This is a genomic window from Sphingobacterium sp. BIGb0116, assembly GCF_024808035.1.
Lineage (GTDB): Bacteria > Bacteroidota > Bacteroidia > Sphingobacteriales > Sphingobacteriaceae > Sphingobacterium > Sphingobacterium paramultivorum.
The window spans coordinates 57,672-115,342 of the sequence record NZ_JANUDT010000007.1 but is presented as its reverse complement, the minus strand read 5'-3'; the positions used below and the strand labels follow the sequence as shown (position 1 = coordinate 115,342).

At 40.7% G+C, this 57,671-nt stretch carries 35 protein-coding genes (2 of these 35 cut by a window edge); 27 read left to right on the top strand and 8 right to left on the bottom strand.

Annotated features, from left to right (window positions below; translation table 11 throughout):
* The 5 genes from M2419_RS17025 to M2419_RS17005 all read right to left on the bottom strand — a co-directional run.
* Positions 1-602, bottom strand: partial view of a branched-chain amino acid transaminase gene (locus M2419_RS17025; protein WP_075994363.1) — the 5' portion only. It extends 289 nt beyond the left edge of the window; only the first 602 of its 891 coding nucleotides appear in the window; its start codon is at positions 600-602; its stop codon lies beyond the left edge, outside the window.
* A gap of 398 nt (positions 603-1,000) precedes the next feature.
* Positions 1,001-1,249 carry an ATP synthase F1 subunit epsilon gene (gene atpC / locus M2419_RS17020; protein ID WP_120335003.1) on the bottom strand — a complete coding sequence of 83 codons (249 nt, stop codon included), beginning with the start codon at positions 1,247-1,249 and terminating at the stop codon, positions 1,001-1,003.
* A gap of 21 nt (positions 1,250-1,270) precedes the next feature.
* Complete coding sequence (gene atpD / locus M2419_RS17015) at positions 1,271-2,773, bottom strand: F0F1 ATP synthase subunit beta (protein WP_075994361.1); 1,503 nt, start codon at positions 2,771-2,773, stop codon at positions 1,271-1,273.
* A 367-nt stretch (positions 2,774-3,140) separates the two neighbouring features.
* A complete protein-coding gene (locus M2419_RS17010) occupies positions 3,141-3,791 on the bottom strand; it encodes a hypothetical protein (protein WP_153844266.1) in 651 nt (216 codons plus the stop codon).
* Positions 3,792-3,938: 147 nt separating this feature from the next.
* Positions 3,939-4,643, bottom strand: coding sequence for an NrtR DNA-binding winged helix domain-containing protein (locus tag M2419_RS17005; RefSeq protein ID WP_153844265.1), 705 nt, complete (start codon positions 4,641-4,643; stop codon positions 3,939-3,941).
* A 331-nt stretch (positions 4,644-4,974) separates the two neighbouring features.
* Between M2419_RS17005 and M2419_RS17000 the strand changes: the two genes are divergently transcribed.
* From M2419_RS17000 to M2419_RS16960, 9 genes are all read left to right on the top strand, one after another.
* Positions 4,975-6,663, top strand: a complete 1,689-nt coding sequence (locus M2419_RS17000) for a ribulokinase (protein ID WP_259255446.1) — start codon at positions 4,975-4,977, stop codon at positions 6,661-6,663.
* Positions 6,664-6,680: 17 nt separating this feature from the next.
* Positions 6,681-7,373 (top strand): L-ribulose-5-phosphate 4-epimerase, encoded by a 693-nt coding sequence (locus M2419_RS16995; protein WP_153844263.1) that lies wholly within the window; start codon positions 6,681-6,683, stop codon positions 7,371-7,373.
* 42 nt (positions 7,374-7,415) lie between these two features.
* Positions 7,416-8,918 (top strand): L-arabinose isomerase, encoded by a 1,503-nt coding sequence (gene araA / locus M2419_RS16990; protein WP_159727350.1) that lies wholly within the window; start codon positions 7,416-7,418, stop codon positions 8,916-8,918.
* A gap of 68 nt (positions 8,919-8,986) precedes the next feature.
* Entirely contained in the window at positions 8,987-10,687 is a 1,701-nt protein-coding gene (locus tag M2419_RS16985) for a sodium:solute symporter family transporter (protein WP_075994355.1), read from the top strand.
* 95 nt (positions 10,688-10,782) lie between these two features.
* A complete protein-coding gene (locus M2419_RS16980; protein WP_153844261.1) occupies positions 10,783-11,931 on the top strand; it encodes an aldose epimerase family protein in 1,149 nt (382 codons plus the stop codon).
* A gap of 13 nt (positions 11,932-11,944) precedes the next feature.
* Complete coding sequence (locus M2419_RS16975; protein WP_153844260.1) at positions 11,945-13,489, top strand: alpha-N-arabinofuranosidase; 1,545 nt, start codon at positions 11,945-11,947, stop codon at positions 13,487-13,489.
* Positions 13,490-13,590: 101 nt separating this feature from the next.
* Positions 13,591-15,552: an alpha-L-arabinofuranosidase C-terminal domain-containing protein gene (locus M2419_RS16970; RefSeq protein WP_259255445.1), complete on the top strand. Its 1,962-nt coding sequence runs from the start codon at positions 13,591-13,593 to the stop codon at positions 15,550-15,552.
* Position 15,553: 1 nt separating this feature from the next.
* Complete coding sequence (locus M2419_RS16965; RefSeq protein ID WP_182330686.1) at positions 15,554-16,606, top strand: glycoside hydrolase family 43 protein; 1,053 nt, start codon at positions 15,554-15,556, stop codon at positions 16,604-16,606.
* 33 nt (positions 16,607-16,639) lie between these two features.
* A complete protein-coding gene (locus tag M2419_RS16960) occupies positions 16,640-18,559 on the top strand; it encodes a family 43 glycosylhydrolase (protein ID WP_259255444.1) in 1,920 nt (639 codons plus the stop codon).
* A gap of 9 nt (positions 18,560-18,568) precedes the next feature.
* Here the strand turns inward: M2419_RS16960 and M2419_RS16955 are convergent, their stop codons facing one another.
* Entirely contained in the window at positions 18,569-20,482 is a 1,914-nt protein-coding gene (locus tag M2419_RS16955; RefSeq protein WP_259255443.1) for a DUF294 nucleotidyltransferase-like domain-containing protein, read from the bottom strand.
* A 10-nt stretch (positions 20,483-20,492) separates the two neighbouring features.
* Positions 20,493-21,113: a 3'-5' exonuclease gene (locus M2419_RS16950; protein WP_157698585.1), complete on the bottom strand. Its 621-nt coding sequence runs from the start codon at positions 21,111-21,113 to the stop codon at positions 20,493-20,495.
* Between the two features lie 177 nt (positions 21,114-21,290).
* Here M2419_RS16950 and rhaT point away from each other — a divergent pair, with 177 nt between their 5' ends.
* The 16 genes from rhaT (at position 21,291) to M2419_RS16870 (ending at position 54,141) form a co-directional block, all read left to right on the top strand.
* Positions 21,291-22,367, top strand: a complete 1,077-nt coding sequence (rhaT, locus tag M2419_RS16945) for an L-rhamnose/proton symporter RhaT (RefSeq protein ID WP_259255441.1) — start codon at positions 21,291-21,293, stop codon at positions 22,365-22,367.
* 22 nt (positions 22,368-22,389) lie between these two features.
* On the top strand, positions 22,390-24,498 hold the full coding sequence (locus tag M2419_RS16940) for a bifunctional aldolase/short-chain dehydrogenase (protein ID WP_259255440.1): 2,109 nt from the start codon (positions 22,390-22,392) through the stop codon (positions 24,496-24,498).
* 83 nt (positions 24,499-24,581) lie between these two features.
* Entirely contained in the window at positions 24,582-25,856 is a 1,275-nt protein-coding gene (locus tag M2419_RS16935) for a TIM barrel protein (protein WP_153844252.1), read from the top strand.
* A gap of 13 nt (positions 25,857-25,869) precedes the next feature.
* Complete coding sequence (locus M2419_RS16930) at positions 25,870-27,237, top strand: FGGY-family carbohydrate kinase (protein WP_259255439.1); 1,368 nt, start codon at positions 25,870-25,872, stop codon at positions 27,235-27,237.
* 362 nt (positions 27,238-27,599) lie between these two features.
* A complete protein-coding gene (locus tag M2419_RS16925) occupies positions 27,600-28,910 on the top strand; it encodes a rhamnogalacturonan acetylesterase (protein ID WP_259255438.1) in 1,311 nt (436 codons plus the stop codon).
* Between the two features lie 240 nt (positions 28,911-29,150).
* Positions 29,151-31,364: a fasciclin domain-containing protein gene (locus M2419_RS16920; protein ID WP_182330691.1), complete on the top strand. Its 2,214-nt coding sequence runs from the start codon at positions 29,151-29,153 to the stop codon at positions 31,362-31,364.
* A gap of 13 nt (positions 31,365-31,377) precedes the next feature.
* Positions 31,378-34,638 carry a SusC/RagA family TonB-linked outer membrane protein gene (locus M2419_RS16915; protein WP_182330692.1) on the top strand — a complete coding sequence of 1,087 codons (3,261 nt, stop codon included), beginning with the start codon at positions 31,378-31,380 and terminating at the stop codon, positions 34,636-34,638.
* A gap of 9 nt (positions 34,639-34,647) precedes the next feature.
* On the top strand, positions 34,648-36,105 hold the full coding sequence (locus M2419_RS16910) for a RagB/SusD family nutrient uptake outer membrane protein (RefSeq protein WP_182330693.1): 1,458 nt from the start codon (positions 34,648-34,650) through the stop codon (positions 36,103-36,105).
* A gap of 6 nt (positions 36,106-36,111) precedes the next feature.
* On the top strand, positions 36,112-37,917 hold the full coding sequence (locus M2419_RS16905; protein ID WP_159727330.1) for a fasciclin domain-containing protein: 1,806 nt from the start codon (positions 36,112-36,114) through the stop codon (positions 37,915-37,917).
* A gap of 14 nt (positions 37,918-37,931) precedes the next feature.
* On the top strand, positions 37,932-39,398 hold the full coding sequence (locus M2419_RS16900) for a fasciclin domain-containing protein (protein WP_159727328.1): 1,467 nt from the start codon (positions 37,932-37,934) through the stop codon (positions 39,396-39,398).
* Positions 39,399-39,412: 14 nt separating this feature from the next.
* Positions 39,413-42,598: a SusC/RagA family TonB-linked outer membrane protein gene (locus M2419_RS16895; protein WP_159727326.1), complete on the top strand. Its 3,186-nt coding sequence runs from the start codon at positions 39,413-39,415 to the stop codon at positions 42,596-42,598.
* Positions 42,599-42,612: 14 nt separating this feature from the next.
* Positions 42,613-44,448 carry a RagB/SusD family nutrient uptake outer membrane protein gene (locus tag M2419_RS16890; RefSeq protein WP_259255437.1) on the top strand — a complete coding sequence of 612 codons (1,836 nt, stop codon included), beginning with the start codon at positions 42,613-42,615 and terminating at the stop codon, positions 44,446-44,448.
* 323 nt (positions 44,449-44,771) lie between these two features.
* Entirely contained in the window at positions 44,772-47,300 is a 2,529-nt protein-coding gene (locus M2419_RS16885) for an alpha-L-arabinofuranosidase C-terminal domain-containing protein (protein WP_259255436.1), read from the top strand.
* Positions 47,301-47,315: 15 nt separating this feature from the next.
* The gene (locus M2419_RS16880) at positions 47,316-49,730 is read left to right on the top strand and encodes a glycosyl hydrolase 115 family protein (protein WP_259255435.1); all 2,415 of its coding nucleotides are present in this window, start codon (positions 47,316-47,318) and stop codon (positions 49,728-49,730) included.
* Positions 49,731-49,791: 61 nt separating this feature from the next.
* Complete coding sequence (locus M2419_RS16875; protein ID WP_153844240.1) at positions 49,792-50,730, top strand: glycoside hydrolase family 43 protein; 939 nt, start codon at positions 49,792-49,794, stop codon at positions 50,728-50,730.
* Between the two features lie 594 nt (positions 50,731-51,324).
* Entirely contained in the window at positions 51,325-54,141 is a 2,817-nt protein-coding gene (locus tag M2419_RS16870) for a glycoside hydrolase family 2 protein (RefSeq protein WP_259255434.1), read from the top strand.
* A gap of 128 nt (positions 54,142-54,269) precedes the next feature.
* Here the strand turns inward: M2419_RS16870 and M2419_RS16865 are convergent, their stop codons facing one another.
* Entirely contained in the window at positions 54,270-55,655 is a 1,386-nt protein-coding gene (locus M2419_RS16865; protein ID WP_259255433.1) for a glycoside hydrolase family 28 protein, read from the bottom strand.
* Between the two features lie 623 nt (positions 55,656-56,278).
* Here M2419_RS16865 and M2419_RS16860 point away from each other — a divergent pair.
* Both M2419_RS16860 and M2419_RS16855 read left to right on the top strand, forming a co-directional pair.
* Complete coding sequence (locus tag M2419_RS16860) at positions 56,279-57,604, top strand: glycoside hydrolase family 28 protein (RefSeq protein ID WP_235032762.1); 1,326 nt, start codon at positions 56,279-56,281, stop codon at positions 57,602-57,604.
* Positions 57,605-57,645: 41 nt separating this feature from the next.
* Positions 57,646-57,671: the 5' portion of a rhamnogalacturonan lyase gene (locus tag M2419_RS16855; protein WP_259255432.1), read on the top strand. 1,822 nt of this gene lie beyond the right edge of the window; only the first 26 of its 1,848 coding nucleotides appear in the window; its start codon is at positions 57,646-57,648; its stop codon lies beyond the right edge, outside the window.

Sequence of the window (57,671 nt, the reverse complement as noted above, 5' to 3'; positions counted from 1 at the left end):
TTGAAATCCTTTTCGATGAAAATATTTTCACTGGATGCTTGGGCAACGTAGCCTTCGTGGTCGAGCATTAACGCTTCGTCGTAACCCTTCCTGATAGCTTCTGTTGTCGCAAGGATGGAGTTTACATATTGCCCAGAGATCTTCGAGTCAATTTTAAACGACTTTGGATTAGGTCTTTTGATATCAGAGATACATACCTTTAATAGGTTTTGACCAAGATATGGCCCCCATTCCCATGCTGCCATCATGATGGTTGCTTCGGTTGATGAGGTTAGGTGCATATTTGAACCGGTCAATACTAATGGACGTATATAAGCTTCTCTTAGGTTGTTGTTGGCCAGGAGTTCATAACAGATGTCGATCAGCTCTCTGTTGCTCCAACGATAGGGAATATTAACTGCTTCACACGATCTCTTTAAGCGATCGAAATGCATGTCAGCTTTAAAGATACGTGGTCCATTGTGGGTATTATACGCACGTAAACCATCGAACACTGCATACCCATAATGCAGTGACTGTGCAAAGGGATCCAATGCAGCTTCGGAAGCTTTTACAAAAGCTCCATCTAAATAGATCAACGTGTTTTTATCGTAATATTTCATAACCCAAAATTTACCTAAGTATAATAGTTCCCTTTGTTGTAATATTGGTGGTAAATCATGCTATCTCAAGCTTCTATAAAAACTTTCGAATTTCATTTCCTCAAGGTAGCAGGAATTACAATAATTGGCAATAGGTAAAGTGCTAATTTTGTATTTAGAATAAAATTTTATTAAATCTGTTTTTGTAAAATTTTATTTTTCAGTAACTCGTTTTATTCGGTTTTATATTTTGTTAGTCGTATACCATATTTAAAATTGGTCTACAGGGTCAAAAAATTATTTTTTGTTACAATGGCCAATTTTCTTCCTAAAATGAAGAAAATGTCAAAAAAACTTTAAAAAAAAAGCTTCCGATATTTCTATCGGAAGCTTTTTAGATTTTATAAAATCGATTTGATTTAATCTCCGATAATTCCTTCAGCAAGCACGGTAATGACATTGTCTTTTGCTTCCACAACACCACCTTTAATGAACACTTCTTGTCCACCTTTACCTTGTTGAATAATTACTTTTCCATCTTCCAAAGTAGAAACAATGGCAGCGTGGTCTTTCAAAATTTGAAAAGAACCCGCAGTGCCCGGTACAGTAACTGAAGTTACTTCGCCTTCGAATGCTAATTTGTCTGGAGTGATAATTGTTAATTTCATTATTCTTAGATATAATCTAGATTAAACTGCTTCTGCTAATAATTTTTTACCTTTTTCGATAGCATCATCGATGTTACCTACTAAGTTGAAGGCAGCTTCAGGGTACTCATCTACTTCACCGTCAATGATCATATTGAAACCTTTGATGGTATCTTTGATGTCTACCAATACACCTTTTAAACCTGTAAATTGTTCTGCAACGTGGAAAGGTTGGGATAAGAAACGTTGTACACGACGTGCGCGGTGTACAGTTTGTTTATCTTCTTCTGATAATTCGTCCATACCTAAGATGGCGATGATATCTTGTAATTCTTTGTAACGTTGAAGAATTTCTTTTACACGTTGTGCAGTATTATAGTGTTCGTTACCTAAAACGGCAGGAGAAAGGATACGTGATGTAGAATCCAAAGGATCCACAGCAGGGTAGATACCTAGCTCAGCGATTTTACGAGACAATACTGTAGTTGCATCCAAGTGAGCGAAAGTTGTCGCTGGAGCAGGGTCAGTTAAGTCATCGGCAGGTACATATACGGCTTGAACCGAAGTGATTGATCCGTTTTTAGTTGAAGTGATACGCTCTTGCATTAAACCCATTTCAGTTGCCAATGTTGGTTGGTAACCTACAGCTGAAGGCATACGACCCAATAGGGCAGATACTTCAGAACCTGCTTGTGTAAAACGGAAGATATTATCGATGAAGAATAATACGTCACGGCCTTGACCTTCGCCATCACCGTCACGGAAGTATTCCGCAACTGTCAAACCTGATAAAGCAACACGTGCACGTGCACCAGGAGGCTCGTTCATTTGACCGAATACGAAAGTACATTTAGAATCTTTCATCAATTCGTGGTCAACAGTATCCAAAGGCCATTCGCCTTTTTCCATGCCTTCCATAAAGTGCTCACCATATTTGATGATACCAGACTCCAACATCTCGCGCAATAAGTCATTACCTTCACGTGTACGTTCACCTACGCCAGCGAATACAGAAAGACCACCGTGACCTTTTGCGATATTATTGATTAATTCTTGGATTAATACAGTTTTACCTACACCGGCACCACCGAATAAACCAATTTTACCACCTTTAGCATATGGCTCTAAAAGGTCAATAACTTTGATACCAGTAAAAAGTACTTCGGATTCAGTTGACAAATCTTCGAATTTAGGAGGTACGTTGTGGATAGGACGACCATTCTCCTTATTCAAATTTTGGATCCCGTCTATGGCATCACCAACTACATTGAATACACGACCTTTGATTTCTTCACCAACAGGCATTTTGATAGGAGCACCAGTATCGACAACTTCCATTCCGCGAACTAAACCTTCAGTTGCGTCCATGGCAATTGTACGTACACGATCCTGACCTAAGTGTTGTTGAACTTCTAATACAACACGTTGTCCATTTTCTTTTTGAATGTACAATGCATCGTAAATTTTAGGTAGATTTTCACTGTCGGCGAAGTTGACGTCAACAACTGGGCCGATAATCTGCGCTATTTTACCAATCTTGGGCATATTATAGGGACTAAATATTTATTAATCAATTTTATATAAGAGACATAAAAGGCCTCTTTTTTGGTCAGCAAAAATAAGGTTATTCGTTTTTAAAAACAAATAGAATTTGCAATTAAATTACAATTTTATTAATGTAGGTCAAAATGTTATCTATTGTAATTCTGTATGTTTCGATTTCTATACCTCCAAATATAGTTTTTCTCTTTTATCGGGCTACGTATTTTTGAAGTTTAGAGCTTTACTTCACTGAATCTTTTATTCGTTTTAGGAATGGAACCTGATTAAATAAAATCGACCTGTAACGGAGTGCCTCTAGGATTCGTTACAGGTCGATCAAAATAAATCTGCGATTTTATGAAAAGCAGGACTAGATTTTTTTGTTTAGTTCGTCCTGCAACTGGCGCTTGAGCAGTTGTTCCTTTTCCATGGACTTTTTGCGGAAAGTAGCGAATTCCTCCTGCGATTGCTCGGCCGTTTTTTGGAATTCCACCGTGTCCACTTTCGCTTTCCGATAAGAAAATAAAAAGATAAATGCTGCTACTGCCAATACGGCAATGATCGTCCAAACAACAGTATTGTAAAAAGTTTTAGATGTATTGATTCCTAAGAAAGAGAAACTTTCTGTTTTTTCCTTCTCCTGTGTCAGCTGATCCTTTAAAACCTGAATAGAATCTTGTAAAGTTTTGGTGTTGGATGTATAGTTGCTTGAAGATGATTTTAAAGAGCTGATTTCCTTGTGGAGTTTTGCTACGGTATCAATTACATTTCGTTTCACAATATCAAGATTGGTTTTTCGCACCATCTTGAAATCATAGTTGTTTTTCGAAATATAATTCAGGTGGTCAAATTGATTTGCCAAACTTCCTTTTTTTAATCCATCCGGACTGTACTTGAAGGCATTATCCTGTTGTGCTGCTGTAGTGGCGGGAGCCGCAGCAGGAGTTTGTGCCTCCAATAGCGTATGTGATGAAATAAATAAAATCGTAAAGAATATAAATGCTAATCTCAATTTGCTCATGTTGTTTATTTTATAAAATGCGTTAATCTAGCTTATCCTAATTGTAAAACTAGGATATACCTGTGATAAATATAAGGAATTATTGAAAAAACGAAAATGTTAAGTGAAATATATTCCAATTCCCATAGGTCATTTCCCGTTACTTTATCATGATTCGATAGACCAACTTGGCAAATACCGTAAAAAGGACATGATCTTTTCCTTATAGATCGCCGTATTTAATTTGAAATAGTATGCTCCTTTTTTTGAATTTTCCTTATCCTTTTCCTCCAGTTTGATTATGAGGTCTGAGGAAAGCAGTTTTCGGCTGAAATTGCGCTTATCCAACTCGATATTGTAAACTCCCTCATAGAGTGCTGCAATCTGGGGAATCGTGAATTTCTCGGGCAGCAGTTCAAATAATATCGGATACAAAGCTGCTTTCATGCGTAGACGGTGCTGTGCCGAAGCGATCATCTGATCATGATCGAAGATCAGCGTTGGGTGCTCCCGTAATGGAAACCATTGAGCTTCGTAATCGTCACTTAGGATATGTTTATATTGCTGCGTATCAATCAGCGCAAAATAACAGATACTAACAACCCGGTCGCTAGGTTCACGCTGAGGTTCACCGAATACACTACATTGCTCCATGTATACATTCTCAAGTCCTGTTAACTGTTTGAGCACTCGGCTCGCCGCCTCTTCCGGACTTTCGTCGGATTGAACGAAACCACCCATCAGACTCCATTTATTTCTTTCTGGTTCGAAATCACGTTTAATTAAAAGTACTTCAAGGGATTCGCCGTTAAATCCAAATATGATACAGTCTACTGCCAAAAGGATCCCTGAATCTTTTTTATAATATTCCATCGTCTATCGTTTTATCTTTTTATCTGACACCACCCCATTTATTCCACGAGCAAAACTATGTAAAAAAGTAAATAGCTAAAAATAAGTATAATAATTGTCTGTTACATCCCTTTAAAAGGCTTTTATACACCTATGTCAGGAATTCGGGTTAACCATAATTTGCTGCTATGAAGTTAGCTCTATTTTTTAAATATGAAAATTTTCTTTCATATTTAAAAAAATAAATGTTTATTTGACACTAATTATTTTTTCAAGACGAACTTCAAAAAGGGGGATATTGAAAAATAAGGCGTTAGAGACAATTATAAGTTATAAACCAAATTCAGCAAAAATGAATAAATCGTATGTCATTGGGGTGGACTATGGAAGTGATTCGGTCCGTTCGGTATTGGTTGATGCTAACAATGGCGAGGAAATAGCTTCTTCTGTATTTTACTACCCGCGTTGGAAAAGAGGGGAGTATTGTGATGCTGCTTTAAATCAGTTTAGGCAACACCCGTTGGATTATATCGAAGGCTTGGAAGCGACAATAAAAGATTGTTTGCTCAAATCGGAAATCGACAATATTGGCGCGGCTGTAAAAGCAATTTCCGTGGATACAACGGGATCTACTCCAGTTGCCGTAAACGCAGCCGGGGTTCCATTGGCGTTGTTGGACGAGTTTAAAGACAATCCCAATGCCATGTTTGTCTTATGGAAAGATCATACAGCTGTTGGTGAGGCCAAAGAAATTAACCTGCACAATCAAAATAGTCCGGTGGATTATTTGAAGTATGTGGGCGGAGTATACTCTTCGGAATGGTTCTGGGCCAAATTACTTCATGTTTTTAGGACTGATGAAAAGGTCCGTACCTCCACATATAGCTGGGTTGAGCATTGTGATTATATTCCTTTTCTATTGACTGGAGGAACACAGGTGTCTGCTATGAAGCGTGGGGTTTGTTCAGCAGGTCATAAATCGCTTTGGGCCAAAGAATTTGATGGCCTACCTCCAAATTCTTTCTTTTCAACACTTGATCCATTGCTGGATGGTTTGGTTGATCGTTTGTTTTCTGAAACATACACTGCTGATCAATCTGCCGGTCAGCTTTCGGAAGAATGGGCGCAACGATTAGGTCTTACAACATCAGTCGTTGTTGGTGTCGGTGCATTTGACTGTCATATGGGGGCAGTTGGAGGACAAATTGAGCCATATTATCTGAGTAAGGTGATGGGGACGTCGACCTGTGATATGCTAGTTGCCCCAAAGGAGGAGGTTCAGCATACGTTGGTCAGGGGAATCTGCGGTCAGGTAGACGGTTCGATTATACCGGGAATGATTGGTATGGAAGCTGGGCAATCGGCATTTGGAGATGCTTACGCTTGGCTGAAACAGGTGTTACTGTGGCCAACGAAAAATTTGATACAAGATATTGAAGAGATCGAAGCGCATACGCGTGAACAGTTGATGGCAACTCTGGAAGAGAAACTCTTGTTCAGTCTAAGTGAGCAGGCGGCATTACTTCCCGTAACGGCAACATCTGAATTAGCTTTGGACTGGCTCAATGGTCGTCGAACTCCGGATGCGGATCAATCCTTGAAAGGAGCGATTACAGGCTTGCACCTTGGAACAGATGCACCTCGGATCTTCAGGGCGATTGTCGAAGCGACTTGTTTTGGCGCGAAGGCTATTGTTGACCGTTTCGTGGAGCAGGGTATTCCGGTAAAAGGCTTGATCGGTTTAGGTGGAGTTGCAAAGAAATCGCCTTTTATTATGCAAATGATGGCTAATGTGATGAATATGCCTATTCGTATTCATAAAAGTGAGCAGACTTGTGCCATTGGCGCAGCAATGTTCGCCGCAACAGTTGCTGGTTTATATGACCGAGTTGAGGATGCCATGAAGGCAATGGGGCAAGGTTTTGAACGAACCTATATACCTGAGGAAAAATGGGTAACCATCTATGCCGAACGCTATGAACATTACAAGGCTCTGGGAGCTTTCATCGAAGGAAAGGAATCGCTAGCCATTACTGTTTAACCATTCAAATTTTAATCATGTATAATTCAATTAAAGAAGAAGCCTACCATTGCAATATGCAATTGCCCCAGCTGGGATTGGTGCTTTTTACATTTGGAAATGTGAGTGTTGTCGATCGTCGTCAGGAAGTTTTTGCGATTAAACCAAGTGGGGTTCCCTATGACGAGCTTTCACCGGAACATATGGTGATTGTAGACTTTGATGGTCATGTGGTTGAGGGTAATCTTCGGCCATCATCAGATACGAAAACTCATGCGCTATTGTATAAACATTGGAAGGAAATCGGTGGGATCACCCACACACACTCCACCTATGCGACAGCATGGGCACAGGCGCAACGGGATATTCCCATTTTCGGAACGACACATGCAGATCATTTGACGGTCGATATTCCCTGTGCTCCACCAATGCACGATGAGATGATCTCCGGAAACTACGAGCATGAAACGGGGTTTCAGATTATCAATCACTTTGCCGAAAATAAGCTGGATTATAAAGAGGTGGAAATGATTCTGGTTGGTAACCACGCGCCGTTTGCCTGGGGTAAAACTGGAACAAAGTCTGTTTATAACAGTGCAGTATTGGAACAGGTTGCTAAAATGGCTTGGTTGACAGAACAGATCAATCCGAGTGCGCCTCGATTAAAGCCTGCACTGATCAAAAAGCATTACGAACGGAAGCATGGAGCCAACGCCTATTATGGTCAATAATTTTCAGTAATAAAAAATCTATAGCAAAAACTACAATTTAACATGAATATCAATTTAAAAGAGCTTGAGGTCTGGTTTGTCGTGGGAAGCCAAGACCTATATGGTGAAGAAACCTTGCGACAAGTTGCCCTACATGCTGAGGAAATAGCCAATTATTTACATACCCAAGCAGCGATTCCAGTAGCGGTAAAATATAAACCGATCGTAAAAAATACGGACGAGATTTATGCAACATTGGCAGCCGCCAACAATGAAAAAAACTGTATTGGGGTTATTACCTGGATGCATACATTTTCACCTGCAAAGATGTGGATCAGAGGATTAAAAGCCTTGCAAAAGCCATTGTTGCATCTGCATACGCAGTATAATCAGGATATCCCATGGAATAGTATCGATATGGATTTTATGAATCTCAACCAAAGTGCGCATGGGGATCGCGAATTTGGACACATCGTTAGCCGCTTAAAAATAGGTCGTAAAGTCGTAACAGGGCATTGGCAAGATGCGGAAGTGCTGGAACGGATTAATGTTTGGGCGCGTGCAGCCGCGGGATGGCACGACTGGCAAGGTGCTAAATTTGCAAGATTTGGCGATAACATGCGTTATGTGGCTGTTACAGATGGCGATAAAGTGGAGGCAGAGTCACAATTTGGTTTCGCTGTAAACACCTATGCCATTGGTGATTTGGTAGAGGTTATCAATGCGAGTACGGAAGCGGAAATCGCGGCATTATTAGCGGAGTACGAAGCGACTTATGAACTTGCCGAAAATGTAAAAGTTGACGGTGAATATCATACTAACCTCATCGAAGCTGCTAAAATAGAAATTGGCCTACGGAAATTTTTGGAACAAGGAAACTTTAAAGGTTTTACGGATACCTTTGAGGATCTGCATGGGATGGTACAACTTCCGGGCTTGGCGGTACAACGTTTAATGGCTGAGGGTTATGGTTTTGCCGGCGAAGGGGATTGGAAGACTCCAGCTTTGGTGCGCGCTTGCAAAGTGATGGGAGCAGGATTAGCGGGAACGACCGCATTTATGGAGGACTACACCTACCATTTTGATCCGTATAATCCCATGGTACTTGGCTCACATATGTTAGAAGTGGACCCCGCTTTAGCAACTGGAAAACCACGTATAGAAGTACATCCGCTAGGAATTGGCGGCAAGGCGGATCCTGCCCGTTTGGTTTTCAATGGCCAGAGCGGAGATGCATTGAATGCCTCTTTGGTCGATATGGGAACGCGTTTTCGTTTGATCGTGAATAAAGTACAAGGTGTTGCTGTGGAAGAAGAGTTGCCTAAGCTTCCTGTTGCGCGGGTACTATGGAAACCGCTTCCTGATATGAAAACGGGCTGTAGTGCCTGGATTGTGGCAGGGGGGGCACATCATACCGCCTACAGCTTGAGCTTAACACCCGAATACCTGGAAGATTTTGCACGTATTGCCGGACTGGAATATGTATTGATCGACGAGGATACTACGGTAGCGAAACTCGAAGATCAATTGAAATGGAATGAACTTTATTATTTACTGAGTAAATAATAAACTAAGCCATTTATACCTGCTCTTCGGGTATAGATGGCTTATTGATAATAACCAATTTGGGAAATATGGAAAAATTTGCAACGGTAGATTACATCATCTTCGTAATTTACTTCTTTATTGTAGCCGGCTATGGCTACTGGATTTATCGTAAAAAGACGAATAGTTTAAGCAGTAGCAAGGACTACTTTCTGGCGGAAGGATCACTGACCTGGTGGGCCATAGGCTCTTCGTTGATCGCATCGAATATTTCTGCTGAGCAGTTTATTGGTATGAGCGGTAATGGATTTGAGGTCGGTATTGCTGTAGCCGCTTATGAGCTCATTGCTGCGGTAGCGCTAATTATTGTTGCGGTTTGGTTTATTCCGGTCTATCTGAAAAACAAGATTTTTACGATGCCTCAGTTTTTGAACAACCGATACAATGAAACGACGAGTCTTATTATGGCAATCTTCTGGTTGTTTTTGTACGTTTTTGTCAATCTGACTTCCATTTTGTATCTCGGGGCAATCGCCATTTCGAGTATGGCCGGAGGTGGCGACAGCTTCCACACCATTACAGTTGCTCTAGCCGTATTTGCCGTTATCATCACTTTGGGCGGAATGCGTGTTATTGGCTTTACAGATGTTATTCAGGTTGTTGTATTAATTATTGGTGGTATAGCGACGACCTATGTGGCATTGACCTTGGTCAGTGAACATTTTGGTTTGGGACAAGACGCCTTAGCTGGATTCAATAAACTGATGGAAGATTCGCCGGAGCATTTCAACCTATTTGTCGATAAACCAGGGCCGGGTGCCAGTCAGGAAGATATCAATAAATATCTGATGCTGCCTGGAATAGGGATGTACCTTGCTGGGATCTGGATTGTCAACCTAAATTACTGGGGCTGTAACCAATACATCACACAACGCGCTTTGGGAGCAGATTTAAAGACGGCACGCACAGGGATTCTTTTTGCAGGATTTCTAAAGTTGTTTATGCCGATTATCGTTATGCTTCCCGGGATAGCTGCTTATGTGCTTTATAAAAATGGTGCGTTACAACACGAAATGGCTCCTGGAGGGGTGTTTCATGCCGATAATGCGTATTCGGCGATATTGGGCTATCTGCCAAATGGAATGAAAGGACTTGCACTGGCGGCGCTTACAGCTGCTATTGTGGCCGGATTGGCCGGAAAAGCAAATAGTATCGCAACGATCTTTACACTGGATATCTTTAAAAAATACATCAATAAAGATGCGAGCGAAGCAAAAATGGTCTGGGTTGGAAAGATAACAATTGTGATCTCTATTCTACTTTCTGTTTTATTTACCTGGAATGATGCACTGGGCATCGGTGGTGCCGGAGGATTTACTTTTATCCAAAAATATACAGGCTTTATCAGTCCGGGTGTTTTTGCGATGTTTTTGCTCGGTATGTTCTGGAAAAGGACTACGGGTGCAGCCGCCATTACTGGCCTGGTTACGGGATTTGCATTGTCGGTATTTTTCAACGAGTTTGCAACAAAAGTTTTCGGACCAGAAACATGGATCTATACGGCATATCTTAACAAAGCGGGCGTTTATGAAATTCCATTTCAGATATGTATGGGACTAGCATTTGTGTTTACGATGATCGCTATGATTGCTGTCAGCTTATTTGGACCAAAAGTTAATCCAAAAGCTTTTGTGTTGGATCGATCTATGTTTAAAGTGGAACCGTCCGTATTGGCATTAATTGTTGTGACTTTATTGTTGGTGACTGCTATCTATGTGCGTTTTTGGTAGAAATGTTGCCATTTGAATAATTAAATGATTATGAACCATTCCTAATTAAAATTAGGAAGCCTCCATCGGACCGATGGGGTAAAACTTAATTGCAGATGAATAAGAAAATTATTATTGGTTTGTTGACTTGTGCTTCATTGGCTTATGGCTGCCAGTCTTCATCAACTCAAAGTAAACAAGCAGCGACCTTGGCTGACTCTACCTCCAACCAAGCTTTTGATAGCCAGATTGATGGTAAAGAAGTTAAACTATTCCAGCTCAAGAATAACAAACTCGCTATTACATTGACAAATTATGGCGCACGTCTGGTAAGTTTAAAAGTGCCAGATAAAGACGGTAAATTGACTGATGTGATTTTGGGCTATGATTCGGCCAAAGAATACAAGGATAACTATAATAATTTTTACGGCGCAATTGTAGGGCGTTATGGGAATCGGATTGGCAAAGCATCATTTAAACTGAATGGTGAGGTTTATTCTTTAGAAAAGAATGATGGCGAGAATTCACTTCATGGCGGTACCAATGGCGTTTACAATAAAGTGTGGGCTGTAGTCAGTAGCACTTCGACATCAATCACATTAGCCTATACCTCACCTGATAAAGAAGCGGGTTATCCGGGAACGGTCAAGATGGAGGTTACCTATACCCTGGAGGACAACGGTGCTTTAGCCATAGCCTATCAAGCGACAACAGATAAAGAGACGGTCTTAAATCTGACCAACCACGCTTATTTTAACCTCAATGGGGCTGGAGATTCTTCTATTTTGGATCATGAACTTCAAATTGATGCAAAGGCAATTACCGAAGTTGACAATACCTTGATTCCAACTGGAAAGAGTTTGCCTGTAGCGGGAACAGCATTCGATTTTACAAAACCGACACGTATTGGTGCTCGTATTGAAGAAGAAAATGCACAACTGAGGATCGGAAAAGGCTATGACCATAATTTTGAACTAAACAAGAAGGATGGTTTCCAGAAGGTCGCACAGGTGTATGCCGCTAAAACAGGTATTGAAATGGACATCTACACAACCGAACCCGGTTTACAGTTTTACAGTGGTAATTTTATGAAGGATTCTGACCCTAAAGGGAAAGAGGGAAAAGTGTATCCATTCCGTTCTGCTTTCTGTTTGGAGACACAACATTTTCCAGACGCACCAAATCACCCCAATTTTGCATCAACGGTATTAAAACCTGGAGAAAAATATAGTTCAAAAACAACCTACCAATTCAGTGTGAAATAATAAAATCTATATAATGAAGCTAAGATTAAAATTAGGCGTTGTTTTTACGCTAGCCACTGGATTGTTGTATGGACAGAGTAGTGTAAGATTGGAAACACCGCAGCAGGAGCAGATTATAAGTCGACATATTTATGGACATTTTGCCGAACATTTGGGACGCTGTATTTATGATGGATTTTATGTCGGGGAGAAAAATGACTCGATTCCCCATTCCGATGGCGTCCGAAAAGATGTCATCGAAGCCCTTAAGAATTTAAACATTCCCAATTTACGTTGGCCAGGAGGATGTTTTGCCGATACGTATCATTGGAAGGATGGAGTTGGGCCCAAAGCGCAGCGTCCTGCTATCGTAAACAACTGGTGGGGTGGCGTGACAGAGGATAATTCTTTTGGCACACATGATTTTCTCAATATGTGTGAATTGCTTGGTGCGGAACCTTATCTGGCGGGTAATGTGGGGAGCGGTGAGGTACAGGAGCTTGCTGACTGGGTCCAATATGTGAATTTTAAAGGAGAAAGCCCCATGTCGGATTGGCGACGAAAAAATGGTCGGCAGGAACCTTGGAAGGTAAAATTTTGGGGCGTAGGAAATGAAGCCTGGGGCTGTGGTGGAAATATGACCGCCGATTACTATACCGACATTTATCGCAAATACGCCACTTTTATGTCGGATTGGACCAATGGAAGTGGTTTGTATCGGATAGCATCAGGAGCTAATAGTGCAGATTACAATTGGACGGAGACACTCATGAAGAAAATTCCGAGTGGTTTGATGAAAGGCATGGGACTTCATCACTATGCAGTGATCAACTGGGATAACAAGGGCTCTGCGACCCAATATTCGGAGGAGGAGTATTTTAAAACCATGAAATCAGCTTGGTTTATGAATGAGCTGGTGGAGAAGAATATCGCCATTATGGACAAATACGATCCGAAAGGACTTGTGGATCTGATCGTAGACGAATGGGGAGGCTGGTATGCGGTAGAGCCTGGTACGAATCCGGGTTTTCTCTACCAACAAAATACCATGCGTGATGCCATGATTGCAGGAATGACACTCAATATCTTTAACAATCATGCTCGTCGGGTGAAGATGGCCAATCTAGCGCAGGCTGTGAATGTATTGCAAGCGGTTATTCTAACAGAAGGAAAGAATATGATTTTGACGCCGACTTATCATGTGATGGAAATGTATAAGGTACATCAGGATGCTAAGTTAATTCCTATTTCCCTTCAATCAACGGATTTTGAATTTAACCAGGAAAAAATTCCCGCCGTGTCGGTTTCAGCGTCACAAGACAAGCAGGGCCGTACACATATCTCCTTGGTAAATATTGATCCGAAAAAGAATAATAAGGTACGTGTGGATCTCGGTTCAGTGAAAGCTGCAAAAATTTCAGGCCGAATTCTTACCGCAGAGAATCTACGCGATTATAATTCCTTCAAGAAGCCGACAACAATTAAACCTGTTGTGTACAATAAGGCAAAGGTAGTGAATGGTGGTGCCATTGAAGTGGACATTCCTGCATTTTCAGTTATTGTATTGGAATTAATATAACAGCCAATTTTGATAGGATTGTCATGTTATCCTATTTATGCTGTTAGGGCTGGTGTAAAAACCTGAAATGATAAATTATTGTTGAACAAATACATATAGGAATGAAAAGAGTAGTGTCAATACTGTTACTGTTAGCGAGCTTGGGCTCTTCAGCAATGGCACAGTCACCGATAACATTAAATATTGCTTTGGATAAACCTACAGGCAAAATATCGCCACATATGTGGGGCGTCTTTTTTGAAGATATCAATCTTGGTGCCGATGGAGGAATCTATGCTGAATTGGTAAAGAATAGATCATTTGAGTTTGATCAGCCTTGGATGGGCTGGAAAAAGCTCGAAAATGGCCCTGAGGGAACCTACCTGCTGCTAAACGATAGCAAACGTAAAGGCAACAAACGGTATTTAAGGATAAACAATGCGGCTAATTTGAAATTAGGACTACAAAATGAAGGCTTTAGAGGAATGGGGGTGAAAGCGGGGGCAGCATATGAGTTCTCTGTACAATACCAAGGTGCAGCTAAGGGGATGAAAATCCATGTTGAGCTGCTCGATCAACAGAATAAGGTTATTGGCGCAGCTGAACTTCCTCTTGAACCCGTCGGATCATGGTCTGAAGCTGCAGTCAAATTTCCTGTCAACCAAACGACAGATAAAGCCAAGTTAAATGTTTGGTTTACAGGGGCGGGTACGTTAGACGTAGATATGCTTTCATTATTTCCAATAGACACCTGGAAAGGAAGACCGAAGGGTCTACGTAAAGATATGGTTCAGATGCTTGCCGATATGAAACCTGGCTTTATCCGCTTTCCTGGAGGCTGTATTGTTGAAGGGAAAGATTTGGCCAATCGCTTTCAATGGAAAAAAACTGTTGGACCAATAACGGAAAGGGAATTGATTATCAACCGGTGGAATACCGAATTCAGCCATCGTCTGACACCTGATTATTTTCAGACCTTTGGTTTAGGATTTTATGAATACTTTTTACTGGCAGAAGATATTGGAGCATCTCCAGTTCCCATTCTCAATTGCGGTATGGCCTGCCAATTTAATACGGCGGAACTTGTGCCATTGGACGAACTTGACACCTATGTTCAAGACGCTTTGGATCTGATTGAATTTGCTAATGGTACAACAGATACAAAATGGGGGAAATTACGGGCGGATATGGGGCACCCTGAGCCTTTCCACCTCAAAATGCTGGGAGTTGGAAATGAAAATTGGGGCCCGCAATATATCGAACGGTTGGCCGTCTTCAAGAAAGCGTTAAACGAAAAGCATCCAGAGATCAAAATTATTGCCAGTTCGGGCACTGATCCCGAAGGAGATCGTTTTGACTTCTTAAATGATAAGCTGCGGGCGATGAATATCAATATCATTGATGAACATTATTACCGCCCACCATCCTGGTTTCTTTCGAGCGCCAATCGCTATGATAATTACACTAGAAATGGGGTGAAAATTTTCGCAGGGGAATACGCTTCGCATACGACACGACCAAACGGTCCAGGGAAAAGTACCTGGGAGGCGGCCCTCTCGGAAGCCGCTTTCATGACGGGCCTGGAACGAAATGGTGACGTCGTGGAGATGGCATCTTATGCGCCATTATTCGGTCATGTCGATGGCTGGCAGTGGTCACCGGATTTAATTTGGGTTGATAACTTGCAGGTATATGGAACACCGAGCTACCAAGTACAAAAATTATATGCTAACAATAAAGGGACAAACATTGTTTCGATCAAACGGGATGGTGAATTCGTAGCTGGCAAAGATAGCCTATATGCTTCGGCAGTATTTGATGCAGCTGCGCAACAGCTTATCGTGAAAGTCGTCAATTACAATAGTAAGCCGATGAAAGTGAACCTTGATGTAGATTCGAAGAAAAAGCCTGCTGCGACAGCAGAGAAAATCACTTTGGCCAACGCCAATCTAAACCTGAGTAACAGTATCGAGGAACCATTGAACATCCGTCCAAAACAAAATACAGTAACTTCTAAGGGAAAGACAATTGTTGAAACATTTGAACCTTATTCCTTGACCTTGATAAAATTGACCGTGAAATAAGATGAACATCCGCACACTCCTTTTTACTATCCTGATCCTATTTGCGCATAACTTGTTTGCACAGGTAAAGGAATCAGATCTGGCTGCTTACCTGATGGTTTATTTCAAGGATGAAAGCCACGGGCTGTATTTTGCAATAAGTCAGGATGGCTATTCTTTCACCGATATCAATAAAGGAAAACCGATCATTGCCGGCGATAGCATTGCACAGCAGAAAGGTATTCGGGATCCCTATATCATGCGGGGGAAAGATGGTTATTTTTATATGGTCATGACGGATTTACATATCTACGCACAAAAGCAGGGTTATAGAAATACGGAATGGGAGCGTGACGGAGTCGCATTTGGATGGGGTAACAACCGGGGTATTGTCTTAATGAAATCGACTGATTTAATTCACTGGAACCATACGGAGCTCTACTTGGAGAAAGCCTTTCAAGGTTGGGAAAATGTAGGGTCCTTCTGGGCTCCCGAACTCATCTATGATGATCGTACTGGGAAGTTGATGATCTATTTTACGATGCGGTTTGGCAATGGACTGAATCAGCTCTATTATGCCTATTTAAATAAGGAGTTTACAGCATTTGAATCAGAACCACAACTTTTGTTTCAATACCCCAAAGCAAATAAAAATTACATCGATGGCGATATTACGAAAGTGGGCAATAAATACCATCTTTTTTATGTCGCCCACGATGGTGTTCCGGGCATTAAGCAAGCTGTTTCAGATTATCCAAATGGCCCTTATCAGTACGATGATCGCTTCTATGATCCTGAGCCAGAAGCCTGCGAAGCTCCGAATGTGTGGAAAAGGATAGGGGAAGATAAATGGGTTTTGATGTATGATATCTATGGGATATCGCCCCATAATTTTGGCTTCAGTGAAACAACAGATTTTAAAAATTTTGTTGATTTGGGACACTTTAATGCAGGTAAAATGAAATCTACTAATTTCACTTCGCCTAAACATGGCGCTGTCATCCCAATAACAAAACAAGAGCTGGAGCGATTGGCAAAGCATTGGCAGTTTGATTTGTCGATGCAAAAAAAATAGTAATGTGCTATTTACAAATGAAATAACTTTTTTATGAATAAAAGAAAGTTGATATCCCTCATGGGAGTTGTTGGTTTGGTGATGGCTGCCTTGTGTTCTGTATCGGCACAGGAATATAAAGCTGGACCATCGGAAAAAGATTTCGCGGGTTATCTATTTACCTATTTTAAAGGTAATGCAATTGCGGATGAGGCCGTATGTTTTGCGATTAGTACTGACGGTTATACATTCAGGGCACTGAACAATAATCAGCCCATATTGGATTCTAAACGCATCAGCAGTACAGGTGGCGTAAGGGATCCACATATTTTACGGGCCGAGGACGGAAAATCGTTTTACATGGTGCTAACGGATATGACGGCATCCAAAGGATGGGATTCTAACCGGGCCATGGTTTTGTTAAAATCTACAGATTTGATCCACTGGGAGCATCATGTGATTAATATTCAACAGCGTTATCAAGGGCAGAAAGACTTAAAAAGGGTTTGGGCGCCCCAGACTATATTTGATCCAAGCGTAGGTAAATATATGGTTTACTGGTCCATGAAATATGGAGATCAACCCGATGTGATTTATTATTCCTATGCTAATCGCGATTTTACGGATCTAGAGGGTGAACCTAAGGTGTTGTTCTTGCCTAAAAACGGTCAATCTTGTATAGATGGGGATATTATTGTTAAAAACGGTTTATTCCATTTGTTTTATAAAACTGAGGGGAATGGGAAAGGAATAAAACAGGCGATCACAGATTCATTGACTTCAGGGAAATGGGTTGAACAACCGGGGTATAAACAGGTAACAGCAGACGAAGTGGAAGGATCTGGGATTTTTAAACGTAATCAATCCGATACTTATATCTTGATGTATGATATTTATAAAAAGGGGAAGTACCAGTTTTGTGAATCTCAGGATCTAGATCATTTTAAAGCAATAGATCAACAGATTGATATGGATTTTCATCCTAGACATGGCACTATTTTACCGCTTTCAAGAAATGAGTTGAATAAATTGATTCAACATTGGGGAAAACCAGCTGATATCACATTGAACAGTGTGAAAAATCCTATATTGGAGGGATTTTATGCGGATCCAGATGTATTGTACTCTAATAAGACAAAGAAATATTATATCTATCCAACGAGTGATGGCTTTGACGGTTGGGGTGGATATTACTTCAAAACCTTTTCTTCTACTGATTTGATAGAATGGAAAGATGAGGGAGTAGTATTAGATTTAAAAAAAGATGTACTATGGGGCAACCACCATGCTTGGGCGCCGACGATTGCAGAGAAGAAAGTCAAGGGTAGGTATAAATATTATTATTATTTTACAGCAGCTCAGAAAATCGGTGTTGCAGTAGCAGACTCGCCAACCGGGCCTTTTAAGGATTCCGGTAAACCGCTGATAGACTTCAAACCAAATGGCGTAAAGGGAGGCCAAGAGATCGATCCTGCTGTTTTCACTGATCCTAAAACCAATAAGAGTTATCTTTATTGGGGAAATGGTCATCTTGCTGTAGCCGAACTTAATAAGGACATGGTGACAATCAAGGAAAATACGATCAAATTATTGACTCCCGATAGAACATTCCGTGAGGGAACTTATGTCTTTTTCCGGAAAGGGATTTATTATTTCCTATGGTCGGAAAATGATACACGTAGCGAAAATTATCGGGTTCGTTATGGAACTTCGACCTCTCCTTTGGGACCGATTCAAATCCCCGAAGATAATCTTATCTTGCAGAAAGATGTTGCTCTTGGAATTTATGGCACGGGGCACAATTCGGTATTGCAGCTGTCAGGAAGAGACGAATGGTACATTGTTTATCATCGATTTAACTATCCCAAGGGAATTACGATGGGCGAAGCTGCTGGGTATAACCGCGAAGTGTGTATGGACAAATTGCAGTTTGGTACAGATGGGAAAATTCTTCCAGTCGTACCGAGTCATTAAAATGGGCCATTACCCAAAGAGGTTACTGGTGAATTTTACTTTAATTCCAAGCTGAAAGTTATTGATCGTTTTAAATATTTCCTTAATGGTTGCCTTTTCAATATTTGTCAAGCTGTCCATCGGTACATAATTGTTTGGGCTAAGTTTGGCTATCCGAATCTGATTCGCTTGATTTTTTAGGCGAATCGACATCAGATAGTAATAAGATTGATGTAATTCTTCATATTGTTCCTGCGTGAAAATCCCCAATTCGAGTAACTGCTTGAGTCTTCCACCTGTATTTTCTTCATAAATTCGGTTTTTCAGGGCATATACACGAACCAAATCGACAATAGGTGTCATAGCTTTTTTGATGTTGAAGACTTCAGAGGATCCGATGGTTTGCGTTTTGATCGCCTTAAAAAATGTCAAGGGAGGTTCATACTGTAGGGCATTTTTTGCGATAAATGTAAAAAAGCGCTCATTAGGTTTTTGTAATTCGACATTGAGGAACTCTTTAAGCTGATGTATAATATCTTGGTCGCCATATAATCGTCGGCAGTCAAAGAATGTGGAGAACTTAATTGCATTTTCGGGGATGCTTTCCTCGATCCATTTTTTGTAGTTGTTTTTCCAATGTGACAGTGAATGTGTCCATTCGGGATTGCTGGCCATATATCCTCCTGTACAATAACTGAAACCTATTGTATTTAAATGATCAGATACACGACTTGCAAAATTCAAAAAATACGCTCGGACGAACTCGCGCTGTTCATTGGCTTTATCTTCATAAATAATCGCATTATCCTGATCTGTCATCAGCGTCTGTTCTTTTCTTCCTTCACTACCGGTCACCATGAAGACAAATTTTGCCGGCGGTTCGCCCATCTCTTCGATTACTTTTTCGATTACTTTCAGTGCAATACTGTCCGCTACAGTTGTAATCACCTGATTGGCAATTTCGGCATTTACTCCTCTGCCGAGCAGTTGATGGATAATTTCTGGGACGTTGTTCCACTTTTCACGTAATTCGTCTAAAGTTTCTGCTAGTTTGACCGATTGAATAAATACGAGTGGCGATTGCCCTTGCTCACTCAATAATCTGTTACGGCTTAGGAATCCAACGTAGTTCCCTTCTTTTTCAACGAGCAGGTATCTTGATTTCGTTCGGAACATTTTTAGTACAGCCTCATACAGGTAAGCTTGATCAGAGATGCTAACAATTGGGTTGTCCATGACTTCGATAATCGCGCGGTCGACAGCGATTTGTTGCGCCACGACATTATCCCGCAAGGTCATATCAGTAGCATAGCCGATGATACCATTTTTGTCTTTGATAAACACACAACTTACCTTTTGTTTGGCCATCATCTTTGCAACCTCAAAAATGGGGGTTTCAGCGGTACAGGCAACAATATCTTTGTAAGTGATATGTTCTATCTTTCGCGAGTACAATTGATCCGCAGCAAAGTAGCTTTCCTCAAAAGAAGCTGGGGATTTGACAAAGTGTGAAAACTCCTCATCTAACATCCTTTTTCCAAAAGAATTGGTAAAAAAATGAAAGAACTCTTCATTGGCATTACAAAGCTCAATAAAATTTTTCCGCGGTAATCGATAGATAATCGTCCCCTTTTTTGCGATGACAGATTTTAACGCTTTTGTTCGATTCAATAACACCGAAATTCCGCCAAAACAATAAGGCATATGATGGATTTCGACTAATCGTTTATTATCTGAAGCATCTAAGAAAAATGTTTCGTATTCTCCTTCGAAGATTAAGTCTACTCCATCCATATCGGTAATATTCTGTCGATAGACCAAGGTGTCTTTGGAGAAACGATGTTCATAGAGTATATCGACAATACTTAGCTGAAGGGTTTCGGGCAATACCTGAAATGGTTGGGTCGATTTCAGTAAGGATAGGAGGGATTCGTTTTTTTCCATGAATACGGCATTAAAAAAGATTATCGAACTCAGTTTGTTGGTTTAGAATTTCTTGATCGGAGAGATCCTTTCGTTGGATCATTTCAAAATAACATTTCGCTGTGATCTCAGCATCTTTCTCCGCATCGTGTATATTTTCGGGAAGAGCCAGGAAAAGCGATTCATGTAATAATGAAAGCGGAAGATGGACCATATGTGGGTTTCTAACATACCTTTTGCTATGCAGCAAGGTGCAAAAGTATTTTAAGTCGCAAAATGGGAGCGGAAGATTGGAACGATAGAATTCAGCAGATAATACCTGCAAATCAAATGAAAGAAAATGCCCAACGATTTGCGGTTTATATTTTTTGATGTCATGACTCAGTTTACGCAACACCTCTTTTTTCTTTTCGCCGTGCTTCATTAAAAAAGGGGGAGTCAATCCGTGTATTTGCTCTGAAGCGGGACTGATTGGTATTAGCGGTTCATAAATATATTTATTTGTACGTTTAACTTCATTGCGTTCTTCGTCAAAAATAATCCAAGCCAATTGCAATATATGCGGCCAGTTGTCGCTGTCGGTGTACTTTTTATTCCATTTTTTCGGCAGCCCGGATGTTTCGGTATCTATGAATAACAAATATTTTTTCAAGGAAGTATTTATAATAAGTAACTAAAAGTAATCAAAATTTGCTGTAAGCTGTAGATGCCGCTTAAATAAATTATCTTGTATAGGGCAACTGTCTTGGTTATGTGGCATAACAGTGCATAACAGTTCCTCCCATCAAATCATTTAATTTAGTTTTTGTAATACCTAAAAAGATACACAATGAATGCTGTTTTCGGAGTTATATTCCATTTTATAGGCGGTTTCGCGTCTGGTAGTTTTTATGTGCCGTATAAGAAAGTGAAAGGCTGGTCCTGGGAATCCATGTGGATATTAGGGGGACTTTTTTCATGGGTGATCGTTCCGCCGATAGCGGCAATGTTGACGATCCCAAATTTTGTAGAAATTATCCAAGATACGAATAGTTCCATTGTAGGCTACACTTTTTTATTTGGATTACTCTGGGGGATTGGGGGACTGACCTATGGACTTGGTGTACGTTACCTCGGTGTATCTTTGGGAAGTAGTATCATTTTGGGACTTAGCATGGTTTTTGGATCCTTGATGCCAAGTATTTATTATTTTTTCAATAAGACTGCAGGCAAACATGGTATAGACTATTTTTTTACAACACATTCTGGTATTTGTATTCTCGTAGGACTTTTGGTTTGTGTGCTTGGTGTGTTTTTATGTGGGAAGGCTGGAGTGTCAAAGGAGAAGCATTTATCTGCATTATCATCTGAAAGCAAGTCTGATTACAATTTTGGATTGGGTATCGTTGTGGCTATTATATCGGGGATATTAAGTGCTTGTTTCAATTTTGGAATAGAAGCTGGAAAGCCGATGGCTGATGTGGCTAACAACTTATGGAAGGCTACTAATCCAAATCAAGGAGAATTTCTCTATCAAAATAACGTCACCTATATTGTAATCCTTTGGGGTGGCTTTGTGACGAACTTTCTTTGGTGCCTTTACTTATTGTTTAAGAATAGAACTTTTGGGGATTATACAAAGTCCGATGTGCCAAAAGGCAAAAATTTCCTTTTATGTGCGATAGCGGGAACGACTTGGTATCTGCAGTTTTTCTTTTATGGTATGGGCGAAAGCCGTTTAGGAAATGGAGCCAGCTCCTGGATCTTGCATATGGCATTTATCATTCTCATTTCAAATGCTTGGGGTGTTGCACTCAAGGAATGGAAAGGTGTGGATCGTGCGACTTATCGTTCTATAATCGGAGGAATTGTAACCATTATCATCTCTATTTGCATTGTAGGGTTTGCAAAGACATTAGAAAATTAATATTTAAATAAATATAGAAGAAGTGAAAACGTACAAACATGTCAATTACTTATGGGACGATGAGAAAGCTCAGGCACTAAGCGGTGATGAAGTAGCTTTACTGTTATATCGTTCGAATATTTTAGGTGCAGATTTAAGGATCACAAATTATGGCGGGGGAAATACCTCGTGCAAAGTTTCTGAAAAAGATCCTTTGACAGGTGAAGAAGTGGAGGTAATGTGGATCAAAGGCTCAGGAGGTGATATCGGAACTTTGAAAAAATCCGGTTTGGCGGCTTTGTATCTCCAACGTCTACGTAATTTGGAAAATGTCTATCGTGGATTAGATCACGAAGATGAAATGGTTGAATTATTTAACCACTGTATCTATGATCTAGCATCTAAAGCTCCATCTATTGATACACCATTGCATGGATTTCTGCCATTCAAACATATCGACCACTTACATCCCGATGCGGCAATTGCCATTGCCGCGGCCAAAGATGGAAAGACAATCACGCAAGAGCTTTTTAATGGGACCATCGGCTGGGTAGACTGGCAAAGACCGGGATTTGATTTAGGCCTGCAGTTAAGAGCTTGTTTGGAGGAGAATCCAGGAATCCGAGGTATTATGTTAGGCTCTCATGGTTTGTTTACCTGGGGCGATACAGCATACGAATGTTATGTTAATTCGCTGGATGTCATTGAAGCCTGTGCAGAATATCTTGAGCAGAATTATGGTAAAAAAGCACCTGTCTTTGGTGGACAAAAAGTGATTAGCTTGGGAAAGGAAGAAAGAACTGCACAAGCGGCTAAACTGGCGCCGGTTTTAAGAGGTTTCTGTTCCAGTGAGCGCCATATGATAGGGCATTTCACAGACGATGAACGCGTATTGGAATTTATCAATTCCAATGATTTAGGTCGTTTGGCTCCGCTAGGTACCAGTTGTCCAGACCACTTCTTAAGGACTAAAATCCAACCATTGGTATTGAATTTGGATAAATCCGAAGATTTAGACAACATTGAGGTGCTCAAAGCGAAATTGACGCCATTATTTGAAGATTACCGTGACATGTATGCGCAATATTATGAAAACTGCAAACATGAAAACAGTCCAGCTGTACGTGATAAAAACCCGGTAATTGTTCTGTACCCAGGTGTAGGTATGTTCGCATTTGCGAAAGACAAACAAACGGCACGTGTGGCAGCAGAATTCTATACCAATGCGATCAACGTCATGAAAGGAGCAGAAGCAGTAAGTGAATACACCGCTTTACCCCGTCAGGAAGCATTCGATATTGAGTATTGGTTATTGGAAGAAGCTAAGCTTCAACGTATGCCAAAACCAAAGGCTTTGTCAGGAAAAATTGCTTTGGTCACTGGAAGCGGTGGCGGTATCGGGAAAGCAATCGCTAAAAAGATGGCTCAAGAAGGCGCCGTAATCATCTTAAATGATATCAATACCCAGCGCCTGGAATCAAGTAAAGACGAATTTATTACCGATTTTGGGAAGGATTCCGTTATTACGACGATTTTGGATGTAACGAACGCAGAATCAATTAAAGAAGCGTTGAAAGAAGCTGCTTTAGCTTTTGGAGGTATTGATATTATCGTTAATAATGCTGGACTATCAATTTCCAAAACAATCGAAGATCATACAGAGAAAGATTGGGATTTGTTGTACAACGTATTAGTGAAAGGGCAATTTCTAGTTACGCAAGGAGCTACTTCTGTATTAAAAGCACAGGAAATCGGGGGAGATATCATTAATATTGTTAGCAAAAATGCTTTGGTTAGTGGTCCGAACAATACTGGCTATGGGAGTGCAAAAGGAGCTCAGCTACACTTAAGTCGTTTGTGTGCCGCAGAATTAGGGCCAGCGGGAGTACGTGTCAATGTTGTCAATCCCGATGCGGTTATTTCAGATAGCAATATCTGGGCTGGTGGCTGGGCAGAAGGCCGTGCTAAAGCCTATGGTATCACAGTTGCCGAATTGCCAGCCTATTATGCAAAACGGACCTTGTTGAATCAGGTCATTCTTCCTGAAGATATTGCGAACGCCTGTTTCGCTTTTGTGGGAGGACTGTTGAGCAAATCTACGGGAAATGTTTTAAACGTTGACGGAGGTGTTGCAATGGCGTTTGTACGCTAATTTTTATATCTTAGGTGTCGCGCTCAGAAAGGGAAAAATGTGCGCGACACCTTTCGAATTTTTACACGATAACCAGTAATATTATGATTCTTGATACACAAATTATAGATCAGCACAATAACCAATTAAAGGAAAAACATAAAAGAGCATTTGACTATGTGTCGGCGGATATTTCAACTACAGATGAAATTTTGGAAAAGCTCCAAAAATTTCAAATTGCAATCCCAAGCTGGGCATTAGGGACAGGTGGTACCCGATTTGGACGGTTTTCCGGAGCAGGTGAACCTGGAACTTTGGAACAAAAGTTAGCGGATGTAGGCTTATTACACGCGCTCAACAAATCAAGCGGAGCTATTTCCTTGCATATACCTTGGGATATTCCTTCAGATGCAGAAAAAATCAAATCATTGGCATCTAAACTCGGTATTGCATTTGATGCAGTGAATTCCAATACATTTCAAGACCAGGCTGGACAAGAACATAGCTATAAATTTGGTTCGCTTCACCATGTAAATCCTAAAGTTCGTGAACAAGCAATAGCCCACAATATTGAGGTCATCAATTATGGCAAAGCGTTGGGCTCTAAATCCCTTACAGTTTGGTTAGCTGATGGTTCATCTTTTCCAGGACAGTTGAATTTTAGAGAGGCATTTCAAAATACATTGTCTAGCTTAAGTGAAATTTATAAGCACCTACCAGACGACTGGAAATTGTTTGTTGAATACAAGGCTTTTGAACCTTATTTCTACTCAACAACAATCGGAGACTGGGGGCAGTCTTTACTATTGGCCAATAAATTAGGCCCTAAAGCATATACACTTGTTGATTTGGGACACCATTTGCCAAATGCCAACATTGAACAAATTGTTTCGTTGTTACTTATGGAGGGTAAACTTGGTGGATTCCATTTTAACGATAGTAAATATGCGGATGACGATCTTACAGCGGGTAGTATAAAACCTTATCAGTTATTTTTGATATTCAACGAACTGGTTGATGGTATGGATTTGAATGGGATAGATCATGCAACAGGGCTGGGCTGGATGATCGATGCTTCTCATAATCTTAAAGATCCGTTAGTCGATCTTTTACAGTCAGTAGAAGCAATTAAGATCGCGTATGCTCAAGCATTGCTGGTCGATCGTAAAGCACTGAAACAGGCACAGCAAACTAACGATATTGTGAAGGCCCAGGAAATATTACAGGATGCTTTCCGTACAGATGTCAGACCGCTTGTGGCGGAAGCTCGGTTGAGAAGTGGTGCTGCTTTAAATCCGGTTCAATTGTTCAATGAGGAAAATTTACGCAACAAACTTATCGAAGAACGTGGAATAAATTCTGTAGCTACAGGTTTGTAATTAAGGAAAAAGAATGAAGGGGAAACCAATACCAGTAGTTGCCATATTTGATGTTGGTAAGACTAACAAGAAATTATTTCTCTTTAATGAGCAGTATCAGATTGTTTTTGAGAGGTCTGCTCGTTTTTTAGAAACTACCGATGAGGATGGGGATAGCTGTGAAAATCTAGAAAGTTTACGTTTGTCCGTTTTCGATTCCTTGCATGAAGTGTTTCGGAAAGGTGAGTTTGAAATCAAGGCGATAAATTTTACTTCGTATGGAGCGAGTTTTGTCTACATTGATAAAGATGGACGGCCTTTAACACCATTATATAATTATTTGAAAGAATACCCAAAGAAACTGTTGGAATCGTTTTATGCACAATATGGCGGAAAAGATCGATTCGCATTAGAAACTTCCTCTCCGAGTTTGGGAAGTCTCAATTCTGGACTACAGATCTATCGTTTGTTTAAACTAAAACCGGCATTATTTAAGGACGTCAAATGGGCATTACATCTTCCACAATATTTGAGTTATCTAATTTCAGGACAACCCTATTCCGATATGACAAGTATAGGTTGTCATACAGCACTGTGGGATTTTGAGAAAAATAATTATCATCAGTGGGTCTTTGATACCGGTATTCTACAAAAAATGGCACCCATTGTACAAGGTGATCGATTGTTTCGGGCGACTTTTCCTGGGAGTGGTTATTTAGTAGGTAGCGGCTTGCACGATAGTTCTTCAGCATTGATTCCCTATCTGTTGAATTTTCATGAACCTTTTGTTTTAATTTCGACAGGAACTTGGTGCATTTCCTTCAATCCATTTAATAACGAACCGTTGACAAAAGAAGAACTGAGCAAAGATTGCTTGCAGTATATGACCTATACAGGCAAACCAGTAAAAGCATCCCGGCTTTTTGCCGGCTATGAACATGAGGAGCAAGTGAAACGTATTGCGAATTTTTTCCAGGTTTCGACTGGTAAGTTTAAGCAGATCGGCCTGCAGTGGGATATTATTGAAAAATATCAGGCACTGGATATTTCCGATGAACTATCAGCTTTCGCATCGATTGATTTGAGTCATTTTTCTAGCTATATTGAAGCATACCATGTTTTTATGATGCATTTGGTGAAAGCACAGATAAAATCGACGGAACTGATTTTACGGCCTAATGGTGCTCAACGTATATTCGTGGACGGCGGATTTAGTCGTAATTTGATCTATATGACGCTGTTGGCCCAAGCTTTTCCAAATAGTGAAGTTTTTGGCGCATCAATGGCCCAGGCGACAGCTCTTGGAGCAGCTCTGGTTATTCATGATCATTGGAATACGCAGGCTATACCAAATGATATCATTGAGTTACGCTACTTTAGAACCAAACAGCAACTACATTGATTATAAAATTGGAGTTAAGGTAAAAATTTAGTTTTTTTATTAGTTATCGTGAGAGGTCAGGCAATTCGTTGTCTGGCCTATTTTTATCCTAATAGGTATGGCAAGTAGGAGCATCTTTACCTTATCAGGAAGAGTTTCAAAAAAATAAAAGGTTTCCAGATAGAGCAGAGGAAACCTTTTATTTATTAAAAACCTAAAATTATGAATAATGATACCAATTATTATATGATGATTAAAGGTGCGGAAAATTGAGCGATTAGCTGTCCTGAGCTGTTGGCGAAAGGGAGGCACAGGTAAGCGCAGGGTGGTCTGATCAATTGGAAAAATTATATTTGAGCCTCCTAAATTAATAAAACTTACAGATGAAGAGACTAATCTTAACGATCACATTTTTTATACAGATCTGTTGTCATGTTTTATTTGCCGAACAGATTGTCAGGGAATTTCGCTTTGGTGGTACTAAGAAAAACCAGACTGTAATTCCTTTAAGGGAAGCACAAGCCTATAAGGATAAGCAAGGGTATGGTTTTGAATTTTCAACAGAACAAGATGTCAGGATTGATTCAAAGAATAAAAGCCTTTTCAGCGAAAAGCCATTTTATTTTTCGGTAAGGGTTCCTGAAGGCAATTATAAAATTACGATTACCTATCAGGGTTTGAACGATAAGCCTTACCGCAGTACTGTACGGTCTGAATCCCGTAGGCTGCAGATTGAAAACCAAGAGGTATTACGTAATAAATCTTTCGATAGGACCTTTATTGTACACATCAAAGATCCAAAGATTGCTTCTGGCGAAACTGTAGCATTGAAGAAGCCAAGGGAGCTGCAAAAACTCGACTGGGATAATAAGTTGACTTTGGAGTTCCAGCAAACAAATTGTATTTCGACCATTCGAATCGAGTCAGTAAGCAATGTCCCGACTGTATTTTTAGCGGGGAACTCGACGGTAGTTAATCAAGAGGATGAGCCCTGGGCGTCTTGGGGACAAATGATTCCTCGATTTTTTGATGCAGGTGTGGCCATTGCTAATCATGCGGAATCTGGACTAGCATTAAGTTCGTTTTTGTCCTCAAAAAGATTGGAAAAAATTCTCTCTGTCGCCAAGCCTGGAGATTATTTATTTATTGAATTTGGGCACAATGATCAAAAGGAAAAAGGAGAAAATGCAGGTGCTTATAAGGGATATAGTGATCGTTTGCGTTATTTTGTACGTGAATTTCGTGCAAAAGGTGGCCTGCCAGTTATCTTAACCTCCACAGCACGGCGAGCATTTGATGAACAAGGAAAACTGTTGCAGACATTAGGTGATTTTCCCGATGCGGCTCGGAAGGTCGCAGCAGAACTTCAGGTGCCTTTAATAGATCTTAATCAGAAAACGAGTTTGTTTTACGAGGCATTAGGAGTTGAGCAGTCTAAACGAGCATTTGTTCACTATCCTGCGCATACTTTTCCAAATCAAAAAAATGATCTTGCCGATAATACCCATTTCAATCCCTATGGTGCCTATGAGATCGCTAAAGTGGTGCTCACAGGAATTAAAGAAAACAACTTGAAGATAGCAGACCATATCGTCGATTTTCAGGGCTTTGATCCGCAGCAACCAGATGATTTTAAAACTTGGTATTGGCCACCAAGTTTGATCAATAGTGTTATCAAACCAGATGGCAATTAATTTGTATTGATATAACGTTAAGGTCGGGCAGTATTTGTCCGACCTTTTTTATGTTCTATTTGCTCATTTAGACAGGATAGTGCAGGTTGGTACAAATGTCTTTTAGACATATATTTGTTGCACCAATTATGAACCGCAAAAGAACAAACTTTCGCTTCATAAAACGTATTATTTGAAGTATCTCAACGAGCACTTGCCGTAATTTATTATTAATCAAATTATTGACCTAATACATTTACTATGTTATCATCCAAATTTAACCTATTTTGGATTGCACTATTGATTACGGTAGTGTCATGTAGAAAGGAAGCCTTTGACGCCTACTATGGTAGACCCGATTGGCTGGCAAGCCCAATTTACCAGCAGCTCGATTCAATGGGCGACTTTAAGAAGTACCTGAGCTGCATTGAATTGTCTGGCTATAAAAATACACTCGGGACTGCGGGTTCTTGGACGGTATTTGCACCCACTGATCAGGCCTTTGATCAATTTATGAAGGAAAATGGTATTAGTGATGTATCAAAGATCGATGCGAAACTGGCCGAGAAGATTGTGCGTTCTTCGATGATTTATGACGGTGAGCGACTTGAAAAGCTGAACGATTATTTTTCAGCAAAAGGTTGGCAGCAAGGTTTTGCTTTTCGACGTCGATCTGTATACTATGACTTTGTTGAAAAAGAGGATTTAGGGAATGGCAAGATTAGACGGTTTGTCTCAACAAATCGCGGTCCTAATGTAGCTTATGCAACTACGGATAACAATAATAAACACATTAGCTATTTTTTTGATGCTTACATGAACCAGCGTGGTTTAGGCGCTATAGATTATCAGTCATTTTATCCTAACAGCAGCTATACGGGGTTGAACGTTGGATCAGCTGAAATTGATCCTGCAAGAAGCAATATCTCCGCGGAGAATGGCTATATCCATGTTGTGAATAAAGTTTTGATTGCGGAGAAGAGTATCGATCAATACCTCCGCGATAATATTAGTTACTCCACATTTAAATCAATTCTGGATTTTTTTGCCTCTTATACATATAATGCGGAGATAACACGGAAGAATGAGGTGCTTACCGGGGAAAAGGATTCTGTATTTGTTAAAGGATATGCAGGGATTGGTTTGGCGCTCAACAATGAAAATTATGCAAAGGAAGATCCCAACGATGCCCAAACCAATAATTTTTCGATCACGGTACCTACCAATGAGGCTGTAAGTAATTACGCTAAACGTGTATTGTTAAAGTATTACCCCCAAGGCACCACGTTAAAAGATCTTTTTTATACAAATCCTGCTGTCTTAACAGAATTTGTAAATTCTCATCTGTATAATACACAGGTGTGGCCATCCCAGTTCTCCCAAGCGCAAAACTTTGTCGGTGAGCTGCCTAAGGTGACAAAGGCCAATATCAAAGAGACAAAATTGTTGAGCAATGGTGCATTTTATGGTATCGACGCGTGTCAACAGGCCAATGTCTTCCACTCCGTCTATGGCAATGTTTTATTGGATCCTAAATATAGCTTCATGCGTCGCGCATTGGAACGCATGAGCATGAATTTGACCTTAAAGATTCCAACCATTCGTTATATGTTGATCCTCGTATCGGATCAGAAGTTATATGAAATGGGCTTTGACTATGATGCCTATAATACCTCAGACCCGATCCGTTTTAATGGCGGAAATGGCACCCCGGAAATGCGAGAGGTGCTGATGGCTCATATTATTCCATTAGGAAACGATCCCTTGCCTGATTTAACGGGAAAGGGAATATTGGAAAGCTATGCAGGTGAGTATGTAAAGTTTAACCAGATGAAAATGTCTTCTAGCGGAACTTTGGATGGCCCAACGGAAACACAGCAAATCCGTATTGATTCAATCAGCATTGGAAATAACCTTTCGGGGCCATTAAATGGAGTTGCGGTCTATCTTAACGGAGGATTGACTTCATCGAATACCAATATTGGATTTTTTCTTAAAAATATTGGAGCGGATCAGACCACCTCTCCATTCAATTCATTTTATAAATATCTTATTGCAAGCACACTTTATTCGGCTACAGATGGAGTTGTCAAAGGAATAGAACTCGGATTGAATTATACGCTGCTTATTCCTAACAATGACGCTATAGCTAATGCGGTTGCAAACAACGATTTGCCAGCATCATCCGCTCCAGCAGATCAAGCGTCTATAGATAAAATAACCCGGTTTATTCAATATCATATTGCGCGAAATTCATTTGCAATCGATGGAAAGAAGACGGGATTCTTTCAGTCGCTTTGTAAAAATGTAGACGGGGATGCCCAATCAATACAGGTTGCTGTCAACCTGGTTAATAAGTTGCAGGTGATGGATAATCTTAACCGAACCGTTGAAGCTGATGTCGTGCAGAGTAATCAACTTGGACAGCGCGTATTGATACATTCTCTCAAAGGATATTTAAAGCATGGCCTGTAATCTAACCGAAAACATGATGAAACAGATAAACTATTTGATTTTAATAGGGTGCATCGTATGGATGACTTTCTGGGGAGGAGGAGTTTACGCGCAAAATAATGCGACTTTGCTCACCGGAAAGGTAACCGAAAAGGGAACAAAACAACCCATCGCCGGAGCAACAGTTGTCTTAAAAGATAATGATAACCGCACAATTGTCGGAACGACTACAGATGTTGAGGGGAACTATAGTCTTAGAGCTCGAATGCAAGGCTTGAAACTGGCGGTCTCCTACACGGGCTATAAATCTTCAGGTGCGATTGCTGTAGGGGATAGGAAAACGATCAATGTGCAGATTGAATCGACAAATAATGTGATTGATGAGGTTGTTATCTCAAAGTCAAAACCTGTCAATGACGGCACGGGTATGGGGATTTCGAAAGAACGCAATACAGCAGCAATTTCAACGATTAGCATGGATGAGCTGTCCGAAATGCAATCAGTGTCTGTCGATCAAGCGTTGCAGGGAAGGTTGCCAGGAGTTGATATCACGACGGTATCAGGCGATCCGGGGGCTGGGATGCAGATCCGGATTCGCGGTACATCTTCTTTAAATGGGGCAACAGACCCGCTTATTGTGGTTGATGGTATGCCTTATGATATTACCATTCCGGACGATTTCAACTTTGCAACTTCTGATGATAATGCATATGGGCAGCTTTTAAATATTGCACCATCTGATATTCAGGACATCTCGGTATTAAAAGATGCTGCTGCAACTGCTGTTTGGGGATCGCGTGGAGCAAATGGGGTATTGGTTATCACAACCAAACGCGGAACTGTTAGTGCTCCCACCTTGGGATATACTTTCAAAGGATCTATTTCAAAGCAACCTGAATCTATTCCACTATTGAATGGCGATCAGTACTCGACCTTGTTGTCTGAAGAATTCTATAATGCGGGTAGGGTCTTTTCAACGACAGACAATGCGCAGCAGTTCCAGTACGACCCGAATAATACCTATATATATCACAACTATAGTAACAATTCCAACTGGGTAGATGCCATTACACAGTTGGGGTATTTTCAAGATCATAATCTCCAGGTACGTGGTGGCGGTGAAAAAGCACGCTATCTGGCCTCAATAGGTTATTTTAATCAAGAAGGAACAACTATTGGAACAGGGCTAAATCGCCTATCTGCTCGTATCAATCTAGATTATGTGGTTTCAGAGCGTATTGGTTTTCAGTCTGATGTCTCCTATACCCACGTTGACAACGATAATCTTTATCATGCTAATGTACGGGATATCGCTTATCGTAAGATGCCAAATCAGGCCATTTGGGAATATGATGAATATGGGAACCTAACAGGTAATCTATTTAATCCTTCTTCTTCGGCGCAAGGATTTTATCCAGGGACATATAATCCACTTTCTATGGTCCAAAATGCTATTGGTAAACAGTTGGGCGATATTTTGGGAACCCGTTTTAATGTGGATTATAGATTGATTCCTAATACCTTGCGATTTGTAAGTACACTAGCGCTAAATATTAGAAACAACAAAACCAAGCTCTTTTTACCCCAGTTGGCAACAGGCCGACCTTTTACGGAAAATACAGTGAATAGGGCTTCGGACTCAGATTTAGATGAGTTTTCACTGAGTACCAATACCCGGCTTTTGTTTACGCCTGCATTGGGTGAAAACCATCTGCTTACAGCCAATCTATCTTTTTTAACATCAGACTATCGGTATACGATCCAAGGGCTCAGTTCAACAAATACGGCATCGTCTTATCTGCAGGACCCCAGTGTACCGTCGCGCACATTGACCGGCGACGCTAAATCGGTAACGACACAATCGCGCTCAATTGGAGCGTTAATCCAGGCAAATTATATGCTCAACAAAAAGTATGTTTTTGCCGCAAGTCTGCGTGGTGATGGCAACTCAAAATTTGGTCCTGATAATCGTTATGGATTATTTCCTGCTTTCTCTGCCGCTTGGCAGATCGGAAGGGAAAATTTCTTGAAAGATATTAACGCCATAAAAGATATTAAGCTAAGAGCAAGCTGGGGACGCAGTGGTAATGCTCCTCGACGTGATTATACTTATATCAATGTATATAGCACCAATGATTATGCTTATTTGGATGAAAACGGTGTCTATTCAAAAAATATAGAGTTGTCCGACTTAAAATGGGAAACGGTGACACAGCAAAATTTGGGTATGGATGTAGAGATGTTCGACTACCGTTTGATGTTTGGTGGAGAGATTTATAAAAATAGAACAACGGATTTAATGATGGACAATATTCAGATTCCGACCTATACTGGATATAGTGGACTGGCTATGAATGTTGGTACAATGGATAATGATGGCTGGGAAGCAAATTTTACCGTGGTGCCCATTCGCAATAAAAAATGGGATGTCAGTTTTACGTTCAATATTGCACACAATCAAAATGTGATCCGCGAGATATCACCGCTTTATCCGCGCGAAAATGCTAGATCATCATTAAAAAACAAAACATTTTTCACCTATTTCCAGGAGAATAATCCGTATGGATCTTTCTATGGATTTCGCTATTTGGGCGTCTACAAAGATCAGGAAGCTACCATAGCAAAAGATGCACAAGGAAATGCCATCGTGAGCCCAGACGGCGAGACGATTTATATGCGTTTTAATTATCCTACAGTCGATTATGTATTCCAGGCGGGCGATGCGATGTATGAAGATATCAACCATGACGGTGTGATTGATCAAAAGGATATTGTGTATTTGGGCAATAGTAATCCGAAGCTTACGGGTGGGTTTGGATTTAATGTGGGATATAATAAACGTTTGAAATTAAGCGCCTTCTTTAACTACAGACAAGGATCTCAAATTATTAATGGAACCAAAATGAATACGACTGATATGCTTGGGTATAACAATCAAAGCACGGCCGTGTTGCGCAGATGGCGTAAGGATGGTGACATTACAGATATCCCGCGTGCATTGTTTGGAACCGGATATAATTCTTTGGGATCCAGCCGCTATGTCGAGGATGCTTCATTTTTACGTTTGCGTACAGTCACCTTAAAGTATGACTTTGCGAAAGAGTTCTTGCAGCGGTTTCACATCGAGGGGCTTGGCGCTTATTTGACCGTAGAAAACATATTTACGCTGACGAAGTATACCGGTCAAGACCCTGATGTTGCCGTAAAGTTAAAGGATGCATTTACTGTGTTAATGGATAATTCAATGACACCGCCATTAAAAACAGTTACACTAGGTATTACAGCACGTTTTTAAAGCAAGGTTATGAAAAGAACAATTTTATGGAGTTTAGTTGCTGCGGGAAGCATTTTACTCAATTCTTGTAATAAATGGCTGGATTTACAGCCGCAGGATGGAATAACCCGTGCAGAATTTTGGAAAACAAAGGAGGATGTCCATGCCGCCTTAATCGGTATCTATTCTTCCCTTAATTCAGGACCTGTTGAACAGCAATTGTTCACTTGGGGCGAACTTAGGGCCGATCTAGTTGGGTTGACAAGTTATGCAACAGACGACAATCGCCTGGTAAAAAATTACAATATTTTAAGTACAAATGTAATCGCGGACTGGAGTGCTATTTATACCGCGATAAATAATTGTAATCTGCTGATTGATTATGCAGGTCAGGCAAAGCTGGCAGATCCTACTTTTACAGAGGCAGAATACAATACAGATTTGGGGGAAGCTTTAGCTGTCCGCAGCTTTTTGTACTTCTATTTAGTACGGACTTTTCGGGATATCCCTTTAAAATTAAAAGGCACCTCAAAAGACACCGATATTGTTTCTGTAGGGCAGTCCACTGGCGATGAAGTGCTCAAGCAAATCGAGAAAGATCTCTTGCAGGCTTTGGACTGGATACCCGAATACCATGTCAATACTTCGGGTTACAATGCGACAAACGCCGGTCGGGTGACAAGACCCGCGGTTCGAGCGATGTTGGCTGACGTATATCTATGGCTGGAACAATACGATAAAGTAGAAGAGCAGACCGCAAAAATTTTAGAAACTGGACGATATAGTTTAATTGGCGCAGCACTGCCCGAAATTTTTGATGGTGGCACGATGGAAACGATTTGGGAGTTGAGCCATAAAAACTCCAGTGAAAATCCGATGTATAATATTGGCGTGACTGCACGTAGACCATTCACAGCCAATGTGGATATCTTGAATAATGAGATTTTTCCTTCCAATGAAGGGACAGATATAGATTTATTCGACAGTCGTGGAGAAGGAATCCTGTATGGTATGTCGGGAGATCTGAGAAAATTCGGTACGGAATCACCCGACTACTACAATTTCCAACTCTACCGCTTCTCTGACGTCATGTTGATGCGTGCTGAAGCTTTGGCAGAGCTCGGGCGAGGGACGGAAGCATTGGCACTTCTGGAGGATTTGCGAACCAAACGTAAAGCCATAAGAGCTACGGATCCGAATATTGAAGCGACAGATTTAGAAGGAATCATCCTATTCGTCTTCGCCGAGCGTGCACGTGAACTTACTTTTGAAGGTAAACGTTGGTTTGACCTTTTGCGCTTGGCAAAGAAAGATAATTATGCGAACATCAATGTGCTAGTAGATCTTGTAACGAAAGTTGTAGACGCTAATGTACGCCAATCCGCAATTAATAAAGTGCGCGATGTGGATAGCCATTATCTTCCCATTTTGGAAACTGAACTCTTCAAAGACAAACAGTTGAAGCAAAACCCATTTTACCTAAAATAGATCGTTATGAAAAGAAATTTTAGAAAACAATATTGGCTGATAGGGACATGGTTTGTCCTATCTGTTGCGCTTATATTTTCCTGTCAAAAAGAGAAATATCGAATTTCAACTTCAGATGAAGTGAATATTACAGGTTATTTGGAAGCACATGAAACTGATTATTCCTTATTGACCGAAATCTTATACCGCTCGAAAACGGCGGGCTATCTAGGTGCGTATGGTACCTACACACTGTTTGCTCCCAATAATGAGAGCATTAATGCCTGGATCAAAGATAATGGAAAAACAGGATTGAGTGATTTTACAGATGCGCAGCTATTGGATTTTGTCAAATACCACGTGGTTAGGGATACGGTAGGCAGCACACGTTTTACTGATGGGAAAATCAAAACAGCGAGCTTATTAGGTGAATATTTATACACAGATGTGCAAAATGGGATTTACCGAATTAATAAATCTGCCAAAATTATTAGATCCAATATTAGCTGTGGTAACGGCATTATTCACTCCATAAATAAAGTATTGGTTCCACCAGCACAGAGTCTTGCTGAATTGATAGGCAATAATCCTCGTTATTCCATTTTTGCCGAGGCTTTAAAAGAGACTGGGTTTTATGATACTTTATATTATCAACGCGGTGTAGCTGTGGCGGATGCTAAACGTTTTCAGACCGCTATTGTTGAGTCAGACTCCGTTTTGCAGCTACAGGGAATCAAAAGTTATGCGGATATGAAAGCAGCCTATTCACAGACTGGTAATGTAAAAAGCCATAAAGATAGTTTGTGGTTATATATGGCCTACCATTTAAGCAACGATATCAAATTCTTGGAAGACATCGTTGCCGCAAATACGATCTATACTTTGGCTCCAAAAGAGATTATTTCGACCAAATTATTAGGTGCGCAGATCTTATTGAATGATGACGTGTTTAATGGGGTTCATGAAGCGGGTGCTGAAATCAACAGATCACAAAGCGATGTCTTGGCGTCCAATGGGGTGCTGCATGAAGCGAAACAGCCATTTAAGATTAAGGTCCGCCAGCAGGTGCCCGTGTATTTTGATATAGCGACCTCTCCCGAATTAGTCAACGCACTGGGAAGCGCCTATTTTAATAGTTCGAAGGCATTGGTGGCGAATGGTGCAACCATTGCAAATTCTTTTGCCTTTAATAGTTTGACGGTTTCGACCATTGGTACGAACGGATATTACTATTATAAAGCCTTAGAAACGAAGCGCCCTTATGCAAATGGAGACCTCTTAAGTCTGTCGCTTTGCGCGAACAATAGTGCGCGAGCAAAATGGATTGAATTTAAGACTCCATATCTCGTAAAAGGACGGTATAAAGTCTGGATCTGTTATGCCCAGCATGGCGATGCCCCAGAGATTCAAGCGACGTTTAATCCTGGAAAAGGGGATGAACAAATCCTGCCCAATACGATCATATTGAATCAAAGTCTGACCGCTTCGGGCGTTAGCGACCTCGCGAATGCAAATGCGGATAATCTGATGCTGGCACAGGGTTACAAACGTTACATGGCAACGGTAGGCGATTACAATGTAAATAATATTACCGGTGGACTCAAGGCAAAATCGGGTAGTGAAGCTCCATTGAATGTTGGCCGTTTGGCCGGTATTATCAATGTCGAGACGACTGATCGACATGTCATCCGTTTTGAAGCGATCAAAGATAAGAAGTGTGGTAGCAATACCGTCTATCTGGATATGATCCAATTTATCCCCGCAGATGATCTTGAACAGAACTACCCTAGATTTCATCAGATTTCAGGTGAACTTTTTTATAGACCAAAATAACAGGATACACAATTATGAAAGCTATAATTTATAAAATTTACCTAGTCGTATTGGGCATGTGTTTATTGTCTGCTTGTTCCAAAAATTGGGAGGATCATTTTGGAGGAGGTGATGCCGATGCTCAAAAAAACTTGTACACCATTATTTCCGAGCATGCTGAGTTTTCAACTTTTATGGACCTGCTCAATAAATCGGGCTATGGTGAATCGTTGAAAGAATCGAAAAATTATACCTTGATTGTACCAACTAATGACGCCATTGCTGCTGTACAGGATCAATATAATTTTTCCGATACTGCGGTGATCAAGAGTTTTGTAGGCTACCATATTATCAATTCGGTCTATAATGTGAATTCAGGAGCTGATACCGTAAAGGCATTAAACTTTCGCAATAAATATGTGGAGTTTACGCATGGCGCATTTGACGGTGTTGAACCTCTTCAGGGGAATCTGGTGGCGAGCAATGGACTGTACCATGTGGTAGGTCGTCCCCTAAAGCCTCTTCAGAATATATTTAATCTAGTACGCACCTTTTTTGCCGACACCAAGCAAATTGAGGCTGTAAATTCCTTTGATACAGTGTCCACAGAGGGTGATATCATATATTACAGGTATAGTCCGGTATGGTATACGGAAGTACGTCGCAATATGACGACTGAAAATAAGAAACACACCTATTTCGTCGTAGACGACGAAAATTTTGAGACCGAGTATGCTAAGTTAAGACCTTTCTATGCGACAGCCTATGAGGAAGGGAATACGCTCCGTCCCGACAGTACGACTACGTTTTTTGCTAAAAAGGCTTTGTTGCGCGATTTTATTGTAGAGGGGGAATTGGCAACGGATCAACTTACAAATAATCTGATTTCAATAGCGGGAACCAAATTTAGTCTTGACCCCTCAAATATTATCTCGCGGACAAAGGCCAGTAATGGAGTTGTTTATCGTGTGAAGCGACTTGAGTTTGCACTAGCGGATCAGATCAAGGAAATCAAGGTATTGGGGGCAAGGCCCATCGGTTACAAGCAAACGGATAAGCGATCAAATACCTTTTTCAGGGAAAAGCGAGATAATGAAGGAAATTTATACAATGACATTGAAGTATATGATCATAAAGTTACTTCCTTTTATGTAAAGTATCGCGCTACAGGTATGAACGTCGCTAAATATAAAGTATACGGACGAGCAATTATGGGATTGGCTGGTGATCCGCAAACAGCAGCGTTTATCCAATATGTCTACTTTTTTGATCCGAAACTTATCTCGGTGAATGAGGTGGATTTATACAAACGTTCAGTCGTCAATAACTTGGGTGCAAACGATACGCGAATGACATTTGATGTACAGCCGCTCAATCACGGAGAAGTTTATTTAGGTGAGGTGACGCAAGACCAATATGGGAATCTGCCTTTGCTTGTTATGAGCAATGGTACTGGTCCTATTATTTTAGAATATCTCCGATTCGTCCCGATTATTCAATAACTAAGCAAAACGAAATGAGTTCGATCAACATAAATTATAAATTGGGTATTATCTTGTTTATTTCCACTTTGGGAGCGCACAGCAGTTGGGCGCAACAAGATACTGCCGCCCGCAATATACAACAACAAGGACAAGTTACTTCTGCTTATTCGGTTAAAGGTACTGTCTATGACAGCCAAACCAATAAACCCATCGCAGGTGCTCGTATAACTTACGGCAGTAACGTTGCAAAATTGACGGATAGTAAAGGAAATTTCCGCTTGGAGCTACCGGTTTCCAATGCAATTGTTGAAGTTTCTTTGGATGGATATATAGCTAAGCAGGTACCGGTACTGCTGGATAAATCAATGAAAGTGGTCCTGTACCCTGACGGGTATCGTTCTTTCTATAAAAAAACAGAGACAGTATTTGGTGATAATGGAGTTTTAAATAATACTGGCGCAGTCGATAAATTGGAACTCAATGCCTGGGAACAGAATTCTGAGACGGTCGTTAGCTATCTACAGGGCAAGCTAGCCGGAGTACAAGTAACCCGCCATTCAGGAACACCTTCTATTGGCGGAAATCTCAATATTCGCGGCTTGCAATCGCTGTATTCCAATAATCAGCCCTTATATATTGTAGACGGTATTGTGTATAATGCGGAGCATTTGAGTCCTTCTATAACGACAGGACATCTCAATAATGCATTGCAGCATATTGATGTGCGCGACATTCAAGATATTACGGTATTGAAAGACGCTGTATCCGCTAATATTTATGGAGCCAAATCCTCCAATGGAGTCGTGGTCATTAATACAAACCATTCAAAAGAGTTGGCTACACAGATCGATTTGCAGGCAACAACAGGATATAATTTCCGTCCGAAACGTATTCCCGTCATGAAGTCTTATGCTTACCGAAGTTATTTGAATGACTTGTTAGCAACGAGTACGTACAGTGGTGAGGAAATTGCGAATATGCCTTTCAATAATGATAATCCAAAATTCGAAGAATATGCGAAATATCATAATGAAACGGATTGGCAGAAAGATGTGCTTAATAATACGGTCGACCAGAATTATTTTCTTCGGGTTACAGGGGGAGATAATATAGCACGGTATGCCTTGTCGGTAGGTTATAACAATGAACAGGGTGTTTTGGATAACACGAAGCAAAATCGCTATACGGCACGTTTTAACGGCGACATGAACCTGACCAAAAAATTAACTGCTCAGACCAATATCTCCATGGGTTATGGACAGCAAAGCTTGAAGGATCAGGGATTATCACCAAAGACCAATCCTTTGTTTCTTTCGTTGATTAAGTCTCCATTTTTAAATACGCATGATATTGCTCCAGACGGCAGCATTTCACCGAATTATGCAGAAGCTGATTATTTCGGCTATTCCAACCCGATGCAAATCACACAAAATGGGATTAATAATAAAAAGGCCTATCGGTTTTTAGGTTCTTTGGTGTTCAACTATGCATTCAATACAAATTTTAAGTTAAGTAACCTGTCTACCGTGACCTATGATAAAGCGCAAGAGGATTTCTTTATTCCTAAAAAAGGAGTCGCAAAGGACACGGTAAATAATATGGAAGTTTATAGTCGTCTCGGTACGCAGGTGGCTCGTTATTATTCGATTTCAAATGATTTGCGTCTGCAATATAATCAGGATCTAGGAACTCAGGGCCGAGTGGAAGCTATTGGTGGAGTCCGGTACCACAAGCATGATTCGGAACAAGACTATGCACTAGGCTATAATTCGGCGACCGATCAGCTGGTCAGTATTGGTAACTCAACACCGGCATCTCGGGTTTATGGAGGGCATATCGGTAAATGGGCAAATATGACGGCCTATGCTATGGGTAATTTTAGCTGGAAGAATACTTATATCTTAAATGCATCCATATCGATGGATGGATCTTCCCGCTTTGGAGAAAAAGCAAAAGGAGGCTTAAAGCTTGCAGATAAGGTATATGCAGTATTCCCGGCAGTTGGAGCTGCATGGTTATTGTCCAATGAGGATTTTTTAAAAGGAAATAGTACGATCTCATTATGGAAACTTCGGGCGAGTTATGGAATTACAGGCAATGATGATATTGGAAATTATGATGCGCGGCAGAATTATATCTCCCAGAACTTTTTAGGTGTCCAGGGACTTGTGCGCGATGGTGTTGCCAATCCTTATCTAAAATGGGAGAAAGTAGAAAAAATAAACGTTGGGACGGATCTTTCGTTGTTGAATGAACGCATCAATTTAGGCGTTGATATCTATCAAAATAGGACAAGTGATATGCTGGCCTATAATTCGGGGAATACTGTTTCGGGAATTAGTTACTACCTCTATAATAATGGTTCAATGCGTACACGCGGTATTGACTTCTCCTTGTTTGGACGTATTCTGACCGGTCCGGTCAAATGGGATGCCTCATTGACACTAAGTCACTATAAAAGTACGATCACAGATCTCCCCGAAACATCCTATACACAATATGCCGGTGGAACTTTTGTGAGCGAGAAAGGTGGCGCACCCAATGCCTTTTATGGGTACCAGTTCAACGGTGTCTATCTTACCAGTGCCGAAGCTGCCGCTTCTGGACTAGCAATTTTAGATGCAACAGGTAATAAAATACCTTTCCAGGCAGGAGATGGGAAGTTTACAGACCGTAACGGCGACAAGATCATTGATGATCGTGATCGAATGATCATAGGTGATCCCAATCCAGATTTAGTGGGCGGATTGAATAACAGCCTGACCTATAAAAATTGGAAATTCGGTGCATTGGTGACATTCAGCGTAGGCAATGATATTTATAACTATACACGGGCACAACTAGAGTCGGGAAGTACATTTTATAACCAGACAGAACTATTGCAAAATAGATGGCGGGCGGAAGGCCAGGAAACTGATGTGCCTCGCGTTGCGCTCAACGATCCAATGGGAAATAGTCGATTTTCAAATCGATGGATAGAAGACGGTTCATATGTTCGGCTTCGTCAGCTTTCCGTTGAGTACGGTATTCCAGTAAATAAACGTATCATCAAATATGTCCGTCTATATGGTACTGCCAATAACGTATTGACTTTTAGTAAGTATTTAGGTTATGATCCTGAATTTGCACAGTCTGCTGATGTTTTTCATCAGGGGGTTGATGTGACGTTGGAACCCATTGTTCGCTCTGTGCAGCTGGGATTGAGGATCGGTTTATAAAAATTTAATATACTATGTTTATCACATACAGAAAATATTCGAAATATTCACTCTGGGCCTTATTGGCCTGTAGCCTATCTTTTACATCTTGTAAGAAAGCGTTGGATTTCTTGCCCGAGGATAAATTGGACAGTTCAAAAATGTACAATACGCTTGCCGATGCTGATGCGGTAGTGCTTGGGATTTATGGGCAAGTAGCTGGGTTAGGGGAACGTTATATTGTCCTGAACGAATTAAGGGCCGATCTCATGGACGTCACACAAAATGCAAATCCCTATTTGCAACAAGTTTCCAATCATGAAGTAGCAGAAGATAATCCTTATGCAGATCCATCTGCTTTTTATAAAATTATCTTCAATTGCAATGATGCCTTGAAGAACTTCAAGGTGATGGAGCGACAGGGTAAGTTGAGCAATACCGAATTCAATCAGCGGTATTCTGACCTCGCTATGCTACGTGCATGGTTGTATTTACAATTAGGGATTCACTTTGGAAATGTCCCCTATATCAAAAATACCATTGAAAGTGTTGATGAGATTAAAAGTTTGGAGAACTATCCGAAAACAATTTTCGATAATTTGGTTGATTCTCTCATTAGTGACACAAAAGACCTGCCTTATCAGGATCCGTATGCCTACCCAACAGGTAGCACATTGGTTTTTACGACAGATGGCGCGAGCACACAGAAAGTGTTCATCAGCAAGGCTCATGTCCTGGGCGAACTCTATCTTTGGAAAGGAAACTATTATGAAGCGGCAAAGACTTATAAGCGATTGCTGTCTGCTGAAGACAATAACAGTAATATTGATTATCTGTTCAATTTCAACCGTATTGGCTGGAGCTACTTTAATGTAAGTTTTGCGAGAGCCCAGGAGGGGTCATCTTTGGTAAATTCCTTAACAGCAGGCTGGCGAAGTATGTTTGCGCTATCGAACACGGTACGGGAATGGAATTCCGAATGGAACTGGTCAATTCCATATCACAACTCTTTTGCCCCTGGAAATCCTTTTATAGATTTATTTTCTAAGTCAGGTAACTATGCACTTAAGCCCTCCCAAAAGGTGATTGATTTATGGAATTCACAGACCAATAATGCGGGTATTCCTTGGGATCCCCGGAGTAAGCTATCTTATGAAGTTGCTGCGAATGGTGATCCAGTGATTACAAAATTCACGGATAATTCAGGGGATTTATTAAGCTTGTTAAATAAAAGCGGTCGTTGGAACATCAATCGAGCGGCAGGGGCGCACTTGCGCTTTGCTGAGGCTGCCAATCGGGATGGTCAGGGACGTTTGGCTTATGCATTGGCGAACTGGGGCCTGATTAGTACCTTTTATTATGGCGCGTTTACGAGTGCAGGAACAATTGCCCCGGGCAATTTTTTCGAATTGGAATCCGAAATAACTTATGAAGGATTTGCAACGAATAGGACCACTTTTGCCGAATCCTCGCCCTATTATTTTGACGCACGCGACAATGCGAGTATCGTACGTGGGGTTTGGTATCGGAATTCGGGGATCCGTGGACGGGCTACCATGCCGCGTTGGCAATTCTCAGGCATTGAATATGGTCCGGGGACAGTAAGTGGTTACGGAAGCATGATAACCGCTTTTAGTGTACCGCAAGCTGATCTGGAGGATAAGATTGTCGAAGAATCTGCACTTGAGTTAGCCTTCGAAGGCGAACGCTGGTCAGATCTGATGCGCATAGCAAAACGCCGTAACGATCCAGCTTTCCTAGCCGATAAAGTCTATGAGAAATTGCTGAAAGCAAATAACCCGAAAGCTGGCGCAGTACGTAGCAAGTTGATGGATATGAAAAATTGGTATTTACCTTTTAAATTGCGGTAAACCTGATATACGTTTGGATTATTGATTTAATGGTTAAAGGTCTGCTTTGTGCAGGCCTTTTTCTTTGTCTTAGATGTTGACCATGAGACAGCAGGATAGTGAATTCGAAAATGTTTAATATCATTGTGTAGAGATACCATACCACTTGTTAGCGGTAATAGATACTTCTAGGCTCTATCAACAGCTCATTCAAATCGAGTATTTATCGTGAGACGAGTATGTAATCGTAACATGTCAATGACAGTGTAATCTTTTGATAATGCCATTTGTGTTTTATAAATGTAATTTTTACATTTATAAGTATTTCTGATTAATTATAACCAATGGAACGAGTTTCTTTAAAATTTAGAATCTACTATTTTTTTCTGGCAAAAGCGATCTGCTTTTTTTGTCTATTTTGGATTTTCACTACCCCTGCATATGCCTATAGCAGCAGGACTTCTGAACCGGATTCGGCTTATTTCTTTGCTTATACAAAAGAAAAGAATGCTGGCAGAGAAGGGCTATTATATGCCTGGAGTTTGGATGGTAAGCAATGGAACTCCATCGGGACAGAACTTGCCTTTGTAAAGTCAGATTATGGACGCTGGGGATCAGAAAAACGGATGATAAATCCTGTATTGTTTCCACGAACTGGAGGCGGCTGGTCCTGTGCGTGGCAATTAAGTACTGAAAGTGACGGTCCTTATGCATATACTTTTACATCCGATTTTTTCAATTGGGGCAGACAAGATTATTTTATTGCATTAAATGATTTGGATAAATCAGTGGTATCTTTTGTAAAAAACAGTTTATTGACTCGTGATAATATCTCCATGAATGGCGAAAGTTTACGTGGAACCAAGTTGAAAGTTTCATGGTCTGTTATTAAAGAATTAATCAAGCATTATGATCTCGCGCTGCTTAAGCAAAAACAATGGTCCGAACGAAGCGTTGACGATGACGCCCGCTTCCCTGGCCTAAAGCCATTGGATGTCAAATTAACGCCGAAGGTAGGGCAAACGAAGTCCATCAGTGATATGTTGGTGGGTGTTTTTTTTGAAGATATTAATTATGCCGCAGACGGAGGTCTTTATGCAGAATTGATTCAAAATAGAGACTTTGAATATAAATTGAGTGATAAACAAGGCCGTGATAAAAATTGGAACGCGAAAACTGCTTGGCGTATGGATGGCTCGGGACAATTTCATATTGACAGCATCAATCCAATTCATCCTAATAATAAACATTATGCGAGATTGCAAGGTGAAGGCATCCTCAGAAATATAGGCTACGATGGCATTGCCTTAAATAAGAACGAACGCTATGATCTTTCGTTTTTCGGAAGGGGCACTGTTGGTAAAGTACCTAAACTAAAGATCCGGATAAGTACAAAAGACGGAAAAATCCTCGATGAGAAATCCGTAATTGTTGACAGTAAAAACTGGAAAAAATATCAATTGGTATTGACATCCAATGAAACCTGTAAGGATGCCGTATTGGAATTTGTATTTACAGACCGACAACAATTGGATTTGGATCTGATTTCTTTATTCCCTCAGCATACATTTAAAGGGAGAAAAAATGGATTACGGAAGGATCTGGCCGAGGCTATAGCTGCATTGAATCCCCGTTTTGTCCGTTTTCCGGGTGGCTGTTTAGCACATGGGGATGGAATTGAAAATATCTACCATTGGTCTAATACTGTAGGGCCGCTGGAAAGCCGTATGCCACAGCGTAACATGTGGGGATATCATCAAACCGTGGGCTTGGGGTATTACGAGTATTTTCAATTTTGTGAAGACATCGGTGCCTATGCTGTTCCTGTAGTGGCGGCTGGTGTACCCTGCCAAAATTCGGGTGCTCATGGTCACCCATTGGGTGGACAACAATGTGGTATCCCAATGGAAGATATGGATGACTACATCCAGGAAGTACTGAATCTGATTGAATGGGCCAATGGCGATAAAAATAGTACCTGGGGAAAGGTACGTGCTGCCGCGGGGCACGCCGAGCCATTTCATCTAAAATACATTGGTGTTGGTAACGAAGATTTAATATCGAATGTTTTTGAGGAGCGTTTTACCATGATCTATAACGCTATCCGTGCAAAATATCCCGAAATACAGGTTATTGGAACGGCAGGGCCATTTTTTGAAGGAACCGACTATGTAGAGGGCTGGAAAATCGCTAATAAATTGAATGTACCCATTATGGACGAACACTATTATCAGACACCGGGCTGGTTTATTCATAATCAAGACTTCTATGATAAATATGATCGCAGCAAATCACAGGTGTATTTGGGCGAATACGCTGCCCATATTCATGGGCGAGCGAGTACCTTGGAAGTTGCATTGGCTGAAGCGGCATATCTCACGGCATTGGAAAGAAATGGTGACGTTGTTAAGATGGCCTCTTATGCGCCATTGTTGGCCAAAGATGGCTATACGCAATGGCGCCCCGATCTTATTTATTTCTCCAATACCGATATAAATTTAACACCATCCTATTATGTACAGCAATTATTTGGGCGTAATAACGGAACCGAATATATTCCAGTAGAAGCAGTTTATGCTAATGCTGACGTTGAGGTACAGAAGCGTGTGGCATTTTCTATTGTTAAAGATCCGAAAGATCAATCGCTCATTGTAAAACTGGTTAATATTTTGCCAGTTGCGGTCAATATACAACTGGAATTGGATCAACTCAATTTGAAGGGTGATACAGCTCTTGTCGCTCAGTTGACGGGGAAATTGGACAGTAAAACGGTAAAACCCGAAGAAAAGACCGTTTCCGTTGACAAGCTTAAAAGCCAACAATTACCGCCTTATTCGTTAACTGTCATCCGAATTCAGTCGGGTGCGAAATAGCCTCATTCAATTCATATGATATATCCAGCTTTGCAGAAGAAGTCTATTTTAGTTTTTATAAACCTCTGTTTGACAATTGTGCCCTTGTTTGCCGGCTCAGGCTTCAATCTGATCAAAAATAATCGGGCTGCGGATGTTTATTATGGTGGAAGAAATCCTATCATTGAAACCGCTTTGGAACTTTTGGATGCAGATGCACAACAAGTTGGTCAATCTGCTTTTAAACGAATCGACAATGCTGATCCTGGGGGGATTATCGTTGGAGAATTGCATGATCCAATAATTGGCAAATTGATAAAAGATTATCATATCCGTCTTCCTGAAATGGAAGGTCAATGGGAAATGTTTTGTTTGAAGGTGCTTCCGATAGAAAAAGTACCGACACTTTTAGTGATAGGATCTGATGCTAGAGGTACGGCATATGGAGTGATGGAAATTTCGCGAAAATTGGGCGTTTCTCCATGGAGTTGGTGGGCAGATGTGGTTCCCCTTAAAAAATCAACAATTTCTCTGGCCGTCGATTTTGAAGACAAGCAATTTCCTAAAGTGCAATTCCGGGGAATTTTTTTAAATGATGAGGACTGGGGATTGACACCTTGGAGCAGCAAAACCTATGAACCCAAAGCAAAGTTAGATGCAGGAATTGATCCAGCCAAAACAAAAAAAATGGCGACGATAGGGCCTAAGACCTATGCACGTATTTTTGAGCTGTTATTAAGGCTGCGGGCTAATTCAATTTGGCCAGCAATGCATGAAGTAACTGTTCCTTTCTATTTTGTCCAGGGAAATCGCGAAATGGCCGAAAAATATGGAATATATATCGGCTCATCTCATTGTGAACCCCTCGCTCGAAACAGTGCGACGGAATGGGATATCGTAGGTCGGGGGCCCTATAATTATTTGACAAATAAAAATGAGATTGTTGATTATTGGTCCAATCGACTCAAAACACTGGGGCAATCCCATAACATATTTACACTGGGTATGCGCGGGAAACACGATGGAGCAATGGAAGGCGTCAAAACAACTGAAGCCTATAAAGATGCGATCAATAAGGTCATTAAAGATCAAACGGGTCTGTTGAAAAAATATGTCAATGCAGACCCCGCGCAGATTCCTCAGGTTGTTATCCCCTATAAAGAGGTATTGGACGTGTATAGGGCCGGTATGGATCTTCCTGACTATACAACACTGATGTGGTGTGACGATAATTATGGTTATATCACCCACTTCCCAAATCCGATAGAAAGAAAAAGATCGGGTGGTAATGGACTGTATTATCATGTTTCCTATTGGGGACGACCACATGATTATCTTTGGTTGTCGACCATGAGTCCGGCGCTGATTTACCAGCAGCTTAATACAGCTTATCAACATGATGTTAAAAAAATGTGGATTGTCAATGTTGGGGATATTAAGCCTGCTGAATATCAGATTGAACTCCTGATGGACATGGCCTGGGATATGGACCAGGTACAGAAAATAGGCATCTACCAGCATCTGAATCAATTTTTGCAACGGGAATTTGGACATCGTTTGGCGAAGAAGATCGTGCCGATTATGCAGGAACATTATCGGTTGGCTCATATTCGAAAACCTGAGTTTATGGGAAATACACGTACGGAAGAAAAAGATCCAGCCTATAAAATTGTGAAAGACCTACCTTGGTCCGAACAGCAGATTAAAAAGCGATTGGTGCAGTATAAACATATTCAAGATGCAGCCACCGCAATTGAGGCTTCAGTCCCGTTGGATCGCAAGGATGCATATTTTGAATTAGTGCTGTATCCGGTTGTTGCAGCGGCAAAGATGAATGAAAAGCACCTTTATGCGCAGTTGGCACGTCATGGCAAAGCTGAATGGCAAAAAAGCCACGATGCGTATGATAAAATCGTTTCCTTAACTGCGCAATACAATGCCTTGAATAAAGGAAAGTGGAAGGGGATAATGGATTATAAACCCAGAAACCTTGCTGTTTTCGATAAGATTATAGAAGGGAAAGCAGTTGCTCCACTGGCCAATAATGATCAGCCCGTCAAGCGGATTCCTGGTAGAGATCTAAAAGGCTCAATAGGATATGAAGGTTTGGGGTATGAAGGGCAGGCCGGAGCTATCCCATTGGATGTAGAAGCCAGTTATCCGCTCAAAGGGCTCAAAGGCGATTCTGTTACCATTGTCGTCCACTTGCTGCCTACACACCCGGTCTCTTCAGATGATTTGCGTTTTGAAGTTTCCTTGGGGCAACAGCATTCGCCTGCCATTTCTTATAAAACAATTGGACGAAGTGAGGAGTGGAAAGAGAATGTCTTGCGCAACCAGGCCATTCGAACGATTAAATTTAAGGTTGCTTCATTGCAACAGGACATATTGCGTATCAAAGCGCTTGATGAGGGCGTAGTGGTCGATGAAGTAACACTATATTTGGATTAAAGTATTCGTTTCCTGCTCTATAATGGAAATTCGTTATAGACTTATTCATAAGATTATAAAAATGAAAAAACAATTTCTAGTCACGCTCCTCGTTATTTTAACTTGCCTCGTTAAGGCACAATCTTCTGTCTACCTTTTCTCTTATTTTATAGGTAATGGTGCTGACGGACTGCATCTTGCTTATAGTTTGGATGGACTGAAATGGGAACCCTTGAATCAGGGAAAAGCTTTCTTAGTACCAACGGTAGGAAAAGATAGGCTGATGCGTGATCCCAGTATTTGCCAAGGGCCGGATGGAACCTTTCACCTTGTATGGACAACGGGTTGGTGGGATAAAATTATCGGATATTCTTCTTCCAAAGATCTTGTACATTGGACCGAACAAAAAGAAATTCCAGTAATGGTAGATGAACCTGATGCGAAAAATGCATGGGCTCCGGAGCTTTTTTACGACAAGGCGACGAAGGAATATTATATCATTTGGGCCACGACGATCCCTGGTCGACATAAAGAGGTACAGACCAGCGACAGTGAGAAAGGCTTAAACCATCGGATGTATAACGTCACGACAAAGGATTTTAAACGTTTTTCAAAAACCAAGTTATATTTTGATCCCGAATTTAGTGTCATCGATGCGGCCATTATACAAAAAGGCAATAAGGAATACATGATGGTGTTGAAAAATGAAAATTCTAACCCACCTGAGAAAAATATTCGGATCACAACAACAAAGCGTTTAGCGAAAGGATTTCCGACGACTGTCTCTAAGCCGATTACAGGAAATTATTGGGCGGAGGGGCCTGCTCCGCTGCAGGTTGGGGAGTATATATATGTATATTTTGATAAATACCGCGACCACAAATATGGAGCTGTACGAAGCAAAGACGGCGTCAACTGGGAAGATGTCTCCGATCTGGTGAGCTTTCCGAAGGGAGTACGTCATGGAACAGCTTTTACGATAAATCAAACGGTTTTATCAAATCTGTTAAAAGCAAACTGATAATCCTATGTATAGTCCCTGAAACTTTATTTTAGTGTGTTTTATTTGGAAAACGTGCGCTAATTTTTTTAATAAGGAAGGCTTGCCTACTTTACCTTTTAGAACGGAGTAGTGTATTTCTGAGATCTTTCTTTCGAAATATTCACGCTTTTGTAATGATCAAATTATAATACTGTTGCCATCTTAATAGAAGTGATTGTTATAAAAAAAGGTTTTCAAACGGGGAGAATGAAAACCTTTAAAATAACCAATTAATCCTAAATTTATGATAAAAAATATGATACTATTTTGTTGGCGTTCCTTTGATAAAACTCATTTGGTTTCATCTAAATTATAATTTACGTACTTACCACCTAAATTTGGGAATAGCCAATTTAGTAAGGCAAGTTTAAGTATATTGAAGTGATTTGTCATCCTGTGCTGTTCTGTCTGAACAGTATGGTATGCCTAAATAAAATGTTGGTGAATAAAACCATTCAGGTAAGTTCAGGATGCTTAAGTGTCCTGAACTTTTTATTTTAGAGGTTTGCTAATTCAATGAATAAACCTATGCTTAAAATTCGAATTGCCTTCTTTACTTTGATATACGTTATAATGGCAAATATTGCCTCAGCACAAACGATGAAGGAAATACACTATCTCTCAGGAACGGACAACGTTCATACGGTCAATTGGGACTTCTGGGTAACTGGGGGACGTAAGGCTGGAAAATGGGATAAGATTGCAGTTCCCAGTCATTGGGAACAACAGGGATTTGGGGCTTATAACTATGGTCGGGACTATGTGACCTATGGCAAGAATTTCATCTTTTACGATGAGAAAGGTTTGTATCGGCATCAATTTACTGTTCCAAAAAACTGGAAAGGTAAAAAAATAAGCCTTGTGTTTGAAGGTTCGATGACAGATACTGAAGTTAAGATCAACGGTAAACTAGCTGGAGATATCCACCAAGGTGCATTCTATCAGTTTAAGTACGATGTCACCGACAAGATCAGCTTTGACAAGGCCAATATATTGGAAGCGACTGTATCAAAAATGTCTTCTGATAAATCTGTTAACAATGCCGAGCGCCTTGCAGATTATTGGATTTTAGGCGGTATTTATAGACCCGTATACCTCGAGGCGACACCACAAGAGCATATCAGCTGGACAGCTATCGACGCAAAAGCAGATGGAACTTTTCGAAGCAACGTGCATTTAGAAAGCTTATCTAAAGCCACTAATCTACAGGTGGAGATCAAAGATTTGAAGGGCAACGTGATCGCAACTCAGAAGTTCCCGATTATGGCGAAAGATTCGGTAAAATTGATCGAAATGAAAGTGGAAAAACCGTTATTGTGGACAGCGGAGACGCCAAACTTGTATCAGGTCACGTACACCCTATGGGATGGGAAGAATAAAGGATATCAATCTCAAGATCGTTTTGGTTTCAGGACGATCGAAGTTCGAGAAGGAGATGGTATCTATGTCAATGGTGTAAAAGTGAAGATGAAAGGTGTCAACCGTCATGTATGGTGGCCCGAAACTGGACGATCTGTGAACGCACAATTGGATCTGAATGATGTTAAACTGATCAAAGAAATGAACATGAATGCGGTACGCTGTTCACATTATCCGCCAGATAGATCGTTTTTGGCCTATTGCGATTCATTGGGATTATATGTTTTGGATGAATTGGCCGGATGGCAGAAGGCATATAGCACCGTTGTGGGTAAAAAGCTAGTGCGAGAAATGGTTATTCGAGATGCCAATCATCCTTCCATTATACTTTGGAGCAATGGCAATGAAGGCGGGCATAATAAAGAACTTGTTGATGAGTATAAAAAATATGATCTTTCGGCAAGAACGGTAATCCATGCACATCATAGACCTGGGAACGCCATCAATGGAATCGATTGCAACCATTATGAAGACTTTTATTCAACAAAAAAAATTCTGGAAGGGCCAAACATTTACATGCCGACTGAATTTCTCCATGCACAGGACGATGGCGGCGCCGCAGCAGGATTAGCAGATATATGGGAGTTGCACTGGAATGCCAAATTAGGTGCAGGCGGATTTATTTGGGATTTTGCAGATGAAGGTATCGTACGTACAGATTTCAACAATGTGATTGATGTCAACCGCGTAAATGCCCCCGATGGAATCCTTGGGCCACATCGCGAAAAAGAGGGAAGTTTTTATGCCATTCGGGAAATCTATTCACCTGTGCATATTACGATGAAGAAATTACCTGCCGACTTCAATGGAACTATTCCGGTGGAAAATCGTTATCACTTTACCGACCTAAAAGATTGCAGGTTTGAGGGTAAATTGATTACTTATAAACAGCCCTATGCCGAAGAAGCGGGGGTGGACTCAGTGTTGAATCTAAAGATAAGTAGTCCTGTATTGGCTCCGACTCAAAAAGGAAACGTGCAATTGAATTTGCCTGCAGACTGGAAACAGTATGATGCGCTAATATTGACGGCAACTGACCCACATGGGGAGGAAATTTATACTTGGACATGGCGTGTAAAATCCAATCAGGTTCTTACAGCTGAAATTCTACCTTTAAAATCTTCGACCGATGTTGAAGCGAAAGAGGACAGTGTGAATTATATCCTCAAGGCAAACGGAATAACAGCTTTTATCTCCAAAAAAACAGGATTATTGGTTGATCTGGCCAATGATTATAGCATGAAATTAGCTTTTAATAATGGCCCGGTGCTTATTGATGGACAGTCGGAGCTGAAAAGTGCTAAACGTTGGCAGGATGGAAAAAATGAAGTTGTTGAGTTTATGTTTGATGGCAATCTAAGCTTTATCCGTTGGACGATGCGGCCAGACGGCTGGTTGAAACTTGATTATGCTTACAATATGAAAAAAACGGTGCCTTATGCCGGAGTAAGCTTCAACTTTCCTGAAAACTATATTATTGGGGCCAAATGGCTCGGTAATGGGCCGTATCGCGTATGGAAGAATAGGATGCAAGGTGTCACCCTAAATACATGGGAAAAAATGTACAATGATGGAAAAGCCGGTATTGGTCCATGGGCATTTCCTGAATTTAAAGGCTACTTCTCCGATGTTAGCTGGGTACAATTCAATACAGTGCAAGGCAAGTTTTTGGTCGCAACAGATCAGGAAGATTTATTTGTGCGATTGTTCGAGTTTTACGGAATTTCCGGTCCTAAAGGATATCCGCAATTGCCGTCTGGAGATATTTCCTTTTTAGATGCTATTCCCCCTATTGGAACAAAACTGGCATTGGGAATTAATGGAAATGCTGCCGTGAATGGACCCGCGGGTGAGCTTAATCAAATGGATAAAAGGATTAACCGGACACTCTATTTTTACTTTGGAACCCCAAAAGGCGAAAAAGAAAACACACAATTTGTGATGCCTAAGGTTAATGTATTGACAGATTAAAAGAATAATGCATAAAAAAGGGCTTTTCTATGTTAATAGAAAAGCCCTTTTTTATGGTGTAACCCTAATAGTATGTATTCTTTTCAATAATGCTTATTTAGGTTTCTTGAACCCCAAAAGGTTGTGCTTTATTCACTTTTATCGCTATTCGTGTAGGAAAAATCATTGACGTATTTATTTTGAATAGCGGTTGATGTTGTTTTTTTAAGATGTACATCCTTCAATTGTACGGTCTGAATTGGAAGTTCGGGATTGCCATTGATCTTCGAGACAAACTGCCCTACTTCAGCTTTAATGTGGGAAAGATAGACATTCGTTATTGGAGTCAGTTTTTTTACTTTGGTTGGTACCAGGTTGCGCCATTGATAGAGCACATCCGTATCTATTCCAAGTATACCTTCCTTTACGTTTTGGGCTTTGATATTTGAAAAATAAATGTTTTTAACGTAACCGCCCATACGTTCATTGGTTTTGATGAAAAGTAGATGCATGAGCTTCTCATTCGGCAGTACCGTGCAATTGTTTACGTAAATATTTTCAATCCCTCCCGAGAGTTCACTCCCAACGGCAAGGAGCTGATGACCGTCACGGATCTCACAATTGCGGATCACAATATTCTTTGTTGGCGTTTTCAACCGCCAGCCTTCGGGATTTCTACCGGACTTCAAGGCAATAGCATCATCCCCTTGGTCAAATACACAATTTTCAATCAATACATTCTGACTCATTTCTGGGTCAATTCCATCATTGTTATGCCCATGGGCGTAGATGTCGATGCTACGGATAAGCGCATCTTTCGTTAGGTAGAGATGCAAGGTCCAAAAAGGACTGTTTCGGATCTTGATATCTTCGACTCTCACATGTTGGCAACGGTTAAATTGAATAAACTGAGGTCTAAGGTTAGATGTGTCGTTGACCATGATACGCTGTTCCACAGGCATCCCTTCTTGTGCCCAATTATAGAGATTTTTGATGCTTTCCATGTGCGGCTTTGGTCTCGGAAACCATTTCTCCCAAACAGTCAGATCTGCTTTTATGGTTCCCTTACCGGTAATGGCAACATTTGTCGCTTCGTATGCATAGATCAATGGCGAATAATTATAGCACTCCAGCCCTTCCCAACTACTGTGAACAGCAGGTAAATAGTCTTTCGGGTCGCCCGAAAAAAATAGTGTTGCTCCTGCACTGACATGTAAGTTGACATTGCTCTTTAGGTGTATTGCCTTTGTTAACCATTCACCTGGAGGAATAATGATATTGCCACCCGATGTTGTCGCTAGCGCAATGGCCTTCGCAATTGCTGCGGTAGTACTTTCCTTGTCACCCTGACGTGCACCAAAATCGCGGATATCGTAGTTTTTACAATGCTCGAAATTTGGGACCTTAAATACTGGGATTTCAAAAGGAGCTTTGATTTTAATATCGTCTTGGTTGATTTTGCTGATCTGCGCGACGCTCAATCGAGTAAAAGCGATCGATAGTAAAATAAGGGTGAAGATTGATTTATATTTCATGTTAATAATTATTTCGTGAGCACGCAAGCTCGGTTTGTGTTTTTTAAGGCTATATGGAATATCCAGTTTATTTTTCATCAGGAGGTCCTAAGCAATTGGTTAAAAACAATAAAGACTAAAAATAAGGAACAATCAAGGGGGAACCTAATTTTACCAAGCAGGACAGTACAAGGTGGTTTGGATATATTTTCTTAAGGATAAGGTATCACCAAATCCATATCAACTCCTGACTGCAAGCGGATTGTTAAAAAGGTGAGAGCATGGTGAATCAACATCCAAAAGGTGGACTCAACGTGGACTCACTGTGCACTCAACGTGGTTACAGTTAGGAGTTGGTCATAAGTTGGTGTGGGGTTGGGGTTGAGAATTCTATAACAAATATATTACGAATGACGTTGAATCCCTGTTTTTAACCTTATTATACATGAAAACGAGCACTTTCTGACTGTACTGTCTGGTTTGTTCAGGATACTACAGGACGGCTCTTGTTAAAAATGTTGATACTTTTAAAACTAGCTACTAGTTTAAGCATCCTTAAATACGCTAATCAATTCGAAGGCATTGTCTACACTTTTTAATTAAGCTGTAGACAAGCGGGGAAACAAGACTTAAAAAAACTAAATATGATGAAAAAATTCTTTCGATTTTTATATCTACTCACATCAATTGCGATTTTGTCCAATGCACATGCGCAAGGAAAGTTTCCGGACGGAACAGCAATCTCAAAATGGTTCGAGACTGTAAAATCGACTGAGATCGGAACGCTCGGAAAGAAATTTCTCATCACGGATTTTGGTGTGGTCGCAGATAGCACCATCGTACAAACTGCCAAAATCCAACAAGCAATTGATAAAGCATATGAAAGTGGAGGCGGTGTCGTCGTCGTACCTAAAGGGATCTATCTGAGTGGTTCATTATTTTTTAAACCAAAGACACACTTGCACTTGGAAGAAGGGGCTGTGTTAAAAGGAAGTGATGATATCGCAGATTTTGCGCTAGCGGAGACTCGAATGGAAGGTCAGACAGTGAAATATTTTTTGGCGCTTGTAAATGCGGATCAGGTGGATGGATTTACAATTTCGGGTAAAGGCACACTCGATGGAAACGGGTTGCGCTACTGGCGATCTTTTTGGCTTCGAAGACAGTTTAATCCACAATGCACAAATATGGACGAGATGCGCCCACGCTTACTTTATGTTTCCAATAGCAAGGACGTACAAATTTCGGGCATTCGTTTGATCAATTCACCGTTTTGGACCTCACATTATTATAAATGTGAAAATCTCAAATTGATCGGTTTGCACATTTCGGCGCCCAAGGAACCTGTGAAAGCGCCTAGTTCAGATGCGATCGATTTGGATGTCTGCCGTAATGTGTTGATTAAGGATTGTTACTTATCCGTTAACGATGATGCGATTGCATTAAAAGGTGGTAAAGGGCCTAAGTCCGACAAAGATCCTAATAATGGACCTAATTCAAATATTATTATTGAGAATTGTTTCTTTGGATTTTGTCATAGCGCACTGACTTGCGGTAGTGAATCTATCCATAGTTATAATGTGATTTTTAGGAACAATACCTTAGATAAAGCACGCAAGCTGTTGCAGTTAAAGATGCGGCCGGATACGCCACAAGAATATGAAAACATTTTGATCGAAAATGTAAAGGGAAATGTCAATAGCATGTTGTTTATTAAACCTTGGACCCAATTTTTTGATTTGAAGGGCGAGAAAGATATTAAAATGTCCTATGCAAGAAATATTGTCCTACGCAATATAGATCTGGATTGCGACATCTTATTCGATGTCCTCAATTCGGAACAATATGTGCTGTCGGATTTTACATTTCAAAATATGCACGTGCGTGCAGCCAAAGATCCAGCGATTCACAGGGAATATATTAAAAACTTTGTCCTAAATAATGTAACTGTTAATAATAAAAAGCAATAATAATATGTACCAGCATATTGCTGTGGCTTAGACCTTGAATTATGAAGACAAAACTTATTCTTTTGAC

Bases quoted from the DNA above. Each gene is read 5' to 3' on its own strand.
- M2419_RS17000 (WP_259255446.1), top strand. From the start codon at position 4,975: ATGAATAAATCGTATGTCATTGGGGTGGACTATGGAAGTGATTCGGTC.
- M2419_RS16860 (WP_235032762.1), top strand. From the start codon at position 56,279: ATGATGAAAAAATTCTTTCGATTTTTATATCTACTCACATCAATTGCG.
- M2419_RS16885 (WP_259255436.1), top strand. From the start codon at position 44,772: ATGGAACGAGTTTCTTTAAAATTTAGAATCTACTATTTTTTTCTGGCA.
- M2419_RS16870 (WP_259255434.1), top strand. From the start codon at position 51,325: ATGGCAAATATTGCCTCAGCACAAACGATGAAGGAAATACACTATCTC.
- M2419_RS16915 (WP_182330692.1), top strand. From the start codon at position 31,378: ATGATGAAACAGATAAACTATTTGATTTTAATAGGGTGCATCGTATGG.
- araA (WP_159727350.1), top strand. From the start codon at position 7,416: ATGAATATCAATTTAAAAGAGCTTGAGGTCTGGTTTGTCGTGGGAAGC.
- M2419_RS16995 (WP_153844263.1), top strand. From the start codon at position 6,681: ATGTATAATTCAATTAAAGAAGAAGCCTACCATTGCAATATGCAATTG.
- M2419_RS16960 (WP_259255444.1), top strand. From the start codon at position 16,640: ATGAATAAAAGAAAGTTGATATCCCTCATGGGAGTTGTTGGTTTGGTG.
- M2419_RS16975 (WP_153844260.1), top strand. From the start codon at position 11,945: ATGAAGCTAAGATTAAAATTAGGCGTTGTTTTTACGCTAGCCACTGGA.
- M2419_RS16895 (WP_159727326.1), top strand. From the start codon at position 39,413: ATGAGTTCGATCAACATAAATTATAAATTGGGTATTATCTTGTTTATT.
- M2419_RS16970 (WP_259255445.1), top strand. From the start codon at position 13,591: ATGAAAAGAGTAGTGTCAATACTGTTACTGTTAGCGAGCTTGGGCTCT.
- M2419_RS16925 (WP_259255438.1), top strand. From the start codon at position 27,600: ATGAAGAGACTAATCTTAACGATCACATTTTTTATACAGATCTGTTGT.
- M2419_RS16905 (WP_159727330.1), top strand. From the start codon at position 36,112: ATGAAAAGAAATTTTAGAAAACAATATTGGCTGATAGGGACATGGTTT.
- M2419_RS17010 (WP_153844266.1), bottom strand. From the start codon at position 3,791: ATGAGCAAATTGAGATTAGCATTTATATTCTTTACGATTTTATTTATT.
- M2419_RS16900 (WP_159727328.1), top strand. From the start codon at position 37,932: ATGAAAGCTATAATTTATAAAATTTACCTAGTCGTATTGGGCATGTGT.
- M2419_RS16965 (WP_182330686.1), top strand. From the start codon at position 15,554: ATGAACATCCGCACACTCCTTTTTACTATCCTGATCCTATTTGCGCAT.
- rhaT (WP_259255441.1), top strand. From the start codon at position 21,291: ATGAATGCTGTTTTCGGAGTTATATTCCATTTTATAGGCGGTTTCGCG.
- M2419_RS16920 (WP_182330691.1), top strand. From the start codon at position 29,151: ATGTTATCATCCAAATTTAACCTATTTTGGATTGCACTATTGATTACG.
- M2419_RS17005 (WP_153844265.1), bottom strand. From the start codon at position 4,643: ATGGAATATTATAAAAAAGATTCAGGGATCCTTTTGGCAGTAGACTGT.
- M2419_RS16955 (WP_259255443.1), bottom strand. From the start codon at position 20,482: ATGGAAAAAAACGAATCCCTCCTATCCTTACTGAAATCGACCCAACCA.
- M2419_RS16880 (WP_259255435.1), top strand. From the start codon at position 47,316: ATGATATATCCAGCTTTGCAGAAGAAGTCTATTTTAGTTTTTATAAAC.
- M2419_RS16875 (WP_153844240.1), top strand. From the start codon at position 49,792: ATGAAAAAACAATTTCTAGTCACGCTCCTCGTTATTTTAACTTGCCTC.
- atpC (WP_120335003.1), bottom strand. From the start codon at position 1,249: ATGAAATTAACAATTATCACTCCAGACAAATTAGCATTCGAAGGCGAA.
- M2419_RS16980 (WP_153844261.1), top strand. From the start codon at position 10,783: ATGAATAAGAAAATTATTATTGGTTTGTTGACTTGTGCTTCATTGGCT.
- M2419_RS16930 (WP_259255439.1), top strand. From the start codon at position 25,870: ATGAAGGGGAAACCAATACCAGTAGTTGCCATATTTGATGTTGGTAAG.
- M2419_RS16910 (WP_182330693.1), top strand. From the start codon at position 34,648: ATGAAAAGAACAATTTTATGGAGTTTAGTTGCTGCGGGAAGCATTTTA.
- atpD (WP_075994361.1), bottom strand. From the start codon at position 2,773: ATGCCCAAGATTGGTAAAATAGCGCAGATTATCGGCCCAGTTGTTGAC.
- M2419_RS16890 (WP_259255437.1), top strand. From the start codon at position 42,613: ATGTTTATCACATACAGAAAATATTCGAAATATTCACTCTGGGCCTTA.
- M2419_RS16865 (WP_259255433.1), bottom strand. From the start codon at position 55,655: ATGAAATATAAATCAATCTTCACCCTTATTTTACTATCGATCGCTTTT.
- M2419_RS16985 (WP_075994355.1), top strand. From the start codon at position 8,987: ATGGAAAAATTTGCAACGGTAGATTACATCATCTTCGTAATTTACTTC.
- M2419_RS16935 (WP_153844252.1), top strand. From the start codon at position 24,582: ATGATTCTTGATACACAAATTATAGATCAGCACAATAACCAATTAAAG.